The following is a 55,568-nucleotide window of genomic DNA, read 5'->3' on the forward strand; positions in this document are numbered from 1 at the left end:
AAGGTTGTACATGCCCATCGCGACGCCGGCGCCCGGGAAGTCGAACACTTCATGCTCGATCTCCTGGCCGTCCTCGCCAGTCCACTTCATCGTGAGCTTGCCCGCGCCCGGCACCTTGAAGTCGGTCGCGCGATACTGGTCGCCGAATGCGTGACGACCCACGACGATCGGGTGCGTCCAGCCCGGGATCAGGCGGGGAACGTTCTTGATCACGATCGGCTCACGGAAAACAACGCCGCCCAGAATGTTGCGGATCGTGCCGTTCGGCGACTTCCACATCTTCTTCAGGCCGAACTCCTCGACGCGCGCCTCGTCGGGGGTGATGGTGGCGCATTTAACGCCAACGCCGTACTTCTGGATTGCCTTGGCGCTGTCGACCGTCACCTTGTCGTCGGTGGCGTCCCGATGCTCCATCCCAAGGTCGTAATAATCGAGCTCGATGTCGAGGTACGGCTTGATCAGGCGTTCGCGGATCCATTCCCAGATAATCCGCGTCATTTCGTCGCCGTCGATCTCCACGACGGGCGTTTTTACCTTGATCTTCGCCATTGTCCGTATCCTTTGAAGGGGAGGGTTTGGCGCGGTCGATAAGGGTAAGGAGGCGGGGGATCAACCGCCAGGGTTGTCAACCGCGCGACCTGCCCGCCGCGTGCGTTGTGCCCTGCGGCCGCCAGGGCTACACGGATGATATGCCGTCCTTACCAAAGCCCGAAGAGCAGGGTCTGCCTGTCACCACCACCGTCAGATGGCGCTTCCCCGCCATCCATCCCGAAGGTCAGAAGTTCACCGCGATCGCGTTCGGCATCACGCTGTTGATGACGATCGTCCACAACATCTTCTTCTGGCCGCTGTTCGGCCTTACCGTGTGGGTAGCGGCCTTCTTTCGCGATCCCATCCGCACCACGCCGCGCGGGGAAGACCTGATCGTGTCACCGGCGGATGGCCTGGTGACGATGATTGCCGAGGTGCCGGTACCGCGTGAATTGATCGGTGAGTTGGGCGCTGAGCGCCTCACGCGCGTTTCGGTGTTCATGAGTGTATTCGACGTTCACATCAATCGCGCACCGATTGCGGGTACGATCCGGCAAGTGGTTTATATTTCGGGCAAGTTCCTGAACGCCGACTTGGACAAGGCTTCGGAAGACAATGAGCGCCAGCATTTCGTCGTAGAAGGGCATGATGGCCGCAAGGTCGCCTTCACCCAGATCGCCGGGCTGGTGGCGCGCCGGATCATGGGCTTCGTCAAAGTAGGCGACATGGTGGCAGCCGGTCAGCGCATTGGGCTGATCCGCTTCGGCAGCCGCGTCGACGTCTACCTGCCTGCGGGTTATTCACCCCAGGTCGCCCTTGGGCAGCGTGCGATTGCAGGCGAGACTGTGCTAGCGCGTGCGGGCGCAATTCCTGTTTCGGGTGTGACGCAATGAGGCGGCCGGTTCGCCCCCGTCGGGGAATTCCGCTTCGCGCGGTGGCGCCGAACGCGATCACTGCCCTGGCGCTGTGCTCCGGGCTCAGCGGGGTGCAGTTCGCGATCAAGGCGCGGATGATGGAGAATGATCTGCTGCTCCAGCGCGGCGCGGAATACGCCGCCCTGCACGATCGCATCGGCACTCACTGGCAGCTTGCGGTCATGTTCGTCCTGATCGCAGGTCTCCTCGATGGCATCGATGGGCGGATTGCGCGGCTTCTTCATGGACAGAGCCGCTTCGGAGCAGAACTGGATTCGCTGGCTGATGCCATCTCCTTTGGCGTCTCGCCCGCGCTGATCCTCTATCTCTGGTCGCTGTCGTCCCTGCCGCGCTTCGGCTGGATCGCCGCGCTGATGCTGGCGGTGTTTGCCGCATTGCGGCTCGCCCGGTTCAATGCGGCGATCGACTCTGACGAGCAGCCGCACAAATCCGCAGGCTTTCTGACAGGTGTTCCTGCGCCCGCTGGAGCTGGCCTTGCCCTATTGCCCATGTTCCTGTGGTTCTGGACCGATGAGCCGCTTCTACGCTCATCCTATGTTGTCGCACCCTGGACCGCATTCGCCGCGATCCTGATGGTGTCCAGCATCGCAACCTGGTCATGGGGATCGCTCCGGCTTCGTCGCAACATCCGGTTCGAGGCATTGGCGGTGGTGGTAATCATCGCCGCGGCGGCCGTTACGGCGCCTTGGCACACCGTCAGTGCGATCAGCATTGCCTATCTACTGGCGATCCCATTCAGCATCGCAGCTTATGGCAAGGTCAAGCGGCTGCGCGCGAAGACGAGGGTGACGAGCGTACAGGGGTTGCCGCCCATCGCCTGACGGCAATCCGCTGCTCCGCGCGCACCAGCGTAGCAAGTGGATGGCGATGGGCCGGCTGACCACGCAAGGCTCCAATGATACGGTCCATTCGCGGCGCAATCGTCACTACAAGCGCGTAGATCGACACTCCCAACGTTCCGGCAAAGACAGCGAAACTCAGTACCGTTACCATTGCTCGCCTCCAACTCGACTTGCGAACCGTGGGCCATAAACCGCTGGAAACACGCCTCGTTCCGATCCTAGTCCGCCACGGGACAACAATTGGACCAACGAAGCGCTCGTTTCATCTCGGGCCGCCGTTGCGTTCACTCTATGTTCAACACTCTTGTTCCACTCCTGTTCTACTTCGTCAAGTGGACATTGCCCTTGCATCTTCCGGCCTTTGGCGCTAACCGCGCGGCCTCAACTCCGCATGGGAAGCATCAAACCACCGGTGTGCCGGCCTTTCAGGCTCGCACCAGCCGCTTCCCAGAGGCCTAACCGGAAGGAAGAATGATCATGGCGGCACCTGTCGTCTCGATGCAGCAACTCATTGAAACCGGCGCGCACTTCGGCCACCAGACTCACCGCTGGAACCCGAAGATGAAGCCGTATCTGTTCGGCGATCGCAACGGCGTTCACATCATCGACCTGTCGCAGACGGTGCCGCTTTTCGCACGCGCGCTGGAGTTCATCAGCTCGACCGTCGCGTCGGGTGGCAAGGTTCTGTTCGTCGGCACCAAGCGTCAGGCGCAGGAGCCGGTCGCAGAAGCAGCGCGCCGCTCGGGTCAGCATTTCGTCAACCATCGCTGGCTGGGGGGCATGCTCACCAACTGGAAGACGATTTCTAACTCGATCAAGCGCTTGAAGGCGCTCGAAGAGCAGCTGTCGGGCGACACGCATGGCCTGACCAAGAAGGAAGTGCTGCAACTCACCCGTGAGCGCGACAAGCTCGAAATGAGCCTGGGTGGCATTCGCGACATGGGCGGCATTCCCGACATCATGTTCGTGATCGACGCGAACAAGGAAGAGCTGGCGATCAAGGAAGCCAACACGCTGGGTATCCCGGTGGTGGCGATCCTCGACTCGAACGTCTCGCCTGACGGCATTGCCTTCCCGGTTCCCGCCAATGACGACGCTGCGCGCGCCATCCGTCTGTATTGCGAGGCAGTGGCGATCGCCGCGACCCGCGGCAACGCGGAGCAGCAGCGCCGTGGTGGTGCGGACCTGGGCGCCATGGCTGAGCCGCCGGCCGAGGAATCGCTGGGCAGCGATCCGGTCGTGCCTGCCGCTGCCACCGAAGAGTCGCGCCAGATCGACGCATAAGCGTCAGCTTCGGCAAGCTTTTCACCGTTCGTGCCGGGCTTGTCGGGGCACCATCCTTCCTTCGCTGTGCGGCGCAGATAGATGGCACTTCGACAGGTCCGGACGAACGGGTTTTCATATGAGCTGATCCTGCCGACGGGATCGATAAAGAGGACTAGGACGATGGCCGATATCACGGCAGCAATGGTCAAGGAGCTGCGCGAAAAGAGCGGCGCCGGCATGATGGACTGCAAGAAGGCGCTCAACGAGACCGGCGGCGACATGGACGCGGCGATGGACTGGCTGCGCACCAAGGGCCTCGCCGCAGCGGCGAAGAAGTCCAGCCGGACGGCAGCCGAAGGTCTGGTCGGAATCGCGGTTCGTGGCACCAAGGGCGCTGCGGTCGAGGTGAACTCGGAGACGGACTTCGTCGCCAAGAACGACCAGTTCCAGCAGTTCGTCCGCGAAGTGACGGAAATCGCGCTAGCGACCGGCGGCGACGTCGAGGCGCTCAAGGGCGAGAAGATGCCGAGCGGCAAGACGGTCGACGAGGTTCTGACGAACAACGTCGCGACCATCGGCGAGAATCAGTCGCTTCGTCGCGCAAAGACGCTCGAAGTGTCGAAGGGCGCTGTCGTCGGCTACGTCCACAATCAGCAGGCACCTGGCCTGGGCAAGATCGGCGTGCTCGTCGCGCTGGAGAGCGAAGCGGCCGATGACGTCCTTCAGGCTCTCGGCAAGCAGCTGGCGATGCACGTCGCCGCCGCTTTCCCGAAGGCGCTGAACGAAGAGGATCTCGACGAGGCGGAAATCGAACGCGAGCGCGCCATCGCGGCCGAGAAGGCAGGCGAGAGCGGCAAGCCGGCCGACATCATCGCCAAGATGGTGGAAGGCTCGATCGCCAAGTACCGCAAGGAGCACGCGCTGGTCAGCCAGCTGTTCGTGATGGACGGCAAGACCAAGATCAGCGACGTCGTGGCAAAGGCTGGCAAGGACGCCGGCACCCCGATCGTGCTGAAGGACTATGTCCGCTTCCAGCTTGGTGAAGGCATCGAGAAGGAAGCATCTGACTTCGCTGCCGAAGTCGCTGCAGCCTCGGGTGTGCCGCAGAGCAAGCAGGCCGAACCGGCCGCCTGATAGCGCGATCTGACGGCCGTTCCGCTGAAAAGCGAGTGAACGGCCATCATTCGGGTTCGCCCGCCGCTGGCTTGCTCTCATGGAGCAGGCGGCGGCGGGCGGCCCGATTTTCGTTTCCGCCGTCACCACTCTCGCCAGCGACACAGTGGTTGCGAGCCTGCAATCGCATCCCTAAGGTCCGCTCCGCTCTTCCCAAGTCACATCGGAACCCATGACCAGTCCCACGTACAAGCGTATTCTCCTGAAACTCTCGGGTGAGGTGTTGATGGGGCCGGACGGGGTGTCCATCGATCCGACGGTGACGGCCCGGGTTGCCGAGGAAATCGCTGACGTGAAGGCGGAAGGGTATGAGCTGTGCGTCGTCGTTGGCGGCGGCAACATCTTCCGGGGGCTTGCCGCGGCAGCGCAAGGGTTCGAGCGCGCAACGGCTGATTATATGGGCATGCTTGCTACGGTCATGAATGCCCTCGCGGTGCAGAACGCCCTTGAGCAGATCGGTGTCGACACCCGCGTGCAATCGGCGATCCCGATGCAGTCAGTGTGCGAGCCCTTCATCCGGCGACGCGCCGTTCGCCACCTGGAGAAGAACCGGGTTGTGATCTTCGCCGCCGGTGTTGGGTCGCCCTTCTTCACCACCGACAGCGGTGCCGCCCTACGCGCTGCCGAGATGAACTGCGATGCGCTCTTCAAGGGTACCAGCGTCGACGGCATTTACGACGCGGATCCCAAGAAGGTGGCCGGTGCATCGCGGTACGAGACGATCTCGTACAACAATGTCTTGTCCAAGAACCTGAAGGTGATGGACGCTAGTGCGGTCGCCTTGTGCCGCGATTCCAACATTCCGATCGTCGTGTTCAATATCCGGGAGCATGGCAATTTCGCTGCCGTGCTGCGAGGTGAGGGCGTATCGACGATCGTCACCAACGAACAGGAGATGATCGATGCCCGCGTATAACAAGGCGGACCTCGAGCGCCGCATGGCCGGTGCCGTTGAAGCCCTGAAGAGCGATCTGGCAGGTCTTCGCACTGGGCGTGCGTCCACCGCTTTGCTCGACCCTGTGACGGTCGAGGTCTACGGTTCGCACATGCCGCTGAACCAGGTGGCCACCGTGTCGGTGCCCGAACCCCGGATGCTCAGCGTGCAGGTGTGGGACAAGAGCAACGTCGGTCCCGTTGAAAAGGCGATCCGTTCGGCTGGCCTTGGCCTCAACCCGATCAACGATGGCACCACGCTGCGCCTGCCGATCCCCGACCTTACCGAAGAACGCCGCAAGGAACTCGCCAAGCTGGCCGGCTCTTACTCGGAGAAGGCCAAGGTTGCCGTGCGCAACGTCCGCCGCGACGGCATGGACAACCTGAAGACGGACGAGAAGAAGGGCGTCTTCGGGGAGGACGAGCGCAAGCGACACGAGACTGAGGTGCAGAAGCTGACAGACGCGACGATCGCCGAGATCGATGTGGCGGCGAGCGCGAAGGAAAAGGAAATCCTCGGAAAGTGACGGGCCTGCAGCGTCTGCTGTTGGGGGCGTGCAGGGGGCATGCCTCTGCCGCCCGAGCGTCGGGGACGTCGCGGTGAGCGTCGCACCTGTCCTCGCGAGCGGAAGCACGGCTCCGTTGCCGCGCCACGTTGCCATCATCATGGATGGCAATGGCCGTTGGGCAAAGAAGCGGCTTCTGCCGCGTGCTGCTGGCCACAAGGCAGGGGTCGAGGCCGTGCGCCGTGTGACTCGCCATGCTCGCGCCATCGGCATCGAGGCGCTGACCATCTACGCCTTTTCGTCGGAGAACTGGCGACGGCCGGCTGAAGAGGTGGGCGACCTCATGGGTCTGCTCAGGCTGTTCATCCGCAGTGACCTCGCCGAGCTGATCCGCGAGAATGTGCGGCTGAAAATCCTGGGTGATTACCGCAAATTTCCAAACGACGTGGTTGCATTGATCGACGACGCCGTCGCGCGCTGCAAGGCGAACACTGGCCCCGTGCTAGCGATTGCGCTCAATTATGGTGCGCAGGCAGAACTGGTGCGCGCTGCGCGCCGCCTGGCGGAACACAAGGCTCCTGAAGAGATTGACGCAGCCGCGATCGAGGCGGAGTTGGAAACCCGCGACCTTCCACCGCTCGACCTGCTGATCCGGACATCGGGCGAGCATCGCCTGTCCAACTTTCTGCTCTGGCAGGCGGCCTATGCCGAGTTGCTGTTCGTGGACACGCTCTGGCCCGATTTCGGCCCGGCCGATCTGGACGCGGCCGTCGCCGCCTTCGGCAATCGGCAGCGGCGGTTTGGCGGGTTGTGACGCCCCCCGACGCGAAGCTGCGAACGCCGTCCAATCTGCGGATGCGGATGATCGCGAGCGTGGTCATGATTGCGGTGGCCAGCATGGCATTGCTGTTCGGCGACATTGCATTTTGGCTGCTGGCGGTGGTCATCTCGTTGTTCATGATGGCGGAGTGGTCGGATCTGCAGAAAGCGACCGCGCGCGAGAAGCGCCTGGCGCAATATAGCCTGTCTGTCCCACTGGCGGTAATGGCGCCTGCCACCCTGGTGTTGGAAGTGCACGACTTCTTCGCCTTGGGGCTTCTGGTCGGGGCGGCGTTCTTCGTCGCCATCGTGACCCGCCGACGGTCGCTGGCGCAGGGGGTGATCTACTGCGGGTTGCCGGTGCTGGCCCTCATCTTCCTGCGACGCCAGGATGAGGGGTTGCTATGGGCATTCTGGGCATTGTCGCTCGTCTGGGCGACGGATATCGGCGCGTTCTTCGCCGGTCGCTCGATCGGCGGACCGAAGCTTGCGCCGAAGCTCTCGCCGAACAAGACATGGGCCGGGCTGATCGGTGGCATTGTCGCGGCGAGCCTGCTGGCCATCGTGCTTCACGTCCAATATGGTCTGCCATGGCGGATGACGCTTGCTACGCCGTTCCTGGCGGTTCTTGCGCAGGGAGGCGATCTATATGAAAGTTGGCTCAAAAGGCGTGCGGGCGTGAAGGATTCCGGAAACATCCTGCCTGGCCACGGCGGGCTGCTGGATCGGCTCGATGGTGTCGTGCCGGTCGCGCCTGTCGCAGCTCTCCTGGTCGTGGCGCCGTACCTTTACCGATGAGGACCGTCACGATCCTGGGCGCCACCGGCTCGATCGGCACATCGACGCTCGACCTGCTCGAACGCTCTCCCGAGATGTTCGAAGTGGTCGCGCTCACCGCCAATTGCGATGTCGAACGGCTGGCCGCCGCGGCTATTCGGACCAATGCCAAGCGTGCGGTCGTCGCGGACGAAAGATGCCTGACGGCCCTCCGCGATGCCTTGTCAGGGACTGGCGTCGAGGCTGCGGGCGGCGCTGCTGCCGTTGAGGAAGCAGCGTCGATGGACGCGGACATCACCGTCGCGGCAATCGTGGGCTGCGCGGGTTTGAAACCTGTCATGGCGGCGGTGGAGCAGGGCCGGACGCTGGCCCTCGCCAACAAGGAAGCGCTGGTCTCGGCCGGTGACGTGATGAACCGCGCCGTTCGACAGAGCGGGGCAACGTTGCTGCCGGTCGACAGCGAGCATAGCGCAATTTTCCAGTGCCTTGATGCACGGATGGCGGAGCGGGTCAGCCGCATCATCCTGACCGCCAGCGGCGGTCCGTTTCGCGATCGCTCGCTCGCGGCGATGCAGGACATCTCACCCGCGCAGGCGGTTGCGCATCCGAACTGGTCGATGGGCGCTAAGATCTCGGTTGATTCCGCAACCATGATGAACAAGGGCCTCGAGCTGATCGAGGCGTTTCACCTGTTTCCGGTGACATCCGAACAGATCGAGATTGTCGTCCACCGGCAGTCGGTGATCCATTCCATGGTGGAATATGTCGATGGGTCGGTGCTGGCCCAACTCGGCACGCCGGACATGCGCACGCCGATCGCCTGTGCGTTGGCGTGGCCGGACCGGATGCCGACACCTGGTGAGCGGCTCGACCTTATCAAGGTCGGGCGGCTCGATTTCGAAGCACCTGACGAGGAACGCTTTCCCGCTCTGCGCCTAGCGCGCGCCGCGCTTAATGAGGGCGGCGGGTCACCGGCCATCCTCAACGCTGCCAATGAAATTGCCGTCGCAGCGTTTCTTGGCGGCCGGATCAGCTACCTCGAAATTGCCGCAATCGTTTCCGATACGCTTGATCGCTTCTCCCCGGCAGTGCCCGACACGCTTGAAGCGGTCCTTGAAGTCGACCGTGAGGCGAGGGTTATTGCGGAGAAGCGTGTGAAGGGACGCGCCGCTTGATCGAATCTCCTGGCCTGCTGCTTACGCTGCTTGCCTTCGTCCTGGTCATTGGCCCGCTCGTGTTTGTGCACGAGATGGGGCACTACCTTGCCGCGCGCTGGTTCGGTGTGAAAGCCGATGCATTCTCTATCGGTTTCGGCCGCGAAATCGCCGGCTGGACCGATCGACGCGGGACGCGATGGAAGCTCGGCTGGATGCCGCTCGGTGGGTACGTCCGCTTCGCCGGGGACATGAACGCGGTGAGCCAGCCTTCCGCCGAATGGCTCGCGCTCCCCGAAGAGGAGCGAAACCAGACGTTCCAGGCAAAGCCGGTATGGCAGCGCGCGATCATCGTAGCAGCTGGGCCAGTCGTGAATTTCCTCTTGGCCATGCTGATCCTTGGCGGTTTTGCCATGGCCTATGGCGACACGCGGACACCGCCGGTTGTCGGCACGGTGCTGGAAAACAGCGCAGCCGCGCGGGCAGGGTTGCAACCCGGTGATCGCATTGTTCGGCTCGGCGATCGTGACATCCACGTCTTCGAGGACATGCTGTCGTACACCCGCATTCATCCGGCAGAGAAGACGACGGTCGCCTTCGAACGGAATGGTCAGGTTCAGACGCTCCCAGTCACGATCGGGGTGGACCAGCAGACCGACCGGTTCGGCAACAACTACCGGATCGGCATGCTCGGGATCGCACGCGGCGACCGCGTCACCGTTCCCGTGAGCTTGTTCGAGGCACCGGTGGTGGCGGTTCGACGCACCGGGGAGATCGTGTCCATGATGGTGGAAACGATCGGCCAGATCATCACCGGTCGGCGATCGGTGAAGGAATTGGGTGGGCCGCTATCGATCGCCAAGGTCTCTGGCGAACAGATCACCCTGGGCGCGGACGCCTTCGTGTTCCTGATCGCCTTGGTGTCCATCAACCTTGGGTTCATCAACCTGCTGCCAGTTCCGATGCTGGATGGCGGACACCTGCTGTTCTATGCCATTGAGGCGGTCCGTCGTAAGCCGGTCGGGCCCGAGGTGCAGGAATGGGCATTTCGCGGAGGGCTGGCGGCAATTCTCGGCCTGATGTTGCTGGTGACCTTCAATGATCTGGGAAATTTCGGACTGTGGCAAAGTCTCGCAAGCTTGATCGGCTAACGATTCAAGGGCAGGGCGCGTGCAGGGGCTTGTTTGGGCTTACCGGGGTGGAATGGTGACTATTTTGAACACTTCGTTTGCTCGACCGCGCGCTGCGGCCATGCTGCTCGGCTGCACGATGCTGACCGGCATTCCGTCGATCGCGCTCGCGCAAGGTGCGCCCGCTACGGCCCAGCCGGGTGCGGCGGCTCAGCAGCAGGTCGCGCCGGCGCCCAGCGCTACGCCGGTGGAGCGGACGGTTCGCTCGCTCCGAGTCGAAGGCTCGCAGCGTATCGAGCCCGATACGGCGCTCAGCTACACGAAGCTGCGGATCGGACAGCCGTACACCAACGAGTCGCTCGATCAGGCGATCAAGGATCTGTACGCCAGCGACCTGTTCGCCGATGTGACCGTCGCAGGGGCGGAGTCCGGCGACATAGTGCTTCGGGTGCGTGAGAACCCGATCATCAACCGCGTGATCCTGGAGGGCAACAAGCGCCTCAAGGACGACAAGATCACGAAGGAAATCAAGCTTAAGCCGCGGCAGGTCTTCACCCGCAGTGCCGTGCGTCAGGACGTAGCGCGTATTGTCGAGCTTTATCGCCGCCAGGGCCGGTTCGGCGCTAGTGTCGAGCCGAAGATGGTGTCGCTTGATCAGAACCGCGTCGACGTGGTGTTCGAGATCAGCGAAGGGCCCAAGTCCAAGGTTCGTCAGATCAACATCATCGGCAACGAGGTGTTCGACGACGACAAGCTGCGCGAGCAGATGGCAACGAAACAGGCGCGCTTTTTCCGCCTGCTGTCGTCCAACACGACCTATGATCAGGACCGACTGGCCTATGACCAGCAGAAGCTGCGCCAGTTCTATCTGACCGAAGGCTATGCCGACTTCCGCGTCACGAGCGCAGTGGCCGAGCTGACGCCGGACAAGGAAGACTTCATCATCACCTATGTGGTGGAGGAGGGGCCCCGCTATAAATTCGGCGACATCACGGTCGACAGCGACATCCGCGACTTCGACGACAAGGCGCTGGCGAAGACGCTGCCGCTGAAGAAGGGTGATTGGTACAACGCCAAGCTGGTCGAGGACACGGTCGACAGCCTCAGCCAGACCACGGGTCTGTTCGGCTACGCCTTTACCGAGATCAGCCCTGAGTTCCAGCGCGATCGCGACTCGCTGACCATGTCGATCAACTTCCACATCGGCGAGGCGAAGCGCACCTACGTCGAGCGAATCGACATCACCGGCAATACGCAGACTCAGGACAAGGTGATCCGCCGCGAGATCCGTCTCGCGGAAGGTGACGCGTTCAACAGCTTCCAGGTGCGGCGTTCGCAGGACCGCATCAACAGCCTTGGATTCTTCCAGGACAAGTTCGAGATCAAGCAGACCCCGGGGTCTGCGCCGGATCGCGTCATCCTGGGCGCCAACGTCGAAGAGCGCGCCACGGGCGAACTGCAGCTCTCCGCGGGCTTCTCCAGCCTCGAGCGCTTCATCCTTCAGTTCAACCTGACGCAGCGCAACTTCCGCGGCAAGGGCCAGGAACTGCGCTTCGGCGTCAACTATTCTAGTTATTCGAAGTCGGTCGAGCTCGGCTTCACCGAGCCTTATCTGTTCGACAAGAACATCGCCGTCGGCGTCGATGTGTTCCGGCGCGACTTCAACGCGTTCAACTTCGTCAACAACCGCCGCGAAACCACTTATAGCCAGGTGTCCACCGGCTTCCAGGTTCGTGCCGGCGTGCCGCTGACCGAATATTGGTCGCTCTCGGCACGTTACGGGCTGTCGTATGATGAGGTGACGCTGGATCGTACCGCGTTCTTCCGCGATGGTCAGTGCGATCCACTGCTCGCGGGTCGCTATCTCTGCGACGCTCTGGGCAATCGTCTGACGTCGTCGGTCGGTTATTCGCTGATCTACGACAGCCTGAACAGCCGCCTGCGGCCGTCGGCGGGGCAGCGCTTTACCTTCAGCCAGGACTTCGCCGGGCTGGGTGGTGACGTGAAGTACCTGCGGACGCGCGCTGACGCGGCGAAATATTGGGGCATCGGCGGCGGGTTCATTCTCTCGGCGCTCGCTGAAGGCGGCTACATTCACGCGCTTGAAAGCAGCCCGCGTCCCGGCGTAGATCCGATCCGAATTACCGACCGCTTCTATCTGGGTGAGCCGCAGTTCCGCGGCTTCGACATCCGCGGCGTCGGCCCGCGCGTGCTGCGCCAGTATTTCACGACCGACGCCAACGGCGCGCAGGTCCTGATCACCGATCGCGACCAGATCATCGACGACGCGCTGGGCGGCAAAGCCTATTATCTTGGCCGCATCGAACTCGAGATCCCGTTGGGTTCGGGCGCGCGCGAGCTGGGCCTGCGTCCGTCCGTTTATGTGCAGGCCGGCAGTCTGTTCAATATCACACGACCGGAACCGACCGCGGTATTCCCGACCACCACGGATGCGAACGGCAACACCGTCGTCTTGCCGCTTCCGCTCAAGGACGCCGCGGGCAACCCGCTCTACTTCTACTCGACGCCGGCCGGTGCGAACGTCTCGACCACCTGCGCCGCCGGTATTCCGGATGGCAGCGGCGGTTGTAACGGCATCATCCCGAACTCGCCGCAGATCGCGTCTCAGCCCTTTGTCGAGACCTTCCTCGGCAATTCCGCAAAGCCGCGTCTGTCGATCGGTTTTGGTGTGAACTGGACGTCGCCGTTCGGTCCGCTTCGCATCGACGTCGCCCGCGCTCTCATCAAGCAGCGCGGCGATGACCCCAAGCTTATCACTTTCAACGTAGGGACTCAGTTCTGATGACCAAGTTCAAGCTCATGCTGATGGCTGCCGCGATCGCAGTCCCCGGTACGTTTGCTGCCGGCGGCGCCGCTGCGCAGGTGTCCGGCATCGCTGTCGCGAACCCGGAACAGGCCGTCGCCAATTCGAAGGCGTGGACTGCGGCTCGCGCACAGATCCAATCGACGTACAAGACTCAGCTGGATCAGGCGAACACGCGCCGCAACGCGATTCAGGCCGAATTGCAGCCGCTCGTGACCGCATATCAGACGGCAGCGCGCGCGCCCGGCGCGACCGAAGCATCGCTGCGTCCGCAGGCGCAGGCGATCCAGACCAAGCAGCAGGCAGCGCAGCAGGAACTCACCCGCCTGACGCAGCCGGCGCAGCGCGCAGAGGCCTATGCCATCGAGCAGATCAGCGCGAAGCTGAACGACGCCGTTCAGGCCGCCGTGCGCGCCCGCAACGTGTCGTTGCTGCTGCGTCCCGAAGCTGCGCTCTTCGCCCAGCCGGCCGCTGACATCACCTCGTCGATCACCGCTGAGCTCGACAAGGCAGTGCCGAGCGTCGGGATCACCCCACCGGCGAATTGGCAGCCGGGCGGCCAGGGCCAGCAGGGCGCCGCACCGGCTCCTGCTGCGCAGACGCAGGGCCGCTGAGCCAGCTCGGGATGACCGACGTGCAGACCAAGGCCGCCATCGGCCCGCTAGATGTGACGCGGGTAATGGCGGCGCTGCCGCATCGCTATCCGATGCTGCTCGTCGACCGGGTCGAAAAGCTCGTGCCTGATCAGTCGATCGTCGCGATCAAGGCGGTGACGATCAACGAAGGCTTCTTCCAGGGGCATTTCCCCGGTCGGCCGATCATGCCAGGCGTGTTGATCGTCGAGGCGCTCGCACAGGCGGCGGGCGTGCTTGCGGTCGAAAGCCTTGGCCTCGCCGGCACGGGTAAGCTGGTCTATTTCATGTCGATCGACGGCGTGAAGTTCCGGAAGCCGGTCGAACCCGGTGTCTTGCTTCGGCTGGAAGTCAGCTTCGTTCAAAAGCGTGCGCGGGTGTGCAAGTTCGCGGGACGTGCCTTGATCGAAGGCGAGCTGGCGGCCGAGTGTGAGTTCACCGCCATGATCGCGGATCCACCTGCGGCCTGATCGGCAGCGACCATAGCAATGATTGCGTGGGCCGCGCTCCTCTGTTAAGCGCGCCGCTTCCTTTCGGCTGGTCGGTAACCAGCCACGTCGGAGATTGAGTTGTGAAGAAAGATATCCACCCCGATTACCACATGATCAAGGTCCAGATGACGGACGGCACGGTGTACGAAACCCGCTCCACCTGGGGCAAGGAAGGCGACACCATGACGCTCGAAATCGATCCGCTGGCGCATCCGGCATGGACCGGTGGCAAGGGCCAGATGCTCGACACCGGCGGTCAGGTGGCGCGCTTCAACAAGCGCTTCGGTGGCGGACTTACGCTTCGCAAGTAACCTCCACCTGCTGATCGCAGGAGCCGCGACTTTTCGTCTCGGCTGACATATGGGCCGGCACCTTTGATGGGCCGGCCCTTTTATTTTGTGCACAATCGCTTGTCGGAGATGACAACGCAGTGGCGCTTGTCTTGATCGCAGGATAGGAGAGCCGTCCCCGGACGGGTGGCCGAGTGGTTTAAGGCAGCGGTCTTGAAAACCGCCGTAGGTTTACGCTTACCGTGGGTTCGAATCCCACCCCGTCCGCCATCACGTTGCGTCGCCGAGGTCGACGCGCCTGCAGCCCGCTACGACCAGCTTGTCGCGCGGCGGATCGCTTGGTCGACCGGCACGTCGTGCAGCCTGCGATAGCGCGCTTCGACAAGGGTGAATAACCCAAATGCGAGCAGGCCTGCGCTGATGATCACGTCAAAGGGGCTGCTGAGCCATGCGAGGACACGCGCCATGCCGCCGGCCTCGTCTGCCTGGCCTTCCATTCCGGCGCGAACAAGGAAGTAGCCGCTGATCAAGAACACCAAACCACGCGCGGCGTAGCCGGCACGACCGCACCATTGCACCCAGGGACGGCGGGCAATCGATGGGTCAATGTAGCGCAGGAATGATCCCTTCACCGCTTTCATGAGCTGTACTGCGGCGACCGCGAGCAGGATGATGCCGCCCACGATGACGAGTGCCCATCCACCCGGCATCTGCAGGGCAGTCTGTGTGCCTTCCTGCGTACCGTCACCCGAAAGCGCCACGCCGCGCATCAGACGGACCGATTGCCAGCTGAAGAAAAGGTGCACGACACCGCTGGCTCCGGCCCCCAGCCGCTCGAAAACGCCTCTACGGTCTGATCCGTGGCGTTCGAGGTCAAAGGCGGCATCGCTCAGCCTCCATATGCCGTAGGCGGCGAGTCCCGCCGCCATCACGCCCAGCAGGAATTGGCCGCCGCCTTCGCGAAGATATTCCAGCGCGCCGCTCTGGTCTTCTGCCCGCCCGGTACGCAGGACCAGCACCGCGATGACGATGTATAGCAGTCCCCGCGCCGCGAAGCCGATCCGGGTCAGGGTAGTCAGGCGCGCATTGGCGTTCATGTGAAGCTCCTCACGGTGCCAAACAGCAGTGAAGTGTGAACGTTCCTGCGTTGGATCATGGCCCTTCGAAAATGATGCTGGTGCCAAGTTACAGCGCCCTTGCGTCAAAGGTGTTGAGCTTCGTCTGGAGCAGGTGGCAAAGCCCGGGGACGCCTCTCCTTTGCCGCACCAGCAAAACGCCAAGTATTTGCGGTATCAAGGGAACTACTGTGATCCCGCGAGCGCTGTGGAGGCACGTTTTGCTGGAGCTTCCCCATGCCCGATACCGACCGTCGCACCTTTGTTGCCGGTGTTGCCGCACTGTCGGCCGCGTCCGCGACGTCGGCAGCAGCGCAGGAGAGCAATTCGCGGCCAGCTGCGATGACCCCGGCAGCCGCGGCCTATCCCAAGCCGCCGTTCCCGGTTCAGCGGCAACCTTGGCCCGGCCTGGCATCGAAGATGACGCCCCGGCCGGACCACGGCGAGCAGAGCTACAAGGGCTCGGGCAAATTGGCGGGCAAGAAGGCGCTGATCACCGGAGGCGACAGCGGCATCGGTCGTGCGGCCGCGATCGCCTACGCGCGCGAGGGCGCCGACGTGGCGATCAACTATCTGCCGGCCGAGGAGCCGGACGCTCGTGAAGTCGTAGCGCTGATCGCGGCGGAAGGTCGGAAAGCCGTTGCGATCCCTGGCGATTTGCGTGACGAACGGTTTTGCCGCCGCCTGGTCGAACAAGCGGCCGCGCAACTCGGCGGGCTCGATATCCTCGTCAACAATGCCGCCCGACAGCAAACGCGTCCTACGATCGCCGACATATCCAGCCAGGATTTCGACGATACGATGAAGACCAACGTCTACGCGCCATTCTGGCTGACCAAGGCAGCACTGGAGAAGATGGGTCCCGGCGCTGTCATCGTGAATACGTCATCTGAACAGGCGGGCGATCCGTCCAAAGATATTGTTGACTATGCGATGACCCGGGCGGCGGTCCTGAACTTCACCAAGGGAATGGCAAAGCAGCTGGCGTCACGCGGTATCCGCGTCAACGCGGTTGCCCCGGGGCCTTTCTGGACACCGCTCCAGGTGAGCGGCGGCGCCACTCCGGAGAAGCAACGCACCTTTGGCGCGAGCGCGCCGCTCGGCCGACCGGGGCAACCGGCGGAAATCGCGGCACTTTACGTAGCTGCCGCCGATCCAGCACTCAGTTTCTCCACCGGTCAGATATTCGGGGCGAGCGGCGGCAATGGACAGCCGGCCTGAGGCACAGTCATGATTGAGGTGGAGACACTACAGGCGGCTATCGCCCATCTTCAGCGATTTCGTGCCAACCTGTACGATGAGGACGAGGTGGATGTGGAGAGCGGCTTGCGTGCGGCCGATCTGGATATCGTGCTGGCCGCGGCCGAGCGTCAGCTGGAGTCAGATCGGCTCACTGCGGCGGGGTAGCGGCCAGCAGTTACTACCATCCAAGCGTTCTCTATAAGTAAGCCGCTGATGGTCGAGCACATCCTCTACAGCTTTCGACGTTGCCCCTATGCCATGCGTGCGCGGCTTGCGCTGTCGGCCAGCGGCATTCGCTACGAAGTGCGCGAGGTTCGGCTGTCCAAGAAGCCGGAAGAGCTGATCGCGGCTTCGTCCAAGGGAACGGTGCCCGTACTGCAGCGGTCCGATGGCGTGGTGATCGATGAAAGCCTCGCGATCATGCGCTGGGCGTTGGCCGAGAATGATCCGCAAGAGTGGCTTGAGCGGGATGGCCCTGCGCTGATCGACGCGAATGACACGGCCTTCAAACATGATCTCGATTGGTACAAATATCCCGATCGCCACGGGTCTGATCCGATCGCGCACCGCGACAATGGCCTGGGCTTTCTCCGTCAGCTTGAGGCGCGTCTCGCCAGGCACGAGCAGCTTTGCGGGAATGCGCCGGGGTTGGCGGATGCGGCGATCATGCCGTTCGTCCGACAGTTTGCGGCCGTCGACCCAAGTTGGTTCGCTACGCTCCCGCTGTCCAAGGTGAAGGCGTGGCTGGCGCAGCATCTCGCCTCCGAGACGTTCGAGCGGATCATGTTCCGTCTTCCGCCCTGGTCGCCCGGTGACGTGCCGGTCATCGTGAATGGCGCCGGATCGTAGCGATCCAGATGGCACAAGGGCACAGATCCGCGGCGAGGGAAGGGTGCGGTGACTTGTGCCGCAGCAACGACAATTGCCGGTTCCGCCGAACTGGTGGCTGTGCCACACAGAGGTGGTGCACGTTTCCAACTTCATCGTTCGTCTCTCGTCCCTGGCAGCTTGTGCAGGTGCACTTGCCGTGGCGACACCCGCCGTCGCCCAAGACGAGACAGGCTTTCAGGCCTATCTGCCGCAGCTTCGGGCGCAGGCGATCCGCGAGGGCGTTCGCCCGGCGACGGTGGACTCCGTCCTTCCCACGCTGACGTACAATGCGCGGGTCGTAGAGCTCGATCGTGGACAGCCGGGAAACCCGCAATCAACCCGCATCCCCCCGTTCGCGCCGTACAAGGCGCGGCATGTCGATGCCGCGCGCATCGGACGCGGGCAGAAGGCCTATGCGGCCAATCGGGCAAAGCTGTCGCGGGTCGAGGCCACGACCGGCGTCCCCGAATCGATCATGGTCGCGATCTGGGGCCATGAGACGAATTACGGTAGTTATACCGGCAACTTCGACCTGCTCCGCAGCCTCGCGACGCTCGCCTACGAAGGGCGTCGGCGGCAGTTGTTCGCGGGCGAGTTCGTCGCGACGCTCAAGATCATGGATCGCGGCATCCCGCGCGAGACGTTGAAGGGAAGCTGGGCAGGGGCCACCGGCAATCCGCAGTTCCTGCCCTCCATGTACCTGCGCCTCGCTGTCGACGGGGACGGCGACGGACGGGTCGACATATGGAACAGCCAGGCCGACACGCTGGCATCGATCGGCAATTACCTGCTGAACGCCGGCTGGCGGGCGGGGCAGCCCTGGGGCTTTGCCGTATCCGTCCCAGCGAGCTTCAATCGCGCGACGCTGACCAACCGCTTGGTGTCCCCGCGGTGTCCGCGCGTGTTCGAGCGTCACAGCAACTGGCGCACGATGGCGGAATGGCGCGCGGCCGGAATCATGCCGCAGGGCCGAAGCTGGCCAGCGGACGATGTGCTGGCAACCCTGATGGAGCCTGATGGCCCGGGACAGACGGCCTATTTGCTGACCAGCAACTATCGTGTCATCCTGGACTATAATTGTTCCAATTTCTACGCGCTGTCCGTGGGGCTGCTGGCCGATGCGGTCGAACGCTAGGCCCCTTGTCGGGTCGTTGATGCTCGGGCTGGCGTATCCTGCAACGGCGATGGGCCTGCAGGATGCGCCTAGCAATCGGGAAGCGGGGGCATCGCGTCCTCCTCTGCCGCCCGAAGCCGGACAGGCGGAAGGCCCGGTCGGCACCTCAGGCGCAGGTCCGGCACGCTACGATCGCGTCGGCTACGCCCGCATGGCCCAGGGGGTCGGCGCCACCGACACCGCGTTGACGGCGGGAGCGGGGACGGGGGTGACGACGCACGCGACATTGGCCCCGGGCAGCGCGGTGGAGATCACTTCGCTGGATACTGGCCGCACCATCGTCACCCGGGTCGCTGAGCGGTCCACCTTGCCGGCAGGTGTCGAGATCATCCTCTCCCCAGAAGCGGCCCGGATGCTCGCGCTGTCGCAAGAAGGGACGTCGGCGGTTCGGGTGCGCGGCGTCACGCCTCAGGGAAGCCTCGCCGGCGGCGGATCAGCAGCGCAGCTGGATGCGCCGCCAGCATTATTGGCGGCGCTTCGGCGGCAATTGCCCGCTGCTCAGGCGCGTCCTGCAACGGTTCCTCCGGTCAGCCGTTCCGAACCCATTGCGGCCCGAGCGCTGCCACTTGCGGCAGCTGCGCCGCCCCCCTCACCAAATGGTCGGTCCTACGCCGTGCAGGTGGCCGCGCTGAGCAACCAGGCGCGCGCCGAGGCGATCGCCAAGCAGTTGGGCGGTACTGCCCAGCGCGGCGGCGCGCTGTTCCGGATCCGTCTTGGCCCATTTTCGTCGCGCATCGACGCCGAACGGGCGCGTGACGCCGCCGTTCGCCGCGGCTATGGCGATGCTGCCATCATCGTTCAGCCCTGATTTCACCGAGTAGAGCGTCCATGACCAAGCTAATGTCCTACCTGGCCGTGCCCGCAATTGCGCTGTCGGTCGCCTATCCCTCCGTTGCCGCTGCGCCGCAGTTCCAGACCGTGGCGCCGGTTGCCTTCATGAAGGATCTGTCGTCGGGCGCCGTGCTATTCGCCAAGGACGCCGATCGCCGGATGCCACCCGCCTCGATGGCGAAGATGATGACGGCCTATGTCATCTTCGACATGATCAAGCGCGGCGACCTGAAGCTGGATCAGGAGTTCGAAGTTCGCCCGGAGACCTGGCGCAAGTGGCATGGCCCGTCGGCGGGCTCGACCATGTTCCTGTCGCCGGGCGAGAAGGTTTCGGTCGAGAACCTGCTGTACGGCGTGGTGGTCCTGTCGGGCAACGATGCGTGTGTCGTCCTGGCCGAGGGTGTTTCGGGCACCGAGGAAGCGTTCGTCCAGCGGATGAACGAGGCGGCGCAGAAGCTCGGCCTCAGCAACAGCCATTTTGGCAACTCGAACGGCTGGCCTGACAATGGCGTCACCTATGTCACGGCGCGCGACCTCGCGAAGCTGGCCGGTGCGACGATCGAGGAGCATCCCAAGCTCTACAAGCAATTCTATTCGCGGCGTGAATTCACTTGGGGCAAGACGCTGGGCTCGGGGAACGCGATCACCCAGGCCAATCGTGACCCGCTGCTGGGGCGCGTGGCCGGCGCCGATGGCCTGAAGACCGGTCATACCGAGGAAGCGGGCTATGGCTTCACCGGATCGGCGGAACAGAACGGTCGACGTCTGGTGATGGTCCTGGCCGGGCTCAATACCTTTAATCAGCGTGCGAGCGAGTCAGTCCGCTTCATGGATTGGGGCTTCCGCGCCTGGCAGGCAAAACCGGTCGTGAAGCAGGGGCGCAAGGTGGCAGACGCTGCCGTGCAACTGGGCGATTCCTCCACTGTAGGGCTGGTCGCCCCGCGTGACCTGAAGGTTGCGCTTCCGGCGGGTGCGGTGCCGGCGATGAATGCGAAGGTGGTGTATCAGGGCCCGATCAAGGCGCCGATCAAGGCGGGGACGCATGTCGCCGACCTGGTCGTGACCTCGCCCGGATTGCCCGAGCAGGTTCTGCCCTTGGTCGCCGAGACCGATGTCGAGGAAGCCGGCTTCTTCGGTCGCGCCTGGGCCGGGCTCACTGGACTGTTCAGTTGAGCGGGCGCTTCCTCTCGCTTGAGGGCGGAGAGGGGGCGGGGAAGTCGACGCAGGTACGGGCGCTCGCCTCCGCGCTGAAGGCGCGTGGTCTTTCGGTGCTTGTGACGAGGGAACCCGGCGGCAGCGAAGGTGCGGAGGCCATCCGCGCGCTGCTGATGCAGGGCGATGTGGCCCGCTGGAGCGCGCATGCCGAAACCCTGCTGTTCGCCGCTGCCCGCGCCGATCACGTCGAAAAGGTCATCCGCCCTGCTCTGGAAGCGGGGACGTGGGTGATCACCGATCGATTCATCGATTCGACGCGCGCCTATCAGGGCGTCGCCGGGGGCATTGATGACGCCGCGATCCTCGCGCTGCACGGCTTCGGGACGCGAGGGCTGTTGCCGGACCGGACCTTCGTGCTCGACGTGCCGGTTGCGGAGGGTGCGCGTCGCGCCGCCATGCGCGACGGCGAGATGGCGGACCGCTTCGCCATGCGCGGGGAGCACTTCCACGCCAATGTGGCACGCGCCTTCCGCAGCTTTGCGTCGCGGGAACCCGGACGGTTCCGCATCGTGGATGCCAACCGGGCGACGGGCGACGTGACCGCCATGCTGCTGGCGGAGCTGAGCGACCTGCTGCCGTGAGCCGGGTGCGCGGCAATGCGGCGGCGCAAGCGCTTTTCCGGTCCGCGATGGATGGCGGAACGCTGCACCACGCCTGGCTGCTCACCGGCCCGCAGGGAGTTGGCAAGTCGACCTTCGCGCGCGAGGCTGCGACCAGCCTGTTGAGCGAAGCCGCACGGGACCTGGGTGGCGCGCGAACCCGTGCCCTCATCGAGGCGGGGTCGCACCCTGATTTCCGCGTGCTGGAGCGGTTGCCAAAGGACGGCAAGCCCGACGCCGAATTAGCGCGCAGCATCACGATTTCTCAGGTGCGCAGCCTCAATCCCCTGTTCGCGACCACGCCATCGTTGAGCTCGCGGCGGGTCATCCTGATCGATGCGGTCGACGATCTCGAGCGGTCGGGCGCGAACGCATTGCTGAAAAATTTGGAGGAGCCGCCCGCCGGCACGATCTTCCTGCTGATCAGCCACGCGCCGGGGCGGCTTCTGCCGACGATTCGGTCGCGGTGCCGGCTGCTCCGGTTCGAGCCGCTGGATCGGAAAGACATGGCCGCAGCCCTCGACGCCCTTCTGCCAGAAGCGACATCGGACGAGCGTGACACCCTGATCCGTGTCGGGATGGGCTCACCGGGGCGGGCGCTTCGCTTCGCCGGGCTGGGGCTCGAGAAGATCGACGAGGCGCTGCAACGCATCGCGCGAGACGGGGATCGCGACAATGCAGAACGGGTTCGCTTGATGCGCGCGCTTTCGCTGAAGGCCGCGCAGCCGCGCTACGAAGCATTCCTTGATCGTGTTCCCACCTTCCTCGCGGAGCAGGCGCCGTATCGTAGCGGTCAGGCGCTGCGTACTGCACTGGACGCCTATGATGATGCCCGGCGGATCGCCTCGAGTGCGCGCGCCTTGTCGCTCGACGCGGGGGGGACGGTGTTTGAACTGGCAGGGGTGGTCGCGCGGCTCGCGCGGGGGTAGAGGCGGGGGTCTATGGGCGACCCGTTCTATATCACCACCGCAATCAGCTACCCTAATGGGCGGCCACATATCGGCCACGCATATGAGGCGATCGCCGCCGATGCGATTGCCCGCTTTCAACGGCAGGCAGGGCGCGACGTGCGTTTCCAGACCGGCACCGACGAACATGGGCTGAAGATGGTCCAGACAGCGCGCGATCGCGGCGTACCGGTTGCTGATCTAGCCACCGAGATGTCGTCACATTTCAAGGCAATGTGCGACAGCCTTAACATTTCCTATAACCGCTTCATCCGTACCACCGATGCGGATCATTATGCCGCCAGCCAGGCCATCTGGCGGGCGATGGAAGCGGCCGGCGACCTGTATCTCGATCGTTATGAAGGCTGGTATTCGGTCCGCGACGAGGCGTTCTACGACGAGAAGGAGCTGACCGAGGGGGAAGGGGGCGAGAAGTTGTCCCCGCAGGGCACGCCGGTGACTTGGACCGCGGAGGAGACATGGTTCTTCCGCCTCTCCAAATATCAGCAGCCGTTGCTAGATTTTTACGCCAGCAATCCGGACTTCATCCGTCCGGAATCGCGCCGCAATGAAGTGATGCGCTTCGTTGAGGGTGGCCTGTCGGATCTGTCGATCTCGCGCACCAGCTTTGACTGGGGGGTGCCGGTGCCGGACAGTCCGGGGCACGTCATGTATGTCTGGGTCGACGCGCTGACGAACTATCTGACGGGGGTCGGCTACCCCGATGGCGATATGAAGCACTGGCCGGCCGATCTTCACCTGATCGGCAAGGACATCGTTCGCTTTCATGCGGTCTATTGGCCCGCCTTCCTGATGTCGGCCGACATCGCCTTGCCCAAGACGGTGTTCGGCCACGGCTTCGTCCTCCATCGCGGCGAGAAGATGTCGAAGAGCCTCGGCAACGTCATTGATCCGGGCGACCTGGCGAAAGCATTCGGCGTCGATGCGCTGCGCTATTTCCTGCTGCGCGAGGTGAGCTTCGGACAGGACGGGAGCTATTCGGCCGAGGCGATTGTGGCGCGGGTCAATGCGGAACTGGCCAATTCGTTCGGCAATCTGGCGCAACGCACCTTGTCGTTCATCGCCAAGAACCTGGGCTCACTGCCTGCGGACGGACGCGCAGAAGAGGCCGACGGCATCCTGATCGAGGAAGTCATCGTGGCGGCCGCCGGGCTGAAGGCGGCGTTCGGCGACCTGATGCTGAGCCACGGGATTGAGGCATGGATGCGCGGCGTTTTTGCCTGCAACCAGTATATCGACGCTCAGGCCCCGTGGGCGCTGCGCAAGACCGACCCCGAGCGGATGAATGCCGTCCTGCGTACGCTGGTGCGGGCCATCCGCATCCTTGCCATCGCAATCATGCCGGTCATCCCCGCCGGTGCGAGCGCGATCCTCGACCAGCTCGGCGTCGCCGCTGATGATCGTGATCATGCCGCGATCGATGACGACGGCTGGTATGCGCGTCGTGTGGCCGAGGGCGCGCCGGTTGCCGCACCGTCGCCCGTGTTCCCGCGGCTCGAGATCCCGGCGGAGGCCGCCTGATGCTCGCCGACAGCCATTGTCATTTGAATTACAAGGGGCTGGTGGAGGAACAGCAAGCCATCCTCGAGCGCGCCCGCGCGCGCGGCGTGACGGCGATGCTCAACATCGCGACCCGCGAGAGCGAATGGGCGGATGTTCTCGCGACCGCCGAGCGCGAGCCGGATGTCTGGGCCACCGTTGGCATCCATCCGCATGAGGCGGACCAGCACCCGCACATCGACTCCCAGCGGCTGGCAGAACGCGCGCAGCATCCGCGGGTCGTCGGCATTGGCGAATGTGGCCTCGACTATCACTACGACCACTCGGATCGTCAGCAGCAGCAGCGCAGCTTCCGTGCCCATATCGCGGCCGCGCGAGAGGCTGGCGTGCCCATCGTCGTGCACACGCGCGATGCGGAGGATGATACCGCTGCGATTCTTCGTGACGAACTGGAGAAGGGGGCCTTCACCGGCGTCATTCATTGCTTCACGGGAACCGGTGATTTCGCGGACATCGCGGTGGATCTGGGATTTTACATTTCGATCTCCGGGATCGTCACCTTCAAGAGCGCTGCCGCGCTTCAGGAGATTGCCGCCCGGCTCCCCGCGGACCGCCTGCTGATCGAGACCGACGCGCCCTTCCTTGCTCCCGTTCCCCATCGTGGAAAGACCGGCGAACCGGCATTCGTTGCCGACACGGCTGCCTTCCTGGCGAAACTACGGGGAGACGATGTCGCCGAACTACAAGAGGTTACCGCGCGTAACTTCCACAAACTCTTCAATAAAACACTGGCATGAAGGTCCGCATTCTCGGTAGCGGCACCTCCACCGGGGTGCCGAGGATCGGGAACGACTGGGGCGAATGCGACCCCAACGAACCGCGCAACCGTCGCACCCGCGTTTCGTTGCTGGTGGAAGCCGAGGGGACGCGCGTTCTCGTTGATACGGGGCCGGACATGCGACAGCAGTTGCTGGCGGCCGATGTCGGGATCGTGGACGCAGTCATCTGGACGCACGAACATGCCGATCATGTATTCGGCATCGATGACCTGCGACAGATTTTCCACCAGCGTGGTGAACCAGTACCGGCTTACGCCCGTTCACCGACGCGCGAGCGCCTCGACGACATGTTCAGCTACGTCTTTCATGGACGTGGCGGTTATCCGCCGACCGTTTCCCTGAGCGCTCTGCCCGACCGGATCAACATTGGCCCGCTCACCATCAGTTCGGCGGATCAACCGCATGGAAGGATCGCCTCGGCGGGGCTGCGGTTCGAGCACGGTGGAAAGTCTGTCGGTTACGCGACAGACCTCAGCGGGATGACGCGAGAGATGCGCGCGCTTTACGGAAACCTCGATCTCTGGATCGTGGATGCGCTGCGTCGCAAACCACACCCGAGCCATCCGCATCTCGGCAAGGCGTTGCAATGGATCGGGGAGCTAGCGCCCGGCCACGCGGTTCTCACGCATATGGATCAGTCGATGGATTATGCGACGCTTCGAGCGGAACTGCCGCCGCACGTTGAGCCGGGATATGACGGCCTGGAGTTCGATTTGTGACCGGCGGCCCGCAGATGTGGCTGCTCGCATTGATGCTGATCCTGCCGATTTCGGCGCTCGTCGCGCGGCGGTTGCCCATGCGCCAGTCAATAAAGCTCGCGCTTATCTGGATTGTGCTGTTCGCGGTCGTGACGCTGGTATTCACGCAAATTGAGCAGTTTGCCCGATAACGCAGTGCGTGCGCCACGTAAGAGGGCCGCACCGTTCGACGCCTTTGATTTAACATAATATATATTATCGCATATTCAACTTAAGCTCTGGGCCTACATTTGCGGAAGTTGCGCGGCCGGTTTATCGCCCGCCTATGTCAGATGCATCCTCCGCTCTCGTGCGACTTCAGGCAATCATGGCCCGACTGCGGGATCCTGTTGCGGGCTGTGAATGGGACAAGGTGCAGACCTTTCAATCGATCGCGCCCTACACCATTGAGGAAGCCTATGAGGTTGCCGACGCGTGCGACCGCGGCGATATGCATGAGCTGAAGGATGAACTCGGCGACCTGTTGCTACAGGTCGTGTTCCACAGCCGAATGGCTGAGGAAGCGGGCCATTTCGACCTGAAGGACGTTGCTGCGGCGATCGCGGACAAGATGGAGCGGCGCCATCCCCACATCTTCGGGGACGCCCCCGATGGCGGGCATCACCTGTGGGAAACGATCAAGGCTGAAGAACGCGCCGCGAAGGACGACGGCAGTGCGCTTGCTGGGGTTGCGCTTGGTCTGCCGGCGCTGCTGCGGGCCGAGAAACTACAAAAGCGCGCCGGCCGCGTCGGCTTCGACTGGCCCGACGCGAACGGTCCGCTTCAAAAGATCCATGAGGAAATAGAGGAAGTTATCGAAGCGAGCGATGAGGATCGTAAGGAAGAGGTCGGCGATCTTTTATTCGCGGTAGTGAATTGGGCCAGGCATCTCGGCGTGGATACCGAGGCTGCGCTTCGATCCGCCAATGCCAAGTTCGAAACGCGTTTCCGGGCCATGGAAACAGCCGCCGGCGGTTCGATCGCGGCACTCGACCTCGACGACCAGGAATCGCACTGGTCCGAAGTGAAGCAGGCTGAAAAGGCGGCCGCGAAAGACTAGAGGGCGGAGCATCGTGCCCCGCCCTCCTTTCAGGTCTCTGCCTCTCCTGGGGAACGCTCGTTGAAGCGGGCGAAGTCACCGGGCGCCATGCGCACTTCATAGATGGCTGTATCACCCTCGATCACCTGATCGATGACCTCGCCATGTTGGTGCAGCCACGCCGCACCGGCGCCGTCGCTGGTGGCGAGACGGATCGAGTAACGCTGATGCCCCTGCGTCAACCGGTCGGATAACAGCCGGACAAGTTCATCGACCCCTTCCCCCTTGATCGCGGACAGGGGAACCACATCATCGCGACGCGCCGCCTCGGCGAGCAGATGATCCCGATCCGGTCCATCAAGCAGATCGATCTTGTTCCAAGCCTCGATCCGCGGCGTCGCCTCCGACACGCCGATCTCTGCCAGCACCGCCTCCACATCCGCCTTCTGCGCAGTCGTATCGGGATGTGCCACGTCGCGGACATGGACCAGCAAGTCAGCGGAGATCACCTCTTCCAGCGTTGCCTTGAACGCCGCGACAAGTTGGGTCGGCAGTTCCGACACAAAGCCGACGGTGTCCGACAGGATCGCCTTGTCGATGCCCGGAAGGCTGATCTGACGAAGCGTCGGATCGAGCGTCGCGAAGAGGAGATCTTCGGCCATTACATGCGCGCCGGTGAGACGGTTGAAGAGCGTCGATTTCCCCGCGTTGGTATATCCGACAAGCGCGATGACCGGCCAGGGCGCGCGTTGACGGCGTTCCCGGTGAAGGCCGCGCGTGCGCGTCACCTGATCGAGCTCGCGCCGCAACCGTGCCATGCGATCCCGGATCAGTCGCCGATCGGCCTCGATCTGCGTCTCACCCGGGCCACCGAGGAAGCCGAAGCCGCCGCGCTGACGTTCAAGGTGAGTCCAGCTGCGTACCAGCCGGCCCGCCTGATAATCGAGGTGTGCCAGCTCCACCTGCAGCCGACCTTCGGCAGTCGCAGCACGCTCGCCAAAGATCTCCAGGATGAGACCGGTCCGGTCGATGACCTTTGCTTCAAGCTGAGTCTCGAGGTTGCGCTGCTGGATTGGGGAGAGCGCCGCATCGAACACGAACAAGGTGGCCTCTTCCTGCCGCCCGAGTGTCGCCAGCTGCTCAACCTGCCCCGATCCGATCAGCGTCGCGGCACGCGGCGTGCGCACGCGAACGGCATGCCGTTCGACGACATCGACGCCGATGGCGGCAGCAAGGCCCGCGGTTTCTTCAAGCCGCGCATCGGCATCACGCGAGGAGCCACCAAGATCGGGGTACACGACGATGGCGCGCGCACCCCGGGCGAATTCCTCGCGATCGCGGTCAAAACCGGTGCTCAATCCTCGTCAGACCCGCTGTTCTCGTCCGCCAGGTTCAACGCACGAGCAGGCTGGATGGTGGACACCGCATGCTTGTAGACCAGCTGCGACGTGCCATCGCGCTGAAGCAGCATGCAGAACAGGTCGAATGCCGCGATCTGGCCCTGCAGCATCACGCCGTTGACCAGGAACATCGTTACCGAATCCTCGGAGCGACGCACCGCGTTGAGGAAAATCTCCTGTAGCAGCGGCTGCTTCTTCGTCGTTTCGCCCAGCTGATCGACGATCGCGGCCACATCGATCTGCGCGCCCGGCATGATCGTGGAAATCGCGTGCTTGTAGATGAGCTGGCTCTGTCCGTCGCGGCGCAGGAGGACCGAGAAATTGTCGAACCAGGTGACGATGCCCTGAAGCTTGACGCCCTTTACGAGGAAAAGCGTGACCGGGGTCTTCGACTTGCGCAGGGCGTTGAGGAAGAGATCTTGAAGAGAGCTTTGCTTATCGGCCATCGTTCGATGCCCTTTCGTGTTTTTGGCGAGGTTTTCCCCGCGATGCGCCGGTGCCCGGCGTCGGATGCGGCCCAAACGGCACGCTTTGCCCTATGTAGGGAGCCGCCCGATGCTGGTCCAGATCGATCAATCCTCGCGCGTGTCCGTAATCCCCAGCAGCTTCAGCTTGCGGTGCAATGCGGAGCGCTCCATTCCGATGAAGGTCGCCGTCCGCGAAATATTACCCGAGAACCGGCGGATCTGCACCTTCAGATATTCCCGCTCGAACGTCTCACGTGCTTCGCGCAACGGCGCGCCCATGATCGCGTTCGCACCGCCGCCCCCCTGATCGCCGAGCACCTCCCCAGGTAACAGGTCGACATCGATCCGCGCGATGCGATCGCCCGGGGCAAGGATGATGGTCCGCTCGACGACGTTGCGCAGCTGCCGCACGTTGCCGGGCCAATCGCAGGATTGCAGCGCCACCATCGCGTCGGTCGCGACTTCCGGCGTCGTGACCCGGCGCTGTGCCGCATAATGCGCAACGAAATGCTCCACCAGCGCGGGAATGTCCTCGCGCCGCTCCGCCAGCGAGGGAATGACGACGGGCACCACGTTCAGCCGGTAATATAGATCCTCGCGGAAGCGCCCGTCGGCGATCTCCTGCGTCAGATCCCGGCCGGTCGCCGACACCACCCGCACGTCGACCTTCACCACGCGCGTCCCGCCGACCCGCGTGAAGCTTTGATCGGTCAGCACGCGCAGTATCCGCCCCTGGGTGGTGATCGGCATGTCAGCGATCTCGTCCAGGAACAGCGTGCCGCCGTGGGCCTGCTCCAAGAGACCGGGTCGAACGAGGTCGCCCCCCTCCTCCACGCCGAACAATTCTTCCTCGACACGTTCGGGCGTCATGTTGGCGGCACTGACCACCACGAAGGGCGCGGCGGCTCGCTGGCTCCAGCCATGAAGGAGCCGCGCTGCCACTTCCTTGCCGACACCTGCCGGGCCGACGATCATCACCCGGCTCCCGGTCGCGGCGACGCGCTTCAACGTGGCACGAACGGCATTGATCGCGCTGGAGCTGCCCGTCAGGTCGGTATCGCTGCCAGCGGAGGCACGAAGATTTGCCACTTCGCGGCGCAGACGCTCGGTTTCGGTTGCCCGCTCCACCATCAGCAGCAGGCGTTCGGCCTGGAACGGCTTTTCGATGAAGTCGGCCGCACCCTGCCGGATCGCGGCGACGGCCGTGTCGAGATTGCCATGGCCCGAGATGACGAGGACCGGGATCGAGGAGTCCCGCCGCTTGATCTCGGCGAGTAGTTCCAGGCCGTCGAGACGCGAGCCTTGAAGCCACACGTCAAGCAGGACCAGGCTGGGGCGGCGCGCAGAGATCGCTTCCAGCGCGGCATCGCTGTCCGCCGCGGTGCGGGTGTCATACCCCTCGTCCTCGAGCACACCGGATACGAGTTCGCGGATATCGAGTTCATCGTCGACGACAAGGATGTCTAACGCCATGGCTTATGCGGTCCGATTGCGAGTCAGGGCGGCGAAACTGCCGCCTTCGGTCTCAGATTGATCGTCTTCTCGTCCGGCGACGCCGGCCAGCATGACCACGTCAAAGGTCATGGTCACCAGCGTGCCGCCCTCGGGACGGTCGGTGAAGGTGATGGTTCCGAAATGTTCCTCCACGATTTTCTTCACGATGGCGAGGCCGAGGCCAGTGCCGCGCGCGCGGGTGGTCATATACGGCTCGACGATACGATCGCGCTCAGGGGGCAGCCCAATGCCGTCGTCAGCGACGGTGATCACTGCACGGCCATCCTCTTGCGTCAGGGTCATCAGGATCGTGCCCTCCCCTCGCCCGGTCGCTTCGATCGCCTCTACCGCGTTCTTCACGATATTGGTCAGCGCCTGTCCGACCTGGCGGCGATCACAGACGAGGACCGGTCCCGGTTCGTCATGTCGCATCTCGAAGCGGATGCCCGCATGCGCGACCTCGTGCAGGAACATCGTTTGACGCGCGACGTCGACCAGCGACTCTTCACGGAACACCGGCTTGGGCATCCGCGCGAAGGACGAGAATTCGTCGACCATGCGGCGCAGATCGCCGACCTGCCGCACGATCGTCTCGGTCAGCCGGCTGAATGTCGTGTCCCCTTCCTCCACCTTGGCGCCATAACGGCGCTGCAGGCGCTCGGCAGCCAATTGGATCGGGGTCAGCGGGTTCTTGATCTCGTGCGCAATACGCCGCGCGACATCCGACCAAGCCGCGCGGCGCTGGTCCAGCAACTGCTGAGTGATGTCGTCGAAGGTCAGGATCGGGCCGGTTGGAACACGGGCGATCCGTACAGCCAGCGTGCGCGCCTCGCCGGCCGCTGCCAGCTGAATGATCGCCTCCCGCGCTGTCCCGTCGAGCAACGCTGCCAGTTCCGGCGCGACGACGGACAGCGGCATGCCGATCGGTGGATCGCTGAGACCCAGCAGCATCTGCGCCGAATTGTTGATCAGCCGGATCGTCCGATCAGGCGCGATCGAAATGACGCCAGCGGAGACCCCCGACATAACGGCCTCGATCAGCGAGCGACGGCTGTCGAGTTGGGCGTTCGCGGTAACCAGCGCCGTATTCTGCTCCTCGATGCGCTCTGTCATGCGGTTGAACGCGTTCGACAAAGTGCCAACCTCGTCCCGCTCCTGCGTTTCCGGCACACGGGCCGTCAGGTCGCCGCCTTCCACCCGCCGCGCTGCGTTGACCAGTTCCGCGACCGGCCGGACTAGCCGGTCCGCAACGGCCAGCGCGATCCATACCGCGACACCGACGATCAACAGCGACAGCAGGAGCAGCGCAGCGTTGAAGCGCAGTTGCAGCGTGCGAGCGCGCACCAGAAGCTGGCGATAATTGGCCAGTGCGGCCTCGGCTCGCTCGGTCTGGGTGGTCATTTCCTTCGGATTGGTCACACGTGCTGCGTAGAGATACACGCGGCTGGACCCCGGCAACCGCGTCACCGTCTGGATCCGGTCGCCCGTCACGGTCACCACACTGCGCTGACCGCGCGCCAGCTTTCGTACCGCCTCCGCCGACACCTGACGTGCCAGATCCAGGTCATAGGGGTTGACGAAAGCGAGCGTCTGCAACTCGCCATTCGGTGCCACCTGAAACAGCAACGCCTCGGACAGGCTGCGAAAATAGGTTTGCTGGAACAGGAACGCGCGGAACTGGGGGTCCTCGATCGGCCGCTCGTTCAGTTCGGTCGAGATATCGCTCGCCATCGTGACGGTGGCTTCTTCCCACCGCTGGAGGATCTGGTTGTAGGAGGTGCGCGTCAGCGTCGTCGCGTTCTCGAACACCGCACGCGCGCGGTCCGAGTACCAGAATTGCACGCCATATTGGAACAACAGGGAGGCGGCGATGGTGACGAGCACCATCGGCACGGCGGCAACGATCGAGAAGAGCGCGACGAGGCGGACGTGAAGCCGCCCCTCGCCGCCAACCGGGGAGCGCGCCGCGCGGCGGCGTGCGATCCGGCGCCCCAGCAGCATCATCAACGCCACGCCGGGGACAAGATTGGCGACCAGCAACAGTGCCACAACGGCAGGCGCGATCAGCCCCTCCGGACGGCCCGTGTGGGCCACGACGACATACGTTGCGAACGCTATGCCGATGGCAATCGCAAGAACGCCGATCTCGACCGCAGGCGTTACGCTCCAGCGGCGCGGCAGTGCGACCAGGTCGGTTGTTCGAGGTGCCGTGCCGGCAGTCATCTCGGTAACGCTACAACAAGAGTGTTGCAGAGAAAACACATAATACGTGCGTTCACCGCGCCTCTGGTGCGGGTGGGCGGACGGCGGGATCTATCCCAAGCGTATCCAGCCGTTTTCTCAAGGTGTTCCGGTTCAATCCGATCGCCCGGGCAGCGCGGAGTTGATTGCCACCGTGGCGAGCCAGCATCACCTCGATCAAGGGACGCTCCACCTCGGCCAGCAGCCGGTCATAGAGCGTCCCGTCGTCCAGCGACCTTGGATCACAGCGGGCCAGCCGTTCGATGAAGGCGCGGACCGCAGCCTCCAGCCCGAGATCGGCAGGCAGCGAGACTGCCTGCCCCCCGCCCTGCCCCAGCATGGCCGCGATTTCGCCGGCCGAAATACTTTCGTCCCGTGACAGCGCCGCCAGGCGTCGCATCAGGTTTTCGAGCTGGCGAACATTGCCCGGCCAGTCATGCTCAGCCAGCGATGTCACCGCGTCATCATCGAGGACCTTGCGCGGCAAGCCTGCGTCCGCTGCGCGCTCGAGAAAATGGCGGGCCAGGATCGCAATGTCCTCGCGCCGCTCGCGTAGCGCGGGAAGATCGATCGGAACGACGTTCAGGCGGTAATAGAGGTCTTCGCGAAACTGCCCGTTGGCAACGGCCTGCTGGAGCGCGCGATTGGTGGCCGCGACGATCCGGACGTCCGCGCGCATGATCCGCGCGCCGCCCACCGTCGTGAACTCGCCGGACTGAAGCACGCGCAGCAATCGCGTCTGCGCCTCGATCGGCATGTCGCCAATCTCATCAAGGAACAATGTGCCGCCCGCGGCCTGTTCGAACCGCCCCGCCGTGCGCTGCGCCGCGCCCGTGAACGCGCCGCGTTCATACCCGAACAGCTCCGCCTCGATCAGGTCCCGCGGAATTGCAGCCATGTTGATCGCCACGAAGGGCGCGGAACGGCGCGGTCCCAAGTCGTGGATGGCGCGCGCGACCAACTCCTTGCCCGTCCCCGACTCACCGGAAATGAGGACCGTCAGGTCATTCGACACGACTCGGGCAATGACGCGGTAAACCTCCTGCATCGCCGGCGAACGGCCGATCAGCGGCAGGCTGGCGTCCTCCCCGTCCTCGCTACGCGGTGCAAGCTCGCGACGACGGGCCAGAGCAGCCGCGACGGTGCGAGTCAGCGTTTCGAGATCGAAGGGCTTCGGCAGGTAATCATAGGCGCCAGCCTCGTTCGCGCGGACAGCGGTGGTCAGCGTGTTGCGGGCGGAGAGAACGATGACGGGGAGGTTCGGCAACTCGCGGGACAGGCGCTCGGTCACGTCGATGCCATCGCCGTCGGGCAGCACCACGTCGGTCAGCAGAACATCCGGCCGGCCCGCGGCGAGTTCGCGGTCCAGGTCCGCGATGCTCGACGCGGTGCGTACATTATGACCAGCACGTCGCAGCGCCTGGGCCACGACCACCCGGATCGCGTCATCATCATCAACCAGCAGGATCGCGCCGCCCGCCATCAGTCGGCGGCCCGCTGCAGCAGGATCCGGAACACCGTCTCGTTCGGCGTGCCTTCACGCGAATATTGCACGATACCGCCCATATCGCGGACCAGCTTGTCGACCAGCGCGAGGCCCAAGCCTTTCCCCTCCGGCCGGCTGGACACGAAGGGATCGAACAAATGCTCGGCGATATCCTCGGGCGCCCCGGGACCGCTATCGATTACGCATATCTCGATCGGCAAGGGCATCCGCGGTCGGCCGGGCGCAGGTGCGACCGACATGCCGAGTCGGAACGAGGTGGTGAGCGTAATCCGCCGCTCGCCGATCGGACCGAGGGCGCTGGCCGCATTCTTCATCAGGTTGAGCAGGACCTGCAACAAGGCATCGCGGTTCGCGAGCGCCGGGGGGAGCGACGGATCGAAGCGCTCCTCGATCGTGATCCCCCGGGCAAACCCGGCACTTGCCGCATCGCGCGCGTGCGCCAGCAACGGATAGATGTTGAGCGGCTCCACGGCGAGCGGACGCGTGTCGGTGAAATCCTCCATCCGGTCGATCAACGCCGTCACCCGATCGACCTCATCGATCACCAGGCGGGTCAGTTCAGCCGGCTCCGCACCGTCCGCGATCAGTTGCGCGGCCCCGCGAATACTCGACAACGGGTTCTTGATCTCGTGCGCCAGCATGGCCGCCGCCCCTACCGCTGAGCGCGCGGCCGCAGCGCGATCGGCGGATACGCCCAGGCGCCGGGATGTCGCGGCATTATGGAGCGTTATGACCCGCCAGCCGGGCTGGTCCAGCAATTCCGTCGCCGCCAGATCAACGCGCAGCCGCTGGCCGCGTGCCGTCGTCAACGCGAGGTCAAAGGCCGCGAATGCCCTTCCCTCCTGCCCGTCCACCTCATCCGGCAGTGGCAGTACGTCGCCGAGCGCCCGACCCCTCATCGCCCGTTCGGAAAGGTTGAGCAGCAGCTCGCACTCGGCATTGGCCTGTGCGATCCTCGTCTCCGGGTCCACGACCATCACGGCGACTGGCAAGGCTGCCAACAGATCGGCCGGATCGGGACCGCGCCGCGCCTGCATCAGGCAGCGGCGTTCAGGCGATATGGCGCGTAGAATTCTGCCAGCATGGCGAGCACGCGCTGGGCATCGGCCTGCTGGTTCACCGCGTTGCGGAACTCTGCAGAACCGTGGATCCCCTTGGTGTACCAACCGATATGCTTGCGCGCCATATTGACGCCTGTCACCGTGCCATAATGGCTCAGCATTGCCTCATAATGCTCTACGATCACGCGATATTGTTCGTCGAGCGAAGGGTCCGGACGCGCCGTTCTGCCCGCCAGCGCATCCATCACCTGCCCGAGCAGCCAGGGACGACCATAAGCACCACGCCCGATCATCACGCCATCGGCGCCTGACTGGTCCAGCGCTGCCTCTGCATCGGCGATTGAGCAGATGTCGCCATTGACGATCACGGGTAGCTCGATCGCGTCCTTCACCTGCCGGACGAAGCTCCAGTCGGCGGAGCCCTTGTACATCTGGTTCCGGGTACGGCCGTGAACCGTGATCATCTTCGCGCCGAGATCCTGCGCAATGCGGGCAAGCTCTGGCGCGTTCAGACTGTCGTGGCACCAACCCATGCGCATCTTCACCGTCACCGGCGCCGACACGGCCTTCACCACCGCGTCGATGATCGCGCCCGCGTTCTTCAGATCACGCATCAGCGCAGATCCCGCATCCCCGCTGGTGACCTTGCGCACGGGGCAGCCCATGTTGATGTCGATGATCGCGGCGCCCTTTTCCTCCGCGAGCTTGGCCGCCTCCGCCATTTCATAGGGCGTGCAACCGACCAGCTGCATCGAGACTGGCTCTTCGGACAGATGCCACGCCGTCTTCTGAATCGACTGCCGCGTCTCGCGGATCGCCGCCTGGCTGGCGATCATCTCGGTCACGTTCAGGCCCGACCCATAGCGCCGCACCAGCGTCCGGAACGGCTGATCAGTGACGCCAGTCATCGGCGCGAGCACGACCGGCTCGTCGATCCGCACGGGTCCGATCTGGATAGGGGCGAGCTTACGCATCAACAGTCTGCCTGAAAAACGGGCAGGTAGGCGATCAACGTGGCGCTGGCAAGGCGTCGCGCTTCTCGCTAGGCGCCCGCGCATGAAAACCGTCGCCCTGATTGTTGCCGCTGGCAAGGGAGAACGCACTGGTGGCACGCTGCCCAAGCAATTCGCGCACCTTGCCGGCCGCCCAATGCTCCTGTGGAGCCATGAAGCCTTAGCGGCCCATCCCGCTGTCGACGAGATCGTGCTGGTCATCGGCGCCGGTCAGGAACAATTGCTAGCCGACTGCCTGCCGAACGCACGCTTTGTACTTGGCGGAGCAACACGGCGCGAGTCGGTGGCGCGCGGACTCGCGGCAGTGTCGGACGCGGATCGCATCCTTGTGCACGATGCGGCGCGGCCGTTCCTTGCCGCGGGTGTCATCGACCGCCTGCTGCGGGCGCTTGAGACAGCAGATGGCGCCATCCCCACTCTTCCGGTCACCGACACGATCGTATCGATCGACGGTGCGACGCTGCCTCGGGAGCAATTGTCCCGCGTGCAGACGCCGCAAGCCTTTCGTGGCGCCATCCTCACCCGCGCTCACGCTCAATGGGAAGGAAGCGAACCAACCGATGATGCTCAGATGGTCCGGGCGCTTGGCGGATCCGTCGCCATGGTGCAGGGCGACGCCATGCTTGAGAAGGTAACCTGGCCCGGTGACCTGGCCTCCGCCGAGGCGCGGATCGGTTGGGAAACGCGGATGGCGACCGGCTTCGATGTCCATCGCCTGGTCGATGATGCCGACCTGTGGCTTGGCGGCGTCAAGATTCCGTATCATCAGGGGCTTAGCGGCCACAGTGACGCGGACGTCGCACTTCACGCGCTGACCGACGCTCTGTTGGGCACCATCGCTGCGGGCGATATCGGGCTTCATTTCCCGCCTAGCGATCCGCAGTGGCGCGGTGCCGAATCCGGGCAGTTCCTGCGTCATGCGGCCGATCTCATCGCGGCGCGCGGCGGGCAGATCATATTCGTCGATCTGACCATCATGTGCGAAGCGCCTAAAATCGGCCCGCATCGTTCGGCCATCCAGCATCGTGTCGCGGAACTTCTTGGCCTGCCAACCGATCGCGTGAGTGTGAAAGCGACAACGACCGAGCGGCTGGGCTTCACTGGTAGAGGCGAAGGCATTGCGGCACAGGCAGCGGCAACCATTCGGCTGCCGGGAGTCGCGCAATGAGGCGTTTCAGCTACCTGTGCGCCGCCACCCTTGCGGCGGTTGCCGTGCCGACCACCGCGCTGGCGCAGACGCGGTGCCTGAATGCAGCCGAAGCAGAGGCGGTTGCAGCGGTCACGTTTCCGGACATCATCCTGGAAACCGGGCGTGTCTGTACCGCGCTTCCTCCCACCAGCATCGTACGACGCACCTCCGGCCCGTTCCTTGCGCGCTATCAGGCTGAAGCGGATCGCGCCTGGCCGACGGCGCGCCAGGCGATTGCGAAGCTGAGCGATCCGCGTGTCTCCATGTTGCTCCTTCAGTCGGACTACGCGCGCCCGCTGATCACCTCCCTGATCGCACCGATGGTCGTCGGGCAGATCCAGCAGAGCGATTGCGGCACGATCGACCGGATCGTCACGCTGCTGGAGCCCCTCCCCGCGCGCAACACCGCTGGCATCGTTGTCGCAACGATTCAGCATCTGAAGGCGGAAAAGGCGCGGGGCACAGCCTCCGTGGCCAACGTTCCCGATCTGCCGGTCTGCACGGCGGCGAAACGATGAGCGACAGCCTGCTCCCCCAGAACCTCGTCGACGCTGCGCAGCGCGTGATCGAGGCCAATCGCGCAAAAGGCCGCCGTATCGCCGTGGCAGAGAGCTGCACCGGCGGGCTGGTCGCCGCGGCATTGACCGAAGTGCCGGGATCCTCCGACGTGCTCGAAGGCTCGATCGTCAGCTATTCCAATGAGGCGAAGCAGCGACTGCTTCACGTCTCGACGGATGTGCTGGAGACGTTCGGCGCTGTGTCGATCGCCACCGCCTGGAGCATGGCACAAGGCGCGCTTGAGGCGACCGGTGCCGATGTTGCGGTGGCAATCACCGGCATCGCCGGCCCCGGCGGCGGCTCAGAAAAGAAGCCCGTCGGCACCGTGGTGTTTGCGCGCGCCGAACGCGGCGGCGATCCCGCCGACGTGGTCGCCGACAAGCGCGCCTTTGGCGATCTCGGCCGCTCCGGCGTGCGCCTTCAGGCGGCGCTGTGCGCGCTCGACCTGTTGATGCCGCCGTCGGACGAGCCCTCACCGTAAAGCGCGCGGGCCCGATCCTCAAAGGCGCCGATCATCTTGCGCAGGGCCAGGCCGAATACCTGCCCTGCCAGCATCTCGAACATCCGGTTCTTGAACTGGAAGTCGACGCTGAAATCCACGAGGCAGCCATCGCCGTCCGGGCGGAACCGCCACTCGTTGTGCAGATACTTCATCGGGCCGTCGACGTAATCGACGTACACCCGATCGGGCCGATGCTTCTCGACCCGCGACGTGAACGTCTCGCGCAGGCCCTTGAATCCGACGATCATGTCGGCCAGCGTTTCCTCCGCGCTGTCCTGCCGAACGCGCATCGCGACGACCCACGGCAAGAAATCCTGATAGGCTTTCACGTCCGCGACCAGATCGAACATCTGCTCGGGCGTGTATGGCATGGCCCGCGTTTCGCTATGCTTTGGCAAGCTGGACCTCACGCGCCGCGCGCAGCTTCTCGAAGTCGTCGCCGGCGTGGTAGCTCGAACGGGTGAGCGGCGACGACGCTACCAGCAGGAACCCCTTCGCACGCGCGATGGCGGCGTAGGCGTCGAACGTCTTGGGCGTCACGAAATCGGCGACCTTGGCGTGCCGCGGCGTCGGCTGCAGATACTGCCCCATGGTCAAGAAATCGATGTCGGCGGAACGCATGTCGTCCATCACCTGGTGAACCTCCAACCGCTCTTCGCCGAGGCCCAGCATCACGCCCGACTTGGTGAAGATCGACGGATCGTGCCGCTTAACGCTCTCCAGCAACCGCAGAGAGGCATAATAGCGCGCGCCCGGGCGGATGGTCGGGTACAGCCGCGGCACCGTCTCCAGATTGTGGTTGTACACGTCCGGCCGGGCCGCAACGATCGATTCAACTGCCGCCTGCGTCTTGTTGCGGAAGTCCGGCGTCAGGATCTCGATCGTGGTGCTCGGCGTGTTACGGCGGAGCGCCTCAATCACCTTCACGAACTGCGCCGCGCCGCCATCAGGCAGGTCGTCACGATCAACCGACGTGATAACGATATGCTGCAGACCCATTTCGGCCGCCGCGACCGCCACATGCTCCGGCTCTAGCGGATCAACCGGGCGCGGCATGCCCGTCTTCACGTTGCAGAAGGCGCAGGCCCGGGTGCACGTGTCCCCCAAGATCATCACTGTCGCGTGCTTCTTGGTCCAGCATTCGCCGATGTTCGGACAGGCCGCCTCCTCGCACACGGTGGCAAGGTTCAGCCGACGCATCAGCTGCTTGGTTTCGGCGAAACCGACGGAGGTCGGCGCCTTGACCCTGATCCAGTCAGGCTTGCGGGCGCGCTCGGGCCGGGCGAGAGGCAGTGTTTCGGTCATGTCGGGCGCGAGATAGCGACTGACGCGGGACGAAACAACGCGGTAAGGAGGATGCATGACCGTCTTCACTGATCTGATCGCCGGATACCGCCGTTTTCGCCAGCAGGGCTGGGCAACCCAGCGGGATCGCTGGGCGACCCTTGCTGAGGGGCAGTCACCCCGGGTGATGGTGATCGCCTGCTCCGACAGCCGCACCGATCCGACCACCGTGTTCGATACGTCCCCGGGCGAGATCTTCGTCGTGCGCAACGTCGCCAATCTGGTCCCCCCGTTCGAGGTGGGCGGCGGCCGCCACGGCGTGTCCGCCGCACTGGAATTTGCGGTGACCCAGCTGAAGGTCCAGGAAATCGTCGTCATGGGCCACGGCATGTGCGGCGGCGTTCATGCGGCAATGACGAAGCGCTTTGCCGAGGCCACGCCTGGCGAGGGTGGCTTCATCGCCAATTGGATCGGCCTGCTGGATGAGGCACGCGACCGGATCACCACCGATCACGGCACTGGAGAGGACGCGATCCGCGCGCTGGAACTCGAAACGGTGAAGGTCAGCATCGCCAACCTGCGCACCTTCCCGTTCGTCCGGGCCGCAGAAGATGCCGGGCAGCTATCGCTCCACGGCGCCTGGTTCTCGATCAAGGAAGGCGTCTTGTGGGTGATGGGGGAGGACGGCGCCTTCGCGCCGGCGAGCTGACGCCTCTGCCTCAAATCACCGGTATGTGACCGCCGATCGTCCCCAGGAGACGCGCCAGCCGCATCTCTACCGCGCGGTCCTCGGCATGATTTGCGGTGAGCGCCGGCATCATCGCCGGCGCCTCGCTCGCCGCCAGCGCCATCGCGGTTTCGATCGAAACGATTTCCGCGGCCTTCGCCTTGCGCAAGGCGCCGATCAGCGCCGTGTCGAGCAAGGGCCCGCGCTGATGCGACTGCGCATCGCGATCCGCATCGTTCAGGATCCCGGTCATCCACAGGTTTTCCGGCGCGCCGTCCAGCGTCGCCATCTCATCAAATCGGGCGGCGTGGCGCTTCGCATTGAAGCGGTCCCGCTCAATCACTTCCTGTAGCGCCGGATCGCTGGCCGCATCCGCCAGCGGCTCCAGTCGCGTCACCAGCAATTGCTTGCCGGCACGCAGATCCTGAAGCGCGATATGGAGAAGTGCGGCTCGCGAGGCGGTAAGCGACATAGGCTTTCAGCGCTTACCACCGCGCGCGGTTCCCTTAGCCCGCGTCGGGCGCCACCAGCTTGCTTGTGTCCTTCGCCGTATCCGCGGTTACGCGGATGTTGAGTTCGCGCAATTGCCTGGCAGTGGCAAAGTTGGGCGCGCCCATCATGAGATCCTCCGCCTTCTGCGTCATCGGGAAGACGATCACTTCGCGGATGTTCGGCTCGTCAGCCAGCAGCATGACGATACGATCGATGCCGGGGGCCGAGCCGCCGTGCGGCGGCGCGCCATATTTGAACGCATTGATCATGCCGGCGAAGTTCGTGTCTACATCAGCCTGCGTGTACCCGGCGATTTCGAACGCCTTGTACATGATCTCCGGCCGGTGATTACGGATCGCACCGGAGGACAGCTCGATACCGTTGCAGACGATGTCATATTGGTAGGCGAGGATGTCGAGCGGATCCTTGGTCTCCAGCGCCTCCAGTTCGCCCTGCGGCATGCTGAAGGGATTGTGGCTGAAGTCGACCTTCTTCGCTTCCTCGTCATATTCGAACATCGGGAAGTCGACGATCCAGCAGAACTCGAAGCGGTTCTTGTCGATCAGGTCCAGCTGCTCGGCGATGCGGGTGCGCGCCAGGCCGGCGAGCTTCGCCGCCTGTGCTTCCTTGCCGGCGGCGAAGAACACGCCATCATCCGGCCCAAGGCCGAGCGCCTCGGCCAGTTCGCGCATACCGATGTCACCGTGGTTCTTGGCGATCGGCCCGCCCCATTCGCCACCCTTGCGGGTTGCGTAGCCAAGGCCGGCGAACCCTTCGGACTGCGCCCAGGCGTTCATGTCGTCGAAGAACTTGCGGCTCTTGTCCGCCGTCTTCGGCGCCGGGATCGCGCGCACGACATCGCCGGCCTCAACGATCGAGGCAAAGCGCCCGAATCCGGAACCCGAGAAAAATCCGCTGACGTCAGAGATGATCAGCGGGTTGCGCAGATCGGGCTTGTCGTTGCCGTACTTCAGCATCGATTCCCGGTACGGAATGCGCTTGAACGGCAGCGGGCTGACCGTGCGGCCCTTGCCCTGCCAATTGGCGAACTCCTCGAACACGCCGTGCAGCACCGGCTCGATCGCCGCGAACACATCGTCCTGCGTGACGTAGCTCATTTCGAAATCGAGCTGATAGAATTCGCCCGGCGAGCGATCGGCGCGCGCATCCTCATCGCGGAAGCACGGTGCGATCTGGAAATAGCGATCGAAGCCAGCGACCATCAGCAGCTGCTTGAACATCTGCGGCGCCTGCGGCAGCGCATAGAACTTGCCCGGATGCACGCGGCTGGGAACGAGATAATCTCGCGCGCCTTCCGGCGAGGAGGCCGTCAGGATCGGCGTCTGGAATTCAGTGAAGCCCTGGTCGACCATGCGGCGACGGATCGAGGAGATGACGCTCGACCGCAGCATGATGTTGGCGTGCAGCTTTTCGCGACGCAGGTCGAGGAAGCGGTAGCGCAGGCGAATATCCTCGGGATATTCCTGCTCACCGGCAACCGGCATCGGAAGTTCCTGCGCCTGGCTTTGCACCGTCACGCCGCGCGCAAACACCTCGATCGCGCCCGTTGCCAGGTTCGGATTGATGGTCGCGTCCGACCGCGCCTTCACCACGCCGTCGATGGTAATCACCGACTCGACGCGCAGCGATTCCAGCGTCGGCAGTGCCGGGGAGTCGCTGTCGGCGACGATCTGGGTGATGCCGTAATGGTCGCGAAGATCGACGAACAGCACGCCGCCGTGATCTCGCTTCCGGTGGATCCAACCGGACAGACGAACTTCAGCGCCAACGTCGTTGGCGTTGAGCTGGGCGCAAGTGTGCGAGCGATAGGCGTGCATGGCCGCAATCTCTGAAAAAGCTTGTTTGGAGGTCCGCGCCCCTCCCCTTCCAACCTCTCTTTGTCAACCCGGTCGCTCCCCGCTATGGGGCGGCACTTATGCATGTTCACCCGCTAATTACCGACAGCGCCACCCTCGCCAATCTGTGCGCGCGCCTCGCCGATGCTCCCTTCGTATGCGTCGACACAGAATTCATGCGAGAGAATACCTATTGGCCCGAACTCTGCCTGATCCAGATCGCCGACACGGAAGAGGCCGCGGCGATCGATCCCAAGGCGCCTGGGCTCGATATGCAGCCGCTGCTCGATCTGCTGGTCAATAACGAGGACGTGCTGAAGGTCTTCCACGCCGGCGGGCAGGACATAGAGATCATCTACAATCTCACCGGCAAGACCCCGCATCCGATGTTCGACACCCAGGTCGCGGCGATGGCGCTCGGCCAGGGGGAGCAGATTGGCTATTCCAACCTGGTCGACAGCTGGCTCGGTATTCAGATCGACAAGGGCGCGCGCTTTACCGACTGGTCGCGCCGCCCGCTCGATCAGCGACAGGTCGATTACGCGATCGGTGACGTCACCCATCTGTCAAAGATCTTTCCGCGCATGCTGGAGCGTCTGAAGAAGACCGGGCGCGGGGCGTGGCTCGATCAGGAAATGGAGCGCATTTCCGATCCCGCCAACTACGCCAACGATCCCGACCTCGCGTGGAAGCGCGTGCGCATTTCGGGCCGGCGCGCCGACGTTCTCGGTCGGCTGAAGGCGATCGCCCGCTGGCGAGAGGTGGAAGCGCGGGCAAAGGACCTGCCCCGCGGCCGCATCGTCAAGGACGAGACTCTGGCCGATCTCGCAGGCCATCCCCCCAAGCGGCAGAGCGACCTCGCCAAGGTGCGCGGCCTCTCGGCCACCTGGGCGAGCAACGATATCGGCCGGCGCCTGATGGGCGTTATCGAAGCGGCGGAGCCGCTGCCCGCCAGCGAAATGCCGCTTCGCGAGGATCGCAAGCCTGGACTTGGCAAGGATGGCTCGCTGGTCGCCGACCTGTTGAAGCTGCTGCTCAAGATCCGCGCGCGCGACATCGATGTTGCGCCGCGATTGCTCGCCCGCGGCGAGGAGCTGGAGGCGCTCGCCGCGGGCGTGCGTCACGACCTGGCGATCCTTGAGGGCTGGCGATTTGATCAGTTCGGGCGCGACGCGCTGGATCTTGTCGAGGGTCGGCTTGGTTTCGCTGTTCTGGGCGGCAAGCTCAAGATGACGCGAACGGAGAATGAGGCATGAGAGCGATCCTGGCAGCGGCCGTCCTGCTTTCCGGATGTGCCACCGGTACGTCTGGATCCTCTTCAGCCGAGGGTGCAATGTGCAACGCCAACGCGGCGGAGAAGTTCGTGGGCCGGCCGCTTGAAGGAAACCAGGAAGCTGCTCAACGTGCGGCGGGTGCTCGCGTCGTCCGGACCTACATCACGGGCTCGGCGCTCACGATGGATTTTCGGCAGGATCGTCTGAACATCGAGACCACTCCCGAGGGTATTATCACCCAGGTGTCCTGCGGCTAACGCAGGATCGACCTAGGCGCCTGCAGCCGCTAGTCGGCTCCCGACCGGCAACCCAAGCGCGGCACCAAGCCCTTTCAGCCGTTTCTCGACCGATTCGCCGCACAGCGCGCGGTCTGCGTCGTGCCAGACCAGTTCGACCGCGCCCTCCGCGCGGCGAATGCTGCTGCGGTTGAGCGGGCCCGCGACCCCGCCCGACAGTCGCTGTGCCAGCCGGATCGCAAGCCCCCAGCACGTTGCCCGCTGAAGATCGTCAGGGCTTGCGAGCGCGGGCAGTGGATCAGGATAAGGCGGCTGCGCACCCAGGCTCGCGGCCAGCGCGGCCGCCATCATGGCGCGCCCGCGCCCGTCGACCGCTACCCAATTGCCATGCAGGGCTGTCTCGATCCCCAACGCAACCCGGAACTCCGGGTTGGCCCGCCAGCTCGTATCCGCCAGCAGGCATGTCGCATGGCGCAAGCGCCCATCCGCTGGCGACTCATCCACAAACAGGGGTGAGATCCAGTTGTTCAGAAGATCGCCATGCTCGGGAAACCGTCCCCGGTGCCGGCCCTCGTCACGTGCGGCAACAATCAAGGGATCCAGTCGAGACTCGGCCGGGGACAATTGCCGATACAACAGGCCTTCGCGCAGCCCGAAAGCCGACACCACGGTCTCGCGTGATCCAATCACCGGCAGCAATACATCAAGCAGATCAGCGGCGGCGCCAAGCGTCGGGACGCGACCACCCGAGAGATGCGGCACGCTTCTGAACCAGCCTTTCTCCAGCGTGGGCAGCTTGCGCCGCAGCAACGAAATGCGCGCGGGAGGCATGGCATAGCCATGAAGGATCGGCAGCGGATAACCCCGATCCCGAATGTCTACCCTCGCCAGCGATCGCCACGACCCGCCGACCAAGTAGAATGGCTTGCCGGCACCCGCATTCGACCAACCCGCATCACGCAGGACGGCGCCCACGCGGCGATCAAAGCCTTCCTTTGCGCGCAGATCAGCAAGACGAAGAACCCCGAGCGGGAAAGAGGCATGCTCATCTACACGGCCCTTGCAGACCCTCACCAGTTCAAGGCTGCCGCCCCCCAGATCACCGACAATGCCGTCAGCATCGGGAATGGCCGAAAGTACCCCATAACCGGCCGATCGTGCCTCTTCTTCACCCGATAGCAGTTCGACGGGCAGGCCGTTTTTCGCCGCCAGTGCGATCAACTCCGCACCATTGGCGGCATCACGCACCGCTGCAGTCGCAACGGTCCGCACTTCATCGCACTCCATCTCACGCGCCAGCGCCGCAAATCGCGACAGCGCGGTGCCAGCAAGCGCCATCGCCTGCCCGTCGATAGCCCCTGTCTTCGCGAGGCTGCGCCCGAGACCCGCCAGCACCTTCTCGTTGAACAGCACGGTCGGCAGGCGCCGAGGCCCCTGATAAACGACCAGACGGATCGAGTTCGACCCGATGTCGATGATGGCGGTTCGCGCTTCCCTCACCATCAGCGCCGCAGCGAGAGCTTCGGTACCTCGCCCCCTTCGGCAAGGGCGGCCCCACGCCCTGACAAGGAGGGGTTCGTCATAAAATAACGATGAAGGTTGAACGGCTTATCGCCGATACTTGTGCGCTGATAGCTGCCATCGGCGTACAGGTCCCAGCTTTGTTCGGTATCGATGAGATTGGCAACCATCACCTGATCGAGAACCTGATCGTGAACGGTGCCACTCTCCAGCGGCAGCATATATTCGACCCGGCGGTCAAAGTTGCGCGGCATCCAGTCCGCTGACGAAATGAAGACATGCGCATCATCGTTTGGGAGGGTCTGCCCGTTCCCGAAAACCGCGATACGGCTGTGTTCAAGGAAACGGCCTATGATGGATTTTACCCGAATATTTTCGGAAAGCCCCGGTACGCGCGGGCGCAGGCAACAGATGCCCCGTACGACGAGGTCGATCTGGACCCCTGCCCCGCTCGCTTCATAGAGCTTCTCGATGATCGCTGGGTCCACCAGGCTGTTCATCTTCGCCCAGATGGTCGCCGGTCGTCCGGCGCGTGCATGGGCGATCTCGGCGTCGATCTCCTCGATCAAACGGGCGCGGAGTGAGCGCGGCGACAATACGATGCGCTCCATGTCCTCCGGCTCGACATAGCCAGTGATGTAGTTGAATAGGCGGGCCGCATCCCGTCCGACCGCAGGATTGGCTGTGAAGAAGCTGAGATCAGTATATATTTTTGCCGTGACCGGGTGATAATTGCCCGTCCCAAAGTGGCAGTAGGTCCGGAATTGCCCGGCCTCGCGACGAACTACCATGGAGACCTTCGCATGGGTCTTCCAGTCGATGAAGCCGTAAACCACCTGAACCCCGGCGCGCTCCAGCGCGGACGCCCAGAGCAGGTTCTGCTCCTCATCGAACCGCGCCTTCAACTCCACCACCGCGGTCACTGACTTGCCCGCCTCAGCCGCCTGGATCAGCGCGTTGATCACGGCGGACTGTTTGCCCGCACGGTACAGCGTCTGCTTGATGGCAACGACATCGGGGTCGTTCGCCGCCTGTTTCAGAAAGGCGAGCACGACGTCGAACGTCTCATATGGGTGCTGGACGATGATGTCCTTGGCGCTGATGGCCGCGAAGCAATCCCCGCCAAACTCCCGAATTCTTTCGGGAAACCGTGGCGTGAAGGGCACGAACTTCAGGTCCGGGCGGTCCTCGTCAACGATCTTGCCGAGATCAGCGATACCCAGGAACGACCCGGATTCGGTAACGAGCGCCTGCTCGCCGAGTTCTTCCTTCAGTACCCGGGCTAGCGATTCCGGCATGCCCGTTTCCAGCTCCAGACGGATGACCCGCCCGCGTCGCCGCCGCTTGATGGCATTGGCGAAATAGCGGACGAGATCTTCCGCTTCCTCCTCGATCTCGATGTCGCTGTCTCGCAACACCCGAAATTCCGCGGCGCCGTCCACCCGGTAACCGGGGAACAGCATGATCGAGAACCGCTTCAGCATCGATTCGACCGCAATATAGCGTGCCGACTCCCCAGGCAGCCTGACGAAGCGCGCCATCCCGTTGGGGACGATCACGAGTTCGCGGATCGGTTCGTCATCTGACAGGCGCACCAGATCGAACATCACTCCCAGGCCGGCATTGGGAATGAACGGGAACGGATGCGCGGGGTCGAGCGCCTGCGGTGTGATGACGGGGAAAATCTGCTCGCGGAAATGCGTCTCCAGCCATGCCATGTCCTCGGGCGAGAGCCGCGAATCCATGTGGCTGGAGGAAAGAACCTCAATGTCGCTCGCCGACAAAGCGTGACGAATGTCGCGCCATACGTTTTGCTGGCTGGCGAGCAGCGCGTCTGCCTCCGTCGTGATCGCGCTCAGCTGCTGCGAGGGCGTCAAGCCATCGGCTGACCTGGCCTCCACGTCGAGCAGTTGCTGCCCCTTCAGCCCGGCGACGCGCACCATGAAGAATTCGTCGAGGTTCGATCCAGAGATCGACAGGAACCGCAACCGCTCGAGAAGCGGATGCTCGGTGTTGCACGCCTCCTCCAGCACGCGGCGATTGAACGCCAGCCACGACAGTTCGCGATTGAAATAGCGCTCATTGTCGCGCTCCTCGAAGGGATCATCGTCCGAGTCGAGGCGGGCCTGGCGAAGGGAACGGGTCATCATGGCTCCGGTGTTGAGGGGATCAACGCTGCAGCCAGCAACGTCTCCCGGGCCAAGGGAATGGACAACCGCTTCCGGCGTTCCATCACCTCCTGATCAAGCGCATCGACCGTGCGCATGACAGCGACGTGACTGCGTTCAATCCGTATAACCAACCAGTCGAGCACGTCAGACCGCACGTCCACGCCGCGACGCGCGAATTCACGTTCCAGCAGCGCACGAAGCAGCGCATCGTCGGGCGGCCCGATCACCGCGAGCGGCGTTGCCGCTATCCGCGACCGCAGGTCGGGCAAGGCGATGTCCCACGCGGGTGGCGCGGCATCGCTTACCAGCAGCAGCGGGCGACGGGATGCCTGCGCGTCGTTCCAGGCATGGAAAAGCTCGTCCTCCGCGCGCAACGGCGCGTCGTCGATGATCATTCCCCCGCTCTTGGCCGCGAATATGCGGGCCAGGAGGCTGCGGCCGGACTTGCGCGGGCCGACCAGCAACGACGTCATGACCGGCCACGTCGCCCAGTGATCCAGCGCGCTGACGGCGCGGGCGTTCGATTCGGTGACCAGGAACTCATCGTCGCGCGGATCGGCCGGCCAGACGAGCGGCAAGGCGATTTGGCTCATCATGCGACCACCGCTGGTCGCCGATTCCTCATCCGGCGGTCGCATTGTCGGGCACCAGCTCCTGCGGCAACAGACGCGGCGCGCGGCGGATGCGGATGGTCATTCCCGACCCGAATACCTGCCAGCCACGCGCCTCCAGCGCCGCCTTGAGCGCCTCAGGCGGCCCGACATACCCGACCGTCATCACCGATACCCCGCCCAGCGCAAGGCTGCTGGTCGTCGCCGCGGAAACGCCCGGCACGCCGCGCAGCGCCGCCTCAGTCGCCGTAACAGCCGCCACATTGGGCGTATCGAACTGGACCGAGACATTGGCCGTGGGGACCACCGGCGTATCTGTGACGACGGTCTCGCCAGCTTCATCGTCGTCCTGCGGCACCTCTTCCGGTGGCACGTAGGAGAGGCCGGGATCGCTGCGGAGAAGCCCGGCGCGCAGTGCTTGCTGGTAGATCTCGTCGATCCGCTTCACACCCGCATCAAGCAAGGCGGGAACGCCGGCCACGCTGCCGACGCGCAGGCTGAATTGCGAAAGAAGCCGATTGTCGGGGCCCTGGCGGGCCTGGAACACCCCAACCACCGGCCCACCCGGCCACTGGCGGTACAGCTTCACCGTCGGGATCAGTACGTCCGACCCGCCATATTGATTGAGAACGGCACGCCACCATCCGCGGGCGGGTCGCTGGGTCTGGCCGAGGTTCAGCAGCAGCGGATCAGGCCCGCTACCGGTCGGGCGGATATAGTCGATCGCGCTCGCCCCAGTTCGATAGCGCGCCCACGCTTCCTGCCAGAGCGTGCGTTGTTCAAATCCCGTCGCCACGCCGCCCGACCACACAATCGGGATGACCACCATCGGCGGCGAACGCATCACGTAATTGGAGATGCCGAGAATCGCGCCGGCTCGATTGCGATCGAACAACACGCCCAGACGGGCAACATAGCGCGTCGGCCCGATCTGTTCATTCTCGACAACAATGCCGCTCACGATCGAATCGAGTGTCGAATCCGGGAGCGTGCGGCTGCCGCCGCCAAGCCGCTGGGATAATTGTGCCCAAGCCTTCCGCTGGGCCACCCGCCAGCCGCCAAGGCGCGCGGCATCCGCATCCTTCGCCGCGACATCAACGCGAATGCCGGAAATCTCATAGTCGCGTGAGCTGTCGACGGGCGCCACGCCTCTGCCGCCACCCTCGATCTGGGCGACACCGACCCCCGCACCAAGCGCGAGCGCCGCGGCAGCAGGAACGAGGAACAAGGGCTTCAAACGCATAATCACGCGTCTTTTGGCGAAGGAGGCGTGGAAATCCAAGCGCGTTGTGGCTAGGCGGCTCCACATGAGCGACAGCGGGTACACATACGAGCAAGCGGGCGTGTCGATCGCCGCCGGCAACGCACTGGTCCGGGCCATCGCGCCGCTGGCGCGCGCCACCCGGCGACCGGGCGCCGATGCCGACCTTGGTGGCTTCGGCGGGTTCTTTGACCTGAAGGCGGCGGGCTTCAGCGATCCGCTGCTGGTGGCGGCGAACGACGGCGTCGGCACCAAGCTGAAGCTGGCGATCGACTACAACCGGCATGCCGGCGTCGGCATCGATCTCGTTGCGATGTGCGTCAACGACCTCATCGTCCAGGGTGCCGAGCCGCTGTTCTTCCTGGATTATTACGCGTCGGGGAAACTGGATTCGAATGTTGCGGAGCAGGTCATCGCGTCGATCGCGGAGGGCTGCCAGATCGCGGGCTGCGCGCTGATCGGCGGCGAGACGGCCGAGATGCCCGGCATGTACGCCGATGGAGATTATGACCTCGCGGGGTTCTGCGTCGGGGCGGTGGAACGTGATCATGTGCTCACCGGCCGCGATATCGCGGAGGGTGACGTGATGCTGGGTCTCGCATCCTCCGGCGTCCATTCGAACGGCTTCTCCCTTGTGCGGCGTCTGGCGGCGGACAAGTCGTGGAAGCTGGATCGACCGGCATTGTTCGATCCCGAGGTGCTGCTGATCGATGCGCTGATGGCTCCGACTCGCATCTATGTCCGCAGTCTTCTTCCGCTGCTGCGCGCTGGGCGCGTGAAGGGCCTGGCGCATATCACCGGCGGCGGTTTGCTGGAGAATATCCCGCGCGTCCTCCCGAAAGGTGTTCGCGCCGAGGTGAATGCCGATGCATGGCCGCAATCCCGACTGATGGCCTTTCTCCAGGCACAAGGCGCGATCGAGCCGGAAGAAATGGCCCGCACCTTCAACTGCGGCATCGGCATGGTGGTCGTCGCCGCGCCAGAAGCCGCCGATGCCGTCGCGGCCGAACTGACCGCTGCCGGTGAGCAGGTGTTCCAGATCGGGCGCATCATCAATGGTGAGCGCGGCTGCACCGTGACGGGGTCGACCGAAACATGGAGCGCGCGCGCGCCGTGGCGGGCGAGCCACGACGCGTGACTGCCAACGTCGGCGTTCTGATCTCCGGCCGAGGATCGAACATGCGGTCGCTCGTCGCCAACGCGACGGAGGCATATAAGGTCGTCGTTGTCGCATCGAACCGCCCGTCTGCGGAAGGGCTGGTCTGGGCGCGTGAGCAGGGCATCCCCACATTCGCCCTGTCGCCCAAGGAAGTCGGCAAGCAAGCCTATGAGGCCGCGCTGGACGCCGCGTTGCGGGAGGCAGGCGCCGAATATCTCGCCCTCGCTGGCTATATGCGCCTGCTTTCCGACGACTTCGTTGCCCGTTGGCGCGACCGGATCATCAACATCCACCCGTCATTGCTGCCGAAGTATAAGGGGTTGGACACTCATGCCCGCGCCATTGCCGCAGGAGATGCGGAGGCGGGCTGTTCCGTGCATATCGTCACCGAAGAACTGGATGGCGGGGCGGTTCTGGGTCAGGCACGTGTACCGATCACATCCGGCGACACACCGGAGACATTGGCGGCGCGCGTCCTTGACGAGGAGCATCGGCTCTATCCGCGCGTTCTGGCGGAATGGCTGACACGCTGACCCCACCTGAAGAGGCTCTTGAGCGGGTGCGCGGCATCGCGCTCGCTCTGCCGGAGGCTGCCGAGCGCCCGTCGCACGGCTCCCCAGGCTTCTACATCGAGGGCGGCAAGTTCTTCGCCTATTTCTGGCACGATCATCATCAGGATGGTGAGACAGCCGTGGTCGTGAAGACCAGCGGCCTCGATGAACAGACGATGCTGATCGAAAACGATCCTGCCCTCTACTACAAACCCGCGTATCTTGGCCCGTCGGGCTGGGTCGCGTTGCGGGTCGGCGGTCCGGATACGGATTGGGAGCGCGTAGCGGACCGAGTCGCGCAGAGCTGGGAACTGGCGGCGCCACGACGCCTGCTGGAAATGGGCGGGCGTTGAGCGAAACCCCGGATCAGGCTGCAACTCGCCGGCGATGGATCTCGCTCGCGGAATTGGTCGCCGTCTCCGGCCTCATCATCGGCGCGCTGACGCTGTGGATGAACTGGAGCGACAAGCGACATTCTGCGTCAGAAAAGGCCGCCGAGCGTGTGGCGGCTACCGCAGCTGAAGCGCGCTTCTCCTTGCAAGGGTCGCTCAATCGCGATGGTAGCGAAGTGGAACTGGTCGACCCCCGGCACGACCTGCTCGAGACAACAATCACTTTTCCATCGCAACTGAAGGTCGCCCCGAAGAGCCCCGCCACGGCACGCATCGAGAAGGATTGGTTTGCCGACGCCGTGCTGCAGGCGATGGATGGCGGCGCCGACAGTCGTGAAGGGCGGCTGCCTGTGCTGGTGACGGCCAGCTATCGCTCAGGCAATGAAATGAGAAGCGGCAGCGCCATCGTGGAGATCGTCTGGCGTACCCGTGGCAACCTGCTGCGCGGGCGGAGCCTTTCGCTTGAGGCGGCGCGGGTTCGCGAACTCGGCGGAACGTCGAAAGCGGTTGATCGCTTGTGGGCAGACGAACTGAAACGTCAGAGCGAGCGCGCGTAGATCACGTCATCGCACCAGCCCGCACCTACGCTGAAGCGGCGGGTACCAACCGGGCTGAAACCCTCACGTTCGTAGAAGGTGCGTGCGCGATGGTTGCGGTCAAGCACGCCCAACAGGAGGCGTCGTCCGCCCAGAGCACGGGCATCAGCGATCACGGTAGCCATCAGATGATGTCCAAGCCCGGTTCCGCGCGTGATCGACAGGGCGTAGATCCGGCGCAACTCGATGTCGCCGGGCCTCGGCGCAACGGGAAGGTCCGGGGTGGTCAGGACCGTATAGCCGACCGGCGCGAACCCCTGGCGATGCTCTGCCAAGGTCAAGATGCTTGCGGGATCTTCGGCCCATCCTGAGAACTTCTCGGGCGAGCTGTTGCGCGCGCAATGCGCAACGATATCGGCGCCGGGCAGAATGCCGGCGAACGTTTCAAGGAAGCTGGCAGCCGCGATCATCGCCATGGCCTGTGCATCAGCCGCAGTGGCGCGACGAAGCCGCCAGTTCCCGGTCATCGGTTCAGCCGACGATCTCTTCGGGCTTGAAGAAATAGGCGATCTCGATCGCCGCATTCTCATCCGAGTCCGAACCATGAACCGAATTGGCTTCGATCGACTCGGCGAGTTCCTTGCGGATCGTGCCCGGCGCTGCGTTCTCCGGGTTGGTCGCGCCCATGATGTCACGGTTGCGCTGCACGGCGTTCTCACCCTCGAGAACCTGTACGACGACCGGACCCGAGATCATGAACGACACCAGGTCGTTGAAGAACGGGCGCTCCTTGTGCACCGCGTAGAAGCCCTCTGCCTGCTCCTTGGTCATCTGGATGCGCTTGGATGCGACGACGCGAAGCCCGGCCTCTTCCAGCATCTTGGTGACAGCGCCGGTCAGGTTGCGGCGGGTGGCGTCCGGCTTGATGATCGAAAACGTGCGATTGGCGGCCATGATGGTCGCTCCTGTAGTTGAAGATGTGCGGAAACAGCGGCGCCGTTACCCGTGAGCGGCGTTCAGCGCAACTGTCGGGATGATCGCCGACGCGCAGAGACGTCAGACCCGATCCAGCTGCGCGGTCATGCCGCCTGCTCCCAGCGCCCGGCGTCATTCTGCTTCCAGTAACGCCGCTCGACATTGTCACGTTCGCCCAGCGATCGCCAAGCAGCCCGTGCCTCGGCAATTCGCTCCTCATCGAAGAAGTGAAAGGCCCGGTCGAAATCGAGCGCATCGTCGCGCCAGTTTCCGTCTACGAGAGCGACATGCTGGGCATTGTTTGCGGCATTCACATCCCCCGCGATCAGGATGGGCTGGTCAGCATCTTCCTCCCCGCCTTCGCAGCCGTGCGGCAGGAAGCTGTCGCTGGAATATTCCCACAGCAACCGATCGAGCGCGGCACGCTGCGCATCGTCGCCGGCCACGATGAGCAGGCGCGCACCGCTTTCGAGCACGCGCTCCGCAATCCGCGGCAGCGCGCGCTCAAGCGGCATGCTGGTCAGATGATAGAAGTCGACCTGCACCGCGCTCAGACCATCACTTCTCGAAATTGTCGGCAACGAAGGCATCGAGCAGCCGGACACCAAAGCCGGTCGCTCCCTTGCCCCATGTCGGTCCATCCTTTTCAGACCATACCATGCCGGCGATATCCAGATGGGCCCAGCGAACATCGTCCTCGACGAACCGTTTGATGAACTGCGCAGCCGTGATCGAGCCACCGCCACGCGGCCCGACATTCTTCATGTCGGCGATCGCGCTGTCGATCAGCTTGTCGTAGGCAGGCCCCATCGGGAGTCGCCACAGGGCGTCCCCGCTGGCCTTGCTCGCCGACAGCAACTGATCCGCCAGCCCATCATCGTTGGCGAAGAGGCCGCCCTGTTCGTTGCCGAGGCTGATGATCATCGCGCCCGTCAGCGTTGCAAGGTCGACGATCGTCTTCACCTTGTGGGTGCGCTGTACCCAGGTCACGCAGTCGCACAGGACCAGCCGGCCTTCTGCGTCGGTATTGATGACCTCGATCGTCTGCCCCGACATCGACGTCACCACGTCACCGGGCCGTTGCGCATTCCCGTCGGGCATATTCTCGACCAGGCCCATGACGCCGATGACGTTCGCCTTTGCCTTGCGCAGGGCCAGCGTCTTCATTGCGCCCGCGACGGCGCCTGCACCGCCCATGTCCCACTTCATGTCCTCCATACCGGCCGCAGGCTTGATGGAGATGCCGCCGGTGTCGAACGTTACGCCCTTGCCGACCAGCGCAAGTGCCGGATCACCTTCGCCCGCGCCGTTCCAGCGCAAGGCGAGCAGCCGCGCCTCGCGGCGGGAGCCTTGCGACACGCCAAGGAGCGCCCCCATGCCGAGTTCCCGCATCGCCGCCTCGTCCAGCACGGTCACTTCAAGGCCGAGCCCGTCGACTTCCTTCGTCACCAGGTCGACGAAGCTTTCCGGGTAAAGAATGTTGGGCGGAAGGGTGACGAGGGTTTTCGTCAGCGCAAGACCTTGCGTCACCGCATCACGCGCCACCCACGCCTCCTTCGCATCCGCCGGTGCGCTGACGACGGTGACATTCGCAAGCGACGGCTTCGCATCCTCGGCAAGCTTCGTGCGATAAACGTCATACCGCCACGCCCGCTGAGCGGCACCCGCTGCAAACCGTGCTGCGGCAACGGCCGTGCTTCCGGAGAGGTCGGCGGTCACCTCCGTCACACCTGACGTCAGCAGGCGAGCGGTCAGCGCGCCTCCCGCCCGCTCATAGCCCGCGTCGTCGCCCTCACCCACGCCCAGCATTAATATCCGGCCGGAGCTTACATAGGCCTCGGCAACCGAACCCGCTTCACCCTTGAACCGCTGCCCCGCAGCGGCAGCAGCGATGATCGCGCTTGCTTCGGCATCCATGCCAGGCAGCGAGATCGTCCCGGCCGCATCCTTCTTCACGGGGAATGCAAGCACCGGCGATGCCGTGGGGCGGGAGTCGGCAAAGGTGACGTTCATGGCTCTTCCTCTTGTTTCGCGACGCAGATAGGGACTGACCCTGCCGGTGGCAAAGCGTTGCAGCGGCTCGCGCACGATGCGATAGGGCTTTCTACCGGTGCCCCGACGGGCTTCGGAAAGGGGTTTCCAGTTTTGCGAGTAATCGAGTGACGCGTCTCGAGCTTTTGGCCAGTTGCGCGTTTTCGCTAGCCCTGCTCGCCGGCACAGCCAGCGCACAGGATCTGCAGGATCGCACCGTGCCGCCCCCGCCTCCGCAAGCGGTGGCGAGCCCTTCAGCGCAGCCGGCTGACGAGGATCAGATCGACTTCAGCGCCGGCTCGCTCGAATATGACTATGAAGCCGATGTGGTTACCGCGCTGACCGATGTGCGGATGTTCCGCGCCGGCCAGCGGCTGCGTGCGGACAAGGTGGTCTGGAACCGAAAGACCGGCAGGGTCGTGGCGAGCGGCAACATCGCCGTGACCAGCCCCGAAGGCGACACTGCCTATGGCGACTCGATCGAACTGACCGACTCGCTGAAAGACGGCGTCATCGACAACATGCTCGTCGTGCTGGAGCGTGGTGGGCGGCTCGCGGCGGAGCGGGGGACACGGCAGGAAAACGGGACGATCTCGCTCGATCGTGCGGCTTACACGGCCTGTTCGG

59 protein-coding genes and 1 tRNA gene (2 of these 60 running past the window's edge) are annotated in these 55,568 nt (G+C 64.1%); 39 read left to right on the forward strand and 21 right to left on the reverse strand.

Annotation, left to right across the window (positions count from 1 at the left end):
- Positions 1-549, reverse strand: the beginning of a protein-coding gene (locus tag L8F96_RS07120; RefSeq protein ID WP_046410545.1) for an NADP-dependent isocitrate dehydrogenase. 672 nt of this gene lie to the left of the window's left edge; the window shows 549 of its 1,221 coding nt (coding positions 1-549); the start codon lies at positions 547-549; its stop codon lies beyond the left edge, outside the window.
- Between the two features lie 140 nt (positions 550-689).
- On the opposite strand from L8F96_RS07120, the gene L8F96_RS07125 reads away from it, so the two are divergent.
- The 15 genes from L8F96_RS07125 to L8F96_RS07195 all read left to right on the forward strand — a co-directional run bounded on the left by L8F96_RS07125 (position 690) and on the right by L8F96_RS07195 (position 14,573).
- Positions 690-1,424, forward strand: coding sequence for a phosphatidylserine decarboxylase (locus L8F96_RS07125; RefSeq protein ID WP_046410547.1), 735 nt, complete (start codon positions 690-692; stop codon positions 1,422-1,424).
- Positions 1,421-2,287, forward strand: a complete 867-nt coding sequence (locus L8F96_RS07130) for a CDP-alcohol phosphatidyltransferase family protein (protein WP_046410549.1) — start codon at positions 1,421-1,423, stop codon at positions 2,285-2,287. Before L8F96_RS07125 ends, L8F96_RS07130 begins: the two co-directional genes overlap by 4 nt.
- Positions 2,288-2,785: 498 nt before the next feature.
- Positions 2,786-3,592: a 30S ribosomal protein S2 gene (gene rpsB / locus L8F96_RS07135; protein ID WP_046410551.1), complete on the forward strand. Its 807-nt coding sequence runs from the start codon at positions 2,786-2,788 to the stop codon at positions 3,590-3,592.
- A 162-nt stretch (positions 3,593-3,754) separates the two neighbouring features.
- Complete coding sequence (tsf, locus tag L8F96_RS07140) at positions 3,755-4,708, forward strand: translation elongation factor Ts (RefSeq protein ID WP_125944931.1); 954 nt, start codon at positions 3,755-3,757, stop codon at positions 4,706-4,708.
- 211 nt (positions 4,709-4,919) lie between these two features.
- Positions 4,920-5,663: a UMP kinase gene (pyrH, locus tag L8F96_RS07145; protein ID WP_046410554.1), complete on the forward strand. Its 744-nt coding sequence runs from the start codon at positions 4,920-4,922 to the stop codon at positions 5,661-5,663.
- Positions 5,650-6,207, forward strand: coding sequence for a ribosome recycling factor (gene frr, locus L8F96_RS07150; RefSeq protein WP_046410555.1), 558 nt, complete (start codon positions 5,650-5,652; stop codon positions 6,205-6,207). The genes pyrH and frr overlap by 14 nt, the downstream gene beginning before the upstream one ends.
- 73 nt (positions 6,208-6,280) lie before the next feature.
- A complete protein-coding gene (locus L8F96_RS07155) occupies positions 6,281-7,000 on the forward strand; it encodes an isoprenyl transferase (protein ID WP_281277152.1) in 720 nt (239 codons plus the stop codon).
- 41 nt (positions 7,001-7,041) lie between these two features.
- On the forward strand, positions 7,042-7,803 hold the full coding sequence (locus tag L8F96_RS07160; protein ID WP_046411727.1) for a phosphatidate cytidylyltransferase: 762 nt from the start codon (positions 7,042-7,044) through the stop codon (positions 7,801-7,803).
- Positions 7,800-8,957: a 1-deoxy-D-xylulose-5-phosphate reductoisomerase gene (locus tag L8F96_RS07165; RefSeq protein ID WP_334655660.1), complete on the forward strand. Its 1,158-nt coding sequence runs from the start codon at positions 7,800-7,802 to the stop codon at positions 8,955-8,957. Before L8F96_RS07160 ends, L8F96_RS07165 begins: the two co-directional genes overlap by 4 nt.
- Complete coding sequence (gene rseP, locus L8F96_RS07170) at positions 8,954-10,087, forward strand: RIP metalloprotease RseP (RefSeq protein WP_136451181.1); 1,134 nt, start codon at positions 8,954-8,956, stop codon at positions 10,085-10,087. Before L8F96_RS07165 ends, rseP begins: the two co-directional genes overlap by 4 nt.
- Before the next feature lie 52 nt (positions 10,088-10,139).
- The gene (gene bamA / locus L8F96_RS07175; RefSeq protein WP_334655661.1) at positions 10,140-12,869 is read left to right on the forward strand and encodes an outer membrane protein assembly factor BamA; all 2,730 of its coding nucleotides are present in this window, start codon (positions 10,140-10,142) and stop codon (positions 12,867-12,869) included.
- On the forward strand, positions 12,869-13,504 hold the full coding sequence (locus L8F96_RS07180; RefSeq protein ID WP_241212537.1) for an OmpH family outer membrane protein: 636 nt from the start codon (positions 12,869-12,871) through the stop codon (positions 13,502-13,504). Before bamA ends, L8F96_RS07180 begins: the two co-directional genes overlap by 1 nt.
- An 11-nt stretch (positions 13,505-13,515) precedes the next feature.
- Positions 13,516-13,992, forward strand: coding sequence for a 3-hydroxyacyl-ACP dehydratase FabZ (fabZ, locus tag L8F96_RS07185; RefSeq protein WP_334655662.1), 477 nt, complete (start codon positions 13,516-13,518; stop codon positions 13,990-13,992).
- A 101-nt stretch (positions 13,993-14,093) separates the two neighbouring features.
- Positions 14,094-14,324 carry a 50S ribosomal protein L31 gene (gene rpmE, locus L8F96_RS07190; RefSeq protein WP_046410564.1) on the forward strand — a complete coding sequence of 77 codons (231 nt, stop codon included), beginning with the start codon at positions 14,094-14,096 and terminating at the stop codon, positions 14,322-14,324.
- Positions 14,325-14,483: 159 nt separating this feature from the next.
- A tRNA-Ser gene (locus L8F96_RS07195) sits at positions 14,484-14,573 on the forward strand.
- 38 nt (positions 14,574-14,611) lie between these two features.
- Here the strand turns inward: L8F96_RS07195 and L8F96_RS07200 are convergent.
- A complete protein-coding gene (locus L8F96_RS07200) occupies positions 14,612-15,400 on the reverse strand; it encodes a DUF1206 domain-containing protein (RefSeq protein WP_296220151.1) in 789 nt (262 codons plus the stop codon).
- A 255-nt stretch (positions 15,401-15,655) separates the two neighbouring features.
- Between L8F96_RS07200 and L8F96_RS07205 the strand changes: the two genes are divergently transcribed.
- From L8F96_RS07205 to mazG, 13 genes are all read left to right on the forward strand, one after another.
- Complete coding sequence (locus tag L8F96_RS07205) at positions 15,656-16,639, forward strand: SDR family oxidoreductase (RefSeq protein ID WP_206430516.1); 984 nt, start codon at positions 15,656-15,658, stop codon at positions 16,637-16,639.
- A gap of 9 nt (positions 16,640-16,648) precedes the next feature.
- Positions 16,649-16,825, forward strand: coding sequence for a hypothetical protein (locus tag L8F96_RS07210; RefSeq protein ID WP_156167270.1), 177 nt, complete (start codon positions 16,649-16,651; stop codon positions 16,823-16,825).
- 48 nt (positions 16,826-16,873) lie between these two features.
- Entirely contained in the window at positions 16,874-17,509 is a 636-nt protein-coding gene (locus tag L8F96_RS07215) for a glutathione S-transferase (RefSeq protein WP_334655663.1), read from the forward strand.
- Positions 17,510-17,642: 133 nt separating this feature from the next.
- Positions 17,643-18,665 carry a lytic murein transglycosylase gene (locus L8F96_RS07220; RefSeq protein ID WP_417158956.1) on the forward strand — a complete coding sequence of 341 codons (1,023 nt, stop codon included), beginning with the start codon at positions 17,643-17,645 and terminating at the stop codon, positions 18,663-18,665.
- A 19-nt stretch (positions 18,666-18,684) separates the two neighbouring features.
- Positions 18,685-19,512, forward strand: a complete 828-nt coding sequence (locus tag L8F96_RS07225) for an SPOR domain-containing protein (RefSeq protein WP_334655664.1) — start codon at positions 18,685-18,687, stop codon at positions 19,510-19,512.
- Between the two features lie 32 nt (positions 19,513-19,544).
- Positions 19,545-20,708, forward strand: coding sequence for a D-alanyl-D-alanine carboxypeptidase family protein (locus L8F96_RS07230; RefSeq protein WP_417158957.1), 1,164 nt, complete (start codon positions 19,545-19,547; stop codon positions 20,706-20,708).
- Positions 20,705-21,331 (forward strand): dTMP kinase, encoded by a 627-nt coding sequence (gene tmk, locus L8F96_RS07235; RefSeq protein WP_082103112.1) that lies wholly within the window; start codon positions 20,705-20,707, stop codon positions 21,329-21,331. Before L8F96_RS07230 ends, tmk begins: the two co-directional genes overlap by 4 nt.
- The gene (locus tag L8F96_RS07240) at positions 21,328-22,278 is read left to right on the forward strand and encodes an AAA family ATPase (RefSeq protein ID WP_334655665.1); all 951 of its coding nucleotides are present in this window, start codon (positions 21,328-21,330) and stop codon (positions 22,276-22,278) included. Before tmk ends, L8F96_RS07240 begins: the two co-directional genes overlap by 4 nt.
- A 12-nt stretch (positions 22,279-22,290) precedes the next feature.
- Positions 22,291-23,838 carry a methionine--tRNA ligase gene (metG, locus tag L8F96_RS07245; protein WP_334655666.1) on the forward strand — a complete coding sequence of 516 codons (1,548 nt, stop codon included), beginning with the start codon at positions 22,291-22,293 and terminating at the stop codon, positions 23,836-23,838.
- Positions 23,838-24,614 carry a TatD family hydrolase gene (locus L8F96_RS07250; protein WP_046410577.1) on the forward strand — a complete coding sequence of 259 codons (777 nt, stop codon included), beginning with the start codon at positions 23,838-23,840 and terminating at the stop codon, positions 24,612-24,614. Before metG ends, L8F96_RS07250 begins: the two co-directional genes overlap by 1 nt.
- Positions 24,611-25,375 carry an MBL fold metallo-hydrolase gene (locus L8F96_RS07255; RefSeq protein WP_136451188.1) on the forward strand — a complete coding sequence of 255 codons (765 nt, stop codon included), beginning with the start codon at positions 24,611-24,613 and terminating at the stop codon, positions 25,373-25,375. The genes L8F96_RS07250 and L8F96_RS07255 overlap by 4 nt, the downstream gene beginning before the upstream one ends.
- Positions 25,372-25,545: a hypothetical protein gene (locus L8F96_RS07260; RefSeq protein ID WP_186314020.1), complete on the forward strand. Its 174-nt coding sequence runs from the start codon at positions 25,372-25,374 to the stop codon at positions 25,543-25,545. Before L8F96_RS07255 ends, L8F96_RS07260 begins: the two co-directional genes overlap by 4 nt.
- Positions 25,546-25,679: 134 nt before the next feature.
- Positions 25,680-26,453, forward strand: a complete 774-nt coding sequence (mazG, locus tag L8F96_RS07265) for a nucleoside triphosphate pyrophosphohydrolase (RefSeq protein WP_334655667.1) — start codon at positions 25,680-25,682, stop codon at positions 26,451-26,453.
- A gap of 29 nt (positions 26,454-26,482) precedes the next feature.
- On the opposite strand, the gene hflX is transcribed toward mazG, so the two are convergent.
- The 7 genes from hflX to dusB are packed head-to-tail and all read right to left on the reverse strand — an operon-like array spanning position 26,483 to position 35,576.
- Entirely contained in the window at positions 26,483-27,790 is a 1,308-nt protein-coding gene (gene hflX, locus L8F96_RS07270; protein WP_145119113.1) for a GTPase HflX, read from the reverse strand.
- A complete protein-coding gene (hfq, locus tag L8F96_RS07275; protein ID WP_334655668.1) occupies positions 27,787-28,353 on the reverse strand; it encodes an RNA chaperone Hfq in 567 nt (188 codons plus the stop codon). The genes hflX and hfq overlap by 4 nt, the downstream gene beginning before the upstream one ends.
- A 51-nt stretch (positions 28,354-28,404) precedes the next feature.
- Positions 28,405-29,772 (reverse strand): nitrogen assimilation response regulator NtrX, encoded by a 1,368-nt coding sequence (gene ntrX / locus L8F96_RS07280; RefSeq protein WP_334655669.1) that lies wholly within the window; start codon positions 29,770-29,772, stop codon positions 28,405-28,407.
- A gap of 3 nt (positions 29,773-29,775) precedes the next feature.
- Positions 29,776-32,016, reverse strand: a complete 2,241-nt coding sequence (locus L8F96_RS07285; protein ID WP_046410587.1) for a sensor histidine kinase — start codon at positions 32,014-32,016, stop codon at positions 29,776-29,778.
- Positions 32,017-32,068: 52 nt separating this feature from the next.
- The gene (ntrC, locus tag L8F96_RS07290; RefSeq protein ID WP_296220228.1) at positions 32,069-33,517 is read right to left on the reverse strand and encodes a nitrogen regulation protein NR(I); all 1,449 of its coding nucleotides are present in this window, start codon (positions 33,515-33,517) and stop codon (positions 32,069-32,071) included.
- Positions 33,517-34,578 (reverse strand): two-component system sensor histidine kinase NtrB, encoded by a 1,062-nt coding sequence (locus L8F96_RS07295; protein ID WP_334655670.1) that lies wholly within the window; start codon positions 34,576-34,578, stop codon positions 33,517-33,519. The genes ntrC and L8F96_RS07295 overlap by 1 nt, the downstream gene beginning before the upstream one ends.
- Entirely contained in the window at positions 34,578-35,576 is a 999-nt protein-coding gene (gene dusB / locus L8F96_RS07300) for a tRNA dihydrouridine synthase DusB (protein WP_334655671.1), read from the reverse strand. The genes L8F96_RS07295 and dusB overlap by 1 nt, the downstream gene beginning before the upstream one ends.
- A gap of 82 nt (positions 35,577-35,658) precedes the next feature.
- On the opposite strand from dusB, the gene L8F96_RS07305 reads away from it, so the two are divergent.
- From L8F96_RS07305 to L8F96_RS07315, 3 genes are read left to right on the forward strand one after another with little or no spacing between them, the layout of a single operon-like run.
- Positions 35,659-36,783 (forward strand): bifunctional 2-C-methyl-D-erythritol 4-phosphate cytidylyltransferase/2-C-methyl-D-erythritol 2,4-cyclodiphosphate synthase, encoded by a 1,125-nt coding sequence (locus L8F96_RS07305; RefSeq protein WP_334655672.1) that lies wholly within the window; start codon positions 35,659-35,661, stop codon positions 36,781-36,783.
- The gene (locus L8F96_RS07310; RefSeq protein WP_125944954.1) at positions 36,780-37,322 is read left to right on the forward strand and encodes a hypothetical protein; all 543 of its coding nucleotides are present in this window, start codon (positions 36,780-36,782) and stop codon (positions 37,320-37,322) included. Before L8F96_RS07305 ends, L8F96_RS07310 begins: the two co-directional genes overlap by 4 nt.
- Positions 37,319-37,843 carry a CinA family protein gene (locus L8F96_RS07315; RefSeq protein WP_046410597.1) on the forward strand — a complete coding sequence of 175 codons (525 nt, stop codon included), beginning with the start codon at positions 37,319-37,321 and terminating at the stop codon, positions 37,841-37,843. The genes L8F96_RS07310 and L8F96_RS07315 overlap by 4 nt, the downstream gene beginning before the upstream one ends.
- Here the strand turns inward: L8F96_RS07315 and L8F96_RS07320 are convergent.
- The gene (locus tag L8F96_RS07320) at positions 37,783-38,262 is read right to left on the reverse strand and encodes a type II toxin-antitoxin system RatA family toxin (RefSeq protein WP_046410599.1); all 480 of its coding nucleotides are present in this window, start codon (positions 38,260-38,262) and stop codon (positions 37,783-37,785) included. The genes L8F96_RS07315 and L8F96_RS07320 overlap by 61 nt on opposite strands.
- Positions 38,249-39,169, reverse strand: coding sequence for a lipoyl synthase (gene lipA / locus L8F96_RS07325; RefSeq protein ID WP_046410601.1), 921 nt, complete (start codon positions 39,167-39,169; stop codon positions 38,249-38,251). The genes L8F96_RS07320 and lipA overlap by 14 nt, the downstream gene beginning before the upstream one ends.
- Positions 39,170-39,224: 55 nt before the next feature.
- On the opposite strand from lipA, the gene L8F96_RS07330 reads away from it, so the two are divergent.
- Positions 39,225-39,857: a carbonic anhydrase gene (locus L8F96_RS07330; RefSeq protein ID WP_301090070.1), complete on the forward strand. Its 633-nt coding sequence runs from the start codon at positions 39,225-39,227 to the stop codon at positions 39,855-39,857.
- 10 nt (positions 39,858-39,867) lie between these two features.
- On the opposite strand, the gene L8F96_RS07335 is transcribed toward L8F96_RS07330, so the two are convergent.
- Together L8F96_RS07335 and aspS are read right to left on the reverse strand one after the other, a co-directional pair.
- A complete protein-coding gene (locus L8F96_RS07335) occupies positions 39,868-40,347 on the reverse strand; it encodes a DUF892 family protein (RefSeq protein ID WP_046410604.1) in 480 nt (159 codons plus the stop codon).
- Positions 40,348-40,381: 34 nt separating this feature from the next.
- Positions 40,382-42,205: an aspartate--tRNA ligase gene (gene aspS / locus L8F96_RS07340; protein ID WP_136451197.1), complete on the reverse strand. Its 1,824-nt coding sequence runs from the start codon at positions 42,203-42,205 to the stop codon at positions 40,382-40,384.
- Between the two features lie 98 nt (positions 42,206-42,303).
- Between aspS and rnd the strand changes: the two genes are divergently transcribed.
- Together rnd and L8F96_RS07350 are read left to right on the forward strand one after the other, a co-directional pair.
- Entirely contained in the window at positions 42,304-43,479 is a 1,176-nt protein-coding gene (gene rnd, locus L8F96_RS07345) for a ribonuclease D (protein WP_334655673.1), read from the forward strand.
- Positions 43,476-43,754 (forward strand): I78 family peptidase inhibitor, encoded by a 279-nt coding sequence (locus L8F96_RS07350; RefSeq protein WP_125944957.1) that lies wholly within the window; start codon positions 43,476-43,478, stop codon positions 43,752-43,754. Before rnd ends, L8F96_RS07350 begins: the two co-directional genes overlap by 4 nt.
- Before the next feature lie 12 nt (positions 43,755-43,766).
- Here L8F96_RS07350 and L8F96_RS07355 read toward each other — a convergent pair whose 3' ends face one another.
- The 4 genes from L8F96_RS07355 to L8F96_RS07370 are packed head-to-tail and all read right to left on the reverse strand — an operon-like array spanning position 43,767 to position 49,279.
- Positions 43,767-45,236 carry a Ppx/GppA family phosphatase gene (locus L8F96_RS07355; RefSeq protein ID WP_125944958.1) on the reverse strand — a complete coding sequence of 490 codons (1,470 nt, stop codon included), beginning with the start codon at positions 45,234-45,236 and terminating at the stop codon, positions 43,767-43,769.
- The gene (locus L8F96_RS07360; protein WP_046410610.1) at positions 45,236-47,401 is read right to left on the reverse strand and encodes an RNA degradosome polyphosphate kinase; all 2,166 of its coding nucleotides are present in this window, start codon (positions 47,399-47,401) and stop codon (positions 45,236-45,238) included. Before L8F96_RS07360 ends, L8F96_RS07355 begins: the two co-directional genes overlap by 1 nt.
- Positions 47,401-48,018 (reverse strand): HdaA/DnaA family protein, encoded by a 618-nt coding sequence (locus L8F96_RS07365; protein WP_046411734.1) that lies wholly within the window; start codon positions 48,016-48,018, stop codon positions 47,401-47,403. Before L8F96_RS07365 ends, L8F96_RS07360 begins: the two co-directional genes overlap by 1 nt.
- A 28-nt stretch (positions 48,019-48,046) precedes the next feature.
- Complete coding sequence (locus L8F96_RS07370; protein ID WP_145119133.1) at positions 48,047-49,279, reverse strand: heavy-metal-associated domain-containing protein; 1,233 nt, start codon at positions 49,277-49,279, stop codon at positions 48,047-48,049.
- A gap of 64 nt (positions 49,280-49,343) precedes the next feature.
- Between L8F96_RS07370 and purM the strand changes: the two genes are divergently transcribed.
- From purM to L8F96_RS07390, 4 genes are read left to right on the forward strand one after another with little or no spacing between them, the layout of a single operon-like run.
- Entirely contained in the window at positions 49,344-50,435 is a 1,092-nt protein-coding gene (gene purM / locus L8F96_RS07375; RefSeq protein WP_334655675.1) for a phosphoribosylformylglycinamidine cyclo-ligase, read from the forward strand.
- Between the two features lie 41 nt (positions 50,436-50,476).
- Positions 50,477-50,989 (forward strand): phosphoribosylglycinamide formyltransferase, encoded by a 513-nt coding sequence (gene purN / locus L8F96_RS07380; protein ID WP_334655676.1) that lies wholly within the window; start codon positions 50,477-50,479, stop codon positions 50,987-50,989.
- Positions 50,974-51,360 (forward strand): MmcQ/YjbR family DNA-binding protein, encoded by a 387-nt coding sequence (locus tag L8F96_RS07385; protein WP_334655677.1) that lies wholly within the window; start codon positions 50,974-50,976, stop codon positions 51,358-51,360. The genes purN and L8F96_RS07385 overlap by 16 nt, the downstream gene beginning before the upstream one ends.
- The gene (locus L8F96_RS07390; RefSeq protein ID WP_046410616.1) at positions 51,357-51,956 is read left to right on the forward strand and encodes a hypothetical protein; all 600 of its coding nucleotides are present in this window, start codon (positions 51,357-51,359) and stop codon (positions 51,954-51,956) included. The genes L8F96_RS07385 and L8F96_RS07390 overlap by 4 nt, the downstream gene beginning before the upstream one ends.
- On the opposite strand, the gene L8F96_RS07395 is transcribed toward L8F96_RS07390, so the two are convergent.
- From L8F96_RS07395 to L8F96_RS07410, 4 genes are all read right to left on the reverse strand, one after another.
- Positions 51,938-52,411 carry a GNAT family N-acetyltransferase gene (locus L8F96_RS07395; protein WP_334655678.1) on the reverse strand — a complete coding sequence of 158 codons (474 nt, stop codon included), beginning with the start codon at positions 52,409-52,411 and terminating at the stop codon, positions 51,938-51,940. The two genes, L8F96_RS07390 and L8F96_RS07395, sit on opposite strands and share 19 nt — an antisense overlap.
- A gap of 55 nt (positions 52,412-52,466) precedes the next feature.
- A complete protein-coding gene (gene ndk, locus L8F96_RS07400) occupies positions 52,467-52,889 on the reverse strand; it encodes a nucleoside-diphosphate kinase (protein ID WP_046410620.1) in 423 nt (140 codons plus the stop codon).
- A gap of 125 nt (positions 52,890-53,014) precedes the next feature.
- Positions 53,015-53,455 carry a DNA polymerase III subunit chi gene (locus tag L8F96_RS07405; protein ID WP_046410621.1) on the reverse strand — a complete coding sequence of 147 codons (441 nt, stop codon included), beginning with the start codon at positions 53,453-53,455 and terminating at the stop codon, positions 53,015-53,017.
- Between the two features lie 13 nt (positions 53,456-53,468).
- Positions 53,469-54,923 (reverse strand): leucyl aminopeptidase, encoded by a 1,455-nt coding sequence (locus L8F96_RS07410; RefSeq protein ID WP_136451205.1) that lies wholly within the window; start codon positions 54,921-54,923, stop codon positions 53,469-53,471.
- A gap of 146 nt (positions 54,924-55,069) precedes the next feature.
- Here L8F96_RS07410 and L8F96_RS07415 point away from each other — a divergent pair, with 146 nt between their 5' ends.
- A protein-coding gene (locus L8F96_RS07415) for an LPS-assembly protein LptD (RefSeq protein ID WP_145119143.1) crosses the window boundary here: on the forward strand, positions 55,070-55,568 show its 5' end (the start). The gene runs 1,751 nt beyond the window's last position; the window shows 499 of its 2,250 coding nt (coding positions 1-499); its start codon is at positions 55,070-55,072; its stop codon lies beyond the right edge, outside the window.

Origin of the sequence: Sphingomonas panaciterrae (assembly GCF_036890205.1) — a bacterium.
Lineage (GTDB): Bacteria > Pseudomonadota > Alphaproteobacteria > Sphingomonadales > Sphingomonadaceae > Sphingomonas > Sphingomonas panaciterrae.

Excerpts from the sequence above, each read along its gene's own strand:
- L8F96_RS07335 (WP_046410604.1), bottom strand. The coding sequence starts at position 40,347 with ATGTCGCTTACCGCCTCGCGAGCCGCACTTCTCCATATCGCGCTTCAG.
- ntrC (WP_296220228.1), bottom strand. The coding sequence starts at position 33,517 with ATGGCGGGCGGCGCGATCCTGCTGGTTGATGATGATGACGCGATCCGG.
- L8F96_RS07295 (WP_334655670.1), bottom strand. The coding sequence starts at position 34,578 with ATGCAGGCGCGGCGCGGTCCCGATCCGGCCGATCTGTTGGCAGCCTTG.
- L8F96_RS07315 (WP_046410597.1), top strand. The coding sequence starts at position 37,319 with ATGAGCGACAGCCTGCTCCCCCAGAACCTCGTCGACGCTGCGCAGCGC.
- purM (WP_334655675.1), top strand. The coding sequence starts at position 49,344 with ATGAGCGACAGCGGGTACACATACGAGCAAGCGGGCGTGTCGATCGCC.
- L8F96_RS07210 (WP_156167270.1), top strand. The coding sequence starts at position 16,649 with ATGATTGAGGTGGAGACACTACAGGCGGCTATCGCCCATCTTCAGCGA.
- lipA (WP_046410601.1), bottom strand. The coding sequence starts at position 39,169 with ATGACCGAAACACTGCCTCTCGCCCGGCCCGAGCGCGCCCGCAAGCCT.
- rnd (WP_334655673.1), top strand. The coding sequence starts at position 42,304 with ATGCATGTTCACCCGCTAATTACCGACAGCGCCACCCTCGCCAATCTG.
- ntrX (WP_334655669.1), bottom strand. The coding sequence starts at position 29,772 with ATGGCGTTAGACATCCTTGTCGTCGACGATGAACTCGATATCCGCGAA.
- tsf (WP_125944931.1), top strand. The coding sequence starts at position 3,755 with ATGGCCGATATCACGGCAGCAATGGTCAAGGAGCTGCGCGAAAAGAGC.
- L8F96_RS07395 (WP_334655678.1), bottom strand. The coding sequence starts at position 52,411 with ATGGCGATGATCGCGGCTGCCAGCTTCCTTGAAACGTTCGCCGGCATT.
- rpsB (WP_046410551.1), top strand. The coding sequence starts at position 2,786 with ATGGCGGCACCTGTCGTCTCGATGCAGCAACTCATTGAAACCGGCGCG.
- L8F96_RS07255 (WP_136451188.1), top strand. The coding sequence starts at position 24,611 with ATGAAGGTCCGCATTCTCGGTAGCGGCACCTCCACCGGGGTGCCGAGG.
- L8F96_RS07385 (WP_334655677.1), top strand. The coding sequence starts at position 50,974 with ATGGCTGACACGCTGACCCCACCTGAAGAGGCTCTTGAGCGGGTGCGC.
- L8F96_RS07285 (WP_046410587.1), bottom strand. The coding sequence starts at position 32,016 with ATGACTGCCGGCACGGCACCTCGAACAACCGACCTGGTCGCACTGCCG.
- L8F96_RS07215 (WP_334655663.1), top strand. The coding sequence starts at position 16,874 with ATGGTCGAGCACATCCTCTACAGCTTTCGACGTTGCCCCTATGCCATG.
- metG (WP_334655666.1), top strand. The coding sequence starts at position 22,291 with ATGGGCGACCCGTTCTATATCACCACCGCAATCAGCTACCCTAATGGG.
- mazG (WP_334655667.1), top strand. The coding sequence starts at position 25,680 with ATGTCAGATGCATCCTCCGCTCTCGTGCGACTTCAGGCAATCATGGCC.
- purN (WP_334655676.1), top strand. The coding sequence starts at position 50,477 with ATGCGGTCGCTCGTCGCCAACGCGACGGAGGCATATAAGGTCGTCGTT.
- dusB (WP_334655671.1), bottom strand. The coding sequence starts at position 35,576 with ATGCGTAAGCTCGCCCCTATCCAGATCGGACCCGTGCGGATCGACGAG.
- L8F96_RS07365 (WP_046411734.1), bottom strand. The coding sequence starts at position 48,018 with ATGAGCCAAATCGCCTTGCCGCTCGTCTGGCCGGCCGATCCGCGCGAC.
- bamA (WP_334655661.1), top strand. The coding sequence starts at position 10,140 with ATGGTGACTATTTTGAACACTTCGTTTGCTCGACCGCGCGCTGCGGCC.
- L8F96_RS07200 (WP_296220151.1), bottom strand. The coding sequence starts at position 15,400 with ATGAACGCCAATGCGCGCCTGACTACCCTGACCCGGATCGGCTTCGCG.
- fabZ (WP_334655662.1), top strand. The coding sequence starts at position 13,516 with ATGACCGACGTGCAGACCAAGGCCGCCATCGGCCCGCTAGATGTGACG.
- L8F96_RS07330 (WP_301090070.1), top strand. The coding sequence starts at position 39,225 with ATGACCGTCTTCACTGATCTGATCGCCGGATACCGCCGTTTTCGCCAG.
- L8F96_RS07410 (WP_136451205.1), bottom strand. The coding sequence starts at position 54,923 with ATGAACGTCACCTTTGCCGACTCCCGCCCCACGGCATCGCCGGTGCTT.
- L8F96_RS07355 (WP_125944958.1), bottom strand. The coding sequence starts at position 45,236 with ATGGTGAGGGAAGCGCGAACCGCCATCATCGACATCGGGTCGAACTCG.
- L8F96_RS07165 (WP_334655660.1), top strand. The coding sequence starts at position 7,800 with ATGAGGACCGTCACGATCCTGGGCGCCACCGGCTCGATCGGCACATCG.
- L8F96_RS07350 (WP_125944957.1), top strand. The coding sequence starts at position 43,476 with ATGAGAGCGATCCTGGCAGCGGCCGTCCTGCTTTCCGGATGTGCCACC.
- L8F96_RS07130 (WP_046410549.1), top strand. The coding sequence starts at position 1,421 with ATGAGGCGGCCGGTTCGCCCCCGTCGGGGAATTCCGCTTCGCGCGGTG.
- L8F96_RS07250 (WP_046410577.1), top strand. The coding sequence starts at position 23,838 with ATGCTCGCCGACAGCCATTGTCATTTGAATTACAAGGGGCTGGTGGAG.
- L8F96_RS07160 (WP_046411727.1), top strand. The coding sequence starts at position 7,042 with ATGCGGATGATCGCGAGCGTGGTCATGATTGCGGTGGCCAGCATGGCA.
- L8F96_RS07360 (WP_046410610.1), bottom strand. The coding sequence starts at position 47,401 with ATGACCCGTTCCCTTCGCCAGGCCCGCCTCGACTCGGACGATGATCCC.
- L8F96_RS07180 (WP_241212537.1), top strand. The coding sequence starts at position 12,869 with ATGACCAAGTTCAAGCTCATGCTGATGGCTGCCGCGATCGCAGTCCCC.
- L8F96_RS07310 (WP_125944954.1), top strand. The coding sequence starts at position 36,780 with ATGAGGCGTTTCAGCTACCTGTGCGCCGCCACCCTTGCGGCGGTTGCC.
- L8F96_RS07370 (WP_145119133.1), bottom strand. The coding sequence starts at position 49,279 with ATGCGTTTGAAGCCCTTGTTCCTCGTTCCTGCTGCCGCGGCGCTCGCG.
- L8F96_RS07230 (WP_417158957.1), top strand. The coding sequence starts at position 19,545 with ATGTCCTACCTGGCCGTGCCCGCAATTGCGCTGTCGGTCGCCTATCCC.
- L8F96_RS07125 (WP_046410547.1), top strand. The coding sequence starts at position 690 with ATGCCGTCCTTACCAAAGCCCGAAGAGCAGGGTCTGCCTGTCACCACC.
- L8F96_RS07205 (WP_206430516.1), top strand. The coding sequence starts at position 15,656 with ATGCCCGATACCGACCGTCGCACCTTTGTTGCCGGTGTTGCCGCACTG.
- L8F96_RS07225 (WP_334655664.1), top strand. The coding sequence starts at position 18,685 with ATGCTCGGGCTGGCGTATCCTGCAACGGCGATGGGCCTGCAGGATGCG.
- aspS (WP_136451197.1), bottom strand. The coding sequence starts at position 42,205 with ATGCACGCCTATCGCTCGCACACTTGCGCCCAGCTCAACGCCAACGAC.
- L8F96_RS07305 (WP_334655672.1), top strand. The coding sequence starts at position 35,659 with ATGAAAACCGTCGCCCTGATTGTTGCCGCTGGCAAGGGAGAACGCACT.
- ndk (WP_046410620.1), bottom strand. The coding sequence starts at position 52,889 with ATGGCCGCCAATCGCACGTTTTCGATCATCAAGCCGGACGCCACCCGC.
- pyrH (WP_046410554.1), top strand. The coding sequence starts at position 4,920 with ATGACCAGTCCCACGTACAAGCGTATTCTCCTGAAACTCTCGGGTGAG.
- frr (WP_046410555.1), top strand. The coding sequence starts at position 5,650 with ATGCCCGCGTATAACAAGGCGGACCTCGAGCGCCGCATGGCCGGTGCC.